The 53,437-nt window shown below is 72.3% G+C and carries 54 protein-coding genes; 32 read left to right on the top strand and 22 right to left on the bottom strand.

Features of this window, described 5'->3' with window-relative positions; genetic code table 11:
- Window positions 1–159: 159 nt before the first annotated feature.
- Complete coding sequence (locus ACWC1K_RS45005; protein WP_450839374.1) at window positions 160–1,086, bottom strand: DUF3027 domain-containing protein; 927 nt, start codon at window positions 1,084–1,086, stop codon at window positions 160–162.
- A gap of 344 nt (window positions 1,087–1,430) precedes the next feature.
- On the opposite strand from ACWC1K_RS45005, the gene ACWC1K_RS45000 reads away from it, so the two are divergent.
- The 4 genes from ACWC1K_RS45000 to ACWC1K_RS44985 all read left to right on the top strand — a co-directional run bounded on the left by ACWC1K_RS45000 (window position 1,431) and on the right by ACWC1K_RS44985 (window position 4,959).
- On the top strand, window positions 1,431–2,855 hold the full coding sequence (locus ACWC1K_RS45000) for an MFS transporter (RefSeq protein WP_450839373.1): 1,425 nt from the start codon (window positions 1,431–1,433) through the stop codon (window positions 2,853–2,855).
- Between the two features lie 61 nt (window positions 2,856–2,916).
- Complete coding sequence (locus ACWC1K_RS44995) at window positions 2,917–3,408, top strand: DUF2771 domain-containing protein (protein ID WP_450696574.1); 492 nt, start codon at window positions 2,917–2,919, stop codon at window positions 3,406–3,408.
- A gap of 29 nt (window positions 3,409–3,437) precedes the next feature.
- Window positions 3,438–4,106 (top strand): futalosine hydrolase, encoded by a 669-nt coding sequence (locus ACWC1K_RS44990; protein WP_450839372.1) that lies wholly within the window; start codon window positions 3,438–3,440, stop codon window positions 4,104–4,106.
- Window positions 4,096–4,959 (top strand): 1,4-dihydroxy-6-naphthoate synthase, encoded by an 864-nt coding sequence (locus ACWC1K_RS44985; protein ID WP_450839371.1) that lies wholly within the window; start codon window positions 4,096–4,098, stop codon window positions 4,957–4,959. The genes ACWC1K_RS44990 and ACWC1K_RS44985 overlap by 11 nt, the downstream gene beginning before the upstream one ends.
- A gap of 22 nt (window positions 4,960–4,981) precedes the next feature.
- On the opposite strand, the gene ACWC1K_RS44980 is transcribed toward ACWC1K_RS44985, so the two are convergent.
- Entirely contained in the window at window positions 4,982–5,365 is a 384-nt protein-coding gene (locus ACWC1K_RS44980; protein WP_275778652.1) for a cold-shock protein, read from the bottom strand.
- 164 nt (window positions 5,366–5,529) lie between these two features.
- Between ACWC1K_RS44980 and ACWC1K_RS44975 the strand changes: the two genes are divergently transcribed.
- Window positions 5,530–5,778, top strand: coding sequence for a hypothetical protein (locus ACWC1K_RS44975; protein WP_030941140.1), 249 nt, complete (start codon window positions 5,530–5,532; stop codon window positions 5,776–5,778).
- Here ACWC1K_RS44975 and ACWC1K_RS44970 read toward each other — a convergent pair.
- Both ACWC1K_RS44970 and ACWC1K_RS44965 read right to left on the bottom strand, forming a co-directional pair.
- Window positions 5,757–6,389: an HAD family hydrolase gene (locus ACWC1K_RS44970; RefSeq protein ID WP_450696577.1), complete on the bottom strand. Its 633-nt coding sequence runs from the start codon at window positions 6,387–6,389 to the stop codon at window positions 5,757–5,759. The genes ACWC1K_RS44975 and ACWC1K_RS44970 overlap by 22 nt on opposite strands.
- A 167-nt stretch (window positions 6,390–6,556) precedes the next feature.
- Window positions 6,557–7,528: a hypothetical protein gene (locus ACWC1K_RS44965; RefSeq protein ID WP_450839370.1), complete on the bottom strand. Its 972-nt coding sequence runs from the start codon at window positions 7,526–7,528 to the stop codon at window positions 6,557–6,559.
- Window positions 7,529–7,635: 107 nt separating this feature from the next.
- Here ACWC1K_RS44965 and ACWC1K_RS44960 point away from each other — a divergent pair, with 107 nt between their 5' ends.
- The 3 genes from ACWC1K_RS44960 to ACWC1K_RS44950 all read left to right on the top strand — a co-directional run bounded on the left by ACWC1K_RS44960 (window position 7,636) and on the right by ACWC1K_RS44950 (window position 12,740).
- Window positions 7,636–10,173: a helicase-associated domain-containing protein gene (locus tag ACWC1K_RS44960; RefSeq protein ID WP_450839369.1), complete on the top strand. Its 2,538-nt coding sequence runs from the start codon at window positions 7,636–7,638 to the stop codon at window positions 10,171–10,173.
- A gap of 119 nt (window positions 10,174–10,292) precedes the next feature.
- Complete coding sequence (locus ACWC1K_RS44955; RefSeq protein ID WP_450839368.1) at window positions 10,293–11,009, top strand: hypothetical protein; 717 nt, start codon at window positions 10,293–10,295, stop codon at window positions 11,007–11,009.
- An 84-nt stretch (window positions 11,010–11,093) separates the two neighbouring features.
- Window positions 11,094–12,740 carry a DNA repair helicase XPB gene (locus ACWC1K_RS44950; protein WP_450839367.1) on the top strand — a complete coding sequence of 549 codons (1,647 nt, stop codon included), beginning with the start codon at window positions 11,094–11,096 and terminating at the stop codon, window positions 12,738–12,740.
- An 8-nt stretch (window positions 12,741–12,748) separates the two neighbouring features.
- Here ACWC1K_RS44950 and ACWC1K_RS44945 read toward each other — a convergent pair whose 3' ends face one another.
- Window positions 12,749–12,934 (bottom strand): hypothetical protein, encoded by a 186-nt coding sequence (locus ACWC1K_RS44945; protein ID WP_450839366.1) that lies wholly within the window; start codon window positions 12,932–12,934, stop codon window positions 12,749–12,751.
- Window positions 12,935–13,255: 321 nt separating this feature from the next.
- On the opposite strand from ACWC1K_RS44945, the gene ACWC1K_RS44940 reads away from it, so the two are divergent.
- Window positions 13,256–15,337 (top strand): HelD family protein, encoded by a 2,082-nt coding sequence (locus ACWC1K_RS44940; RefSeq protein ID WP_450839364.1) that lies wholly within the window; start codon window positions 13,256–13,258, stop codon window positions 15,335–15,337.
- Window positions 15,338–15,591: 254 nt separating this feature from the next.
- Window positions 15,592–16,218, top strand: a complete 627-nt coding sequence (locus ACWC1K_RS44935; RefSeq protein ID WP_450839362.1) for an LppU/SCO3897 family protein — start codon at window positions 15,592–15,594, stop codon at window positions 16,216–16,218.
- On the opposite strand, the gene ACWC1K_RS44930 is transcribed toward ACWC1K_RS44935, so the two are convergent.
- Complete coding sequence (locus tag ACWC1K_RS44930; RefSeq protein ID WP_450839361.1) at window positions 16,215–16,907, bottom strand: copper homeostasis protein CutC; 693 nt, start codon at window positions 16,905–16,907, stop codon at window positions 16,215–16,217. The two genes, ACWC1K_RS44935 and ACWC1K_RS44930, sit on opposite strands and share 4 nt — an antisense overlap.
- 152 nt (window positions 16,908–17,059) lie before the next feature.
- A complete protein-coding gene (locus ACWC1K_RS44925; RefSeq protein ID WP_450839360.1) occupies window positions 17,060–17,764 on the bottom strand; it encodes a maleylpyruvate isomerase family mycothiol-dependent enzyme in 705 nt (234 codons plus the stop codon).
- Window positions 17,765–17,837: 73 nt separating this feature from the next.
- On the opposite strand from ACWC1K_RS44925, the gene ACWC1K_RS44920 reads away from it, so the two are divergent.
- Both ACWC1K_RS44920 and ACWC1K_RS44915 read left to right on the top strand, forming a co-directional pair.
- Window positions 17,838–18,515 (top strand): HD domain-containing protein, encoded by a 678-nt coding sequence (locus ACWC1K_RS44920; protein ID WP_450839359.1) that lies wholly within the window; start codon window positions 17,838–17,840, stop codon window positions 18,513–18,515.
- A gap of 10 nt (window positions 18,516–18,525) precedes the next feature.
- Window positions 18,526–19,593 carry a GNAT family N-acetyltransferase gene (locus ACWC1K_RS44915; protein ID WP_450839357.1) on the top strand — a complete coding sequence of 356 codons (1,068 nt, stop codon included), beginning with the start codon at window positions 18,526–18,528 and terminating at the stop codon, window positions 19,591–19,593.
- Here ACWC1K_RS44915 and ACWC1K_RS44910 read toward each other — a convergent pair.
- Entirely contained in the window at window positions 19,575–19,853 is a 279-nt protein-coding gene (locus tag ACWC1K_RS44910; RefSeq protein WP_450839356.1) for a DUF4031 domain-containing protein, read from the bottom strand. The two genes, ACWC1K_RS44915 and ACWC1K_RS44910, sit on opposite strands and share 19 nt — an antisense overlap.
- On the bottom strand, window positions 19,850–20,233 hold the full coding sequence (locus tag ACWC1K_RS44905) for a hypothetical protein (protein ID WP_450839355.1): 384 nt from the start codon (window positions 20,231–20,233) through the stop codon (window positions 19,850–19,852). The genes ACWC1K_RS44910 and ACWC1K_RS44905 overlap by 4 nt, the downstream gene beginning before the upstream one ends.
- 55 nt (window positions 20,234–20,288) lie before the next feature.
- Between ACWC1K_RS44905 and ACWC1K_RS44900 the strand changes: the two genes are divergently transcribed.
- Both ACWC1K_RS44900 and murQ read left to right on the top strand, forming a co-directional pair.
- Window positions 20,289–21,212: a MurR/RpiR family transcriptional regulator gene (locus ACWC1K_RS44900; protein WP_450839354.1), complete on the top strand. Its 924-nt coding sequence runs from the start codon at window positions 20,289–20,291 to the stop codon at window positions 21,210–21,212.
- A 105-nt stretch (window positions 21,213–21,317) separates the two neighbouring features.
- Window positions 21,318–22,250 (top strand): N-acetylmuramic acid 6-phosphate etherase, encoded by a 933-nt coding sequence (gene murQ, locus ACWC1K_RS44895; protein ID WP_450839353.1) that lies wholly within the window; start codon window positions 21,318–21,320, stop codon window positions 22,248–22,250.
- A gap of 23 nt (window positions 22,251–22,273) precedes the next feature.
- Here murQ and ACWC1K_RS44890 read toward each other — a convergent pair whose 3' ends face one another.
- The 3 genes from ACWC1K_RS44890 to ACWC1K_RS44880 all read right to left on the bottom strand — a co-directional run bounded on the left by ACWC1K_RS44890 (window position 22,274) and on the right by ACWC1K_RS44880 (window position 25,376).
- Window positions 22,274–23,197, bottom strand: coding sequence for a zinc-binding dehydrogenase (locus ACWC1K_RS44890; RefSeq protein WP_450839375.1), 924 nt, complete (start codon window positions 23,195–23,197; stop codon window positions 22,274–22,276).
- 428 nt (window positions 23,198–23,625) lie between these two features.
- Window positions 23,626–23,835 carry an acyl-CoA carboxylase epsilon subunit gene (locus ACWC1K_RS44885; protein ID WP_450839352.1) on the bottom strand — a complete coding sequence of 70 codons (210 nt, stop codon included), beginning with the start codon at window positions 23,833–23,835 and terminating at the stop codon, window positions 23,626–23,628.
- Entirely contained in the window at window positions 23,832–25,376 is a 1,545-nt protein-coding gene (locus ACWC1K_RS44880) for an acyl-CoA carboxylase subunit beta (protein ID WP_450839351.1), read from the bottom strand. Before ACWC1K_RS44880 ends, ACWC1K_RS44885 begins: the two co-directional genes overlap by 4 nt.
- A 249-nt stretch (window positions 25,377–25,625) precedes the next feature.
- Here ACWC1K_RS44880 and ACWC1K_RS44875 point away from each other — a divergent pair, with 249 nt between their 5' ends.
- From ACWC1K_RS44875 to ACWC1K_RS44820, 12 genes are all read left to right on the top strand, one after another.
- Window positions 25,626–26,279 (top strand): LuxR C-terminal-related transcriptional regulator, encoded by a 654-nt coding sequence (locus ACWC1K_RS44875; protein WP_450839350.1) that lies wholly within the window; start codon window positions 25,626–25,628, stop codon window positions 26,277–26,279.
- A gap of 226 nt (window positions 26,280–26,505) precedes the next feature.
- Complete coding sequence (dmpI, locus tag ACWC1K_RS44870) at window positions 26,506–26,688, top strand: 4-oxalocrotonate tautomerase DmpI (protein ID WP_030941186.1); 183 nt, start codon at window positions 26,506–26,508, stop codon at window positions 26,686–26,688.
- Window positions 26,689–26,814: 126 nt separating this feature from the next.
- Window positions 26,815–27,867 carry a phosphotransferase family protein gene (locus ACWC1K_RS44865; protein ID WP_450839349.1) on the top strand — a complete coding sequence of 351 codons (1,053 nt, stop codon included), beginning with the start codon at window positions 26,815–26,817 and terminating at the stop codon, window positions 27,865–27,867.
- 45 nt (window positions 27,868–27,912) lie between these two features.
- Entirely contained in the window at window positions 27,913–29,127 is a 1,215-nt protein-coding gene (locus tag ACWC1K_RS44860) for an acyl-CoA dehydrogenase family protein (protein WP_450839348.1), read from the top strand.
- Window positions 29,128–29,309: 182 nt separating this feature from the next.
- Window positions 29,310–30,593: a beta-ketoacyl-[acyl-carrier-protein] synthase family protein gene (locus ACWC1K_RS44855; protein ID WP_450839347.1), complete on the top strand. Its 1,284-nt coding sequence runs from the start codon at window positions 29,310–29,312 to the stop codon at window positions 30,591–30,593.
- Window positions 30,590–32,425: a CoA-transferase gene (locus tag ACWC1K_RS44850; RefSeq protein WP_450839346.1), complete on the top strand. Its 1,836-nt coding sequence runs from the start codon at window positions 30,590–30,592 to the stop codon at window positions 32,423–32,425. Before ACWC1K_RS44855 ends, ACWC1K_RS44850 begins: the two co-directional genes overlap by 4 nt.
- Before the next feature lie 128 nt (window positions 32,426–32,553).
- Window positions 32,554–33,531, top strand: a complete 978-nt coding sequence (locus ACWC1K_RS44845) for a ketoacyl-ACP synthase III (protein WP_450839344.1) — start codon at window positions 32,554–32,556, stop codon at window positions 33,529–33,531.
- 49 nt (window positions 33,532–33,580) lie between these two features.
- Window positions 33,581–34,258 (top strand): HAD-IA family hydrolase, encoded by a 678-nt coding sequence (locus ACWC1K_RS44840; RefSeq protein ID WP_450839343.1) that lies wholly within the window; start codon window positions 33,581–33,583, stop codon window positions 34,256–34,258.
- Between the two features lie 41 nt (window positions 34,259–34,299).
- Window positions 34,300–35,319, top strand: coding sequence for an AfsA-related hotdog domain-containing protein (locus tag ACWC1K_RS44835; protein ID WP_450839342.1), 1,020 nt, complete (start codon window positions 34,300–34,302; stop codon window positions 35,317–35,319).
- Entirely contained in the window at window positions 35,309–36,340 is a 1,032-nt protein-coding gene (locus ACWC1K_RS44830; RefSeq protein ID WP_450839341.1) for a ketoacyl-ACP synthase III family protein, read from the top strand. The genes ACWC1K_RS44835 and ACWC1K_RS44830 overlap by 11 nt, the downstream gene beginning before the upstream one ends.
- Window positions 36,337–37,122 (top strand): SDR family NAD(P)-dependent oxidoreductase, encoded by a 786-nt coding sequence (locus ACWC1K_RS44825; protein ID WP_450839340.1) that lies wholly within the window; start codon window positions 36,337–36,339, stop codon window positions 37,120–37,122. Before ACWC1K_RS44830 ends, ACWC1K_RS44825 begins: the two co-directional genes overlap by 4 nt.
- 481 nt (window positions 37,123–37,603) lie before the next feature.
- Window positions 37,604–38,377 carry an SDR family oxidoreductase gene (locus tag ACWC1K_RS44820; protein ID WP_450839338.1) on the top strand — a complete coding sequence of 258 codons (774 nt, stop codon included), beginning with the start codon at window positions 37,604–37,606 and terminating at the stop codon, window positions 38,375–38,377.
- 77 nt (window positions 38,378–38,454) lie between these two features.
- Here the strand turns inward: ACWC1K_RS44820 and ACWC1K_RS44815 are convergent, their stop codons facing one another.
- Window positions 38,455–38,916 (bottom strand): nuclear transport factor 2 family protein, encoded by a 462-nt coding sequence (locus ACWC1K_RS44815; RefSeq protein WP_450839337.1) that lies wholly within the window; start codon window positions 38,914–38,916, stop codon window positions 38,455–38,457.
- Window positions 38,917–39,033: 117 nt separating this feature from the next.
- Window positions 39,034–40,608, bottom strand: a complete 1,575-nt coding sequence (locus ACWC1K_RS44810; protein ID WP_450839335.1) for an MFS transporter — start codon at window positions 40,606–40,608, stop codon at window positions 39,034–39,036.
- Between the two features lie 266 nt (window positions 40,609–40,874).
- Between ACWC1K_RS44810 and ACWC1K_RS44805 the strand changes: the two genes are divergently transcribed.
- On the top strand, window positions 40,875–42,446 hold the full coding sequence (locus ACWC1K_RS44805) for an FAD-dependent monooxygenase (RefSeq protein WP_450839333.1): 1,572 nt from the start codon (window positions 40,875–40,877) through the stop codon (window positions 42,444–42,446).
- 259 nt (window positions 42,447–42,705) lie between these two features.
- Here the strand turns inward: ACWC1K_RS44805 and ACWC1K_RS44800 are convergent, their stop codons facing one another.
- The 5 genes from ACWC1K_RS44800 to ACWC1K_RS44780 form a co-directional block, all read right to left on the bottom strand.
- Window positions 42,706–43,374, bottom strand: a complete 669-nt coding sequence (locus ACWC1K_RS44800; RefSeq protein ID WP_450839332.1) for a response regulator transcription factor — start codon at window positions 43,372–43,374, stop codon at window positions 42,706–42,708.
- Window positions 43,367–44,041 carry a sensor histidine kinase gene (locus ACWC1K_RS44795; RefSeq protein WP_450839330.1) on the bottom strand — a complete coding sequence of 225 codons (675 nt, stop codon included), beginning with the start codon at window positions 44,039–44,041 and terminating at the stop codon, window positions 43,367–43,369. The genes ACWC1K_RS44800 and ACWC1K_RS44795 overlap by 8 nt, the downstream gene beginning before the upstream one ends.
- A 143-nt stretch (window positions 44,042–44,184) precedes the next feature.
- A complete protein-coding gene (locus ACWC1K_RS44790; RefSeq protein ID WP_450839329.1) occupies window positions 44,185–44,778 on the bottom strand; it encodes a TetR family transcriptional regulator in 594 nt (197 codons plus the stop codon).
- A gap of 237 nt (window positions 44,779–45,015) precedes the next feature.
- Window positions 45,016–45,957 carry an NAD-dependent epimerase/dehydratase family protein gene (locus ACWC1K_RS44785; protein ID WP_450839328.1) on the bottom strand — a complete coding sequence of 314 codons (942 nt, stop codon included), beginning with the start codon at window positions 45,955–45,957 and terminating at the stop codon, window positions 45,016–45,018.
- The gene (locus tag ACWC1K_RS44780; protein ID WP_450839327.1) at window positions 45,954–46,580 is read right to left on the bottom strand and encodes a ScbR family autoregulator-binding transcription factor; all 627 of its coding nucleotides are present in this window, start codon (window positions 46,578–46,580) and stop codon (window positions 45,954–45,956) included. The genes ACWC1K_RS44785 and ACWC1K_RS44780 overlap by 4 nt, the downstream gene beginning before the upstream one ends.
- 269 nt (window positions 46,581–46,849) lie before the next feature.
- On the opposite strand from ACWC1K_RS44780, the gene ACWC1K_RS44775 reads away from it, so the two are divergent.
- A complete protein-coding gene (locus tag ACWC1K_RS44775) occupies window positions 46,850–47,785 on the top strand; it encodes a ScbA/BarX family gamma-butyrolactone biosynthesis protein (RefSeq protein WP_450839325.1) in 936 nt (311 codons plus the stop codon).
- Window positions 47,786–47,912: 127 nt separating this feature from the next.
- On the opposite strand, the gene ACWC1K_RS44770 is transcribed toward ACWC1K_RS44775, so the two are convergent.
- The gene (locus ACWC1K_RS44770) at window positions 47,913–48,302 is read right to left on the bottom strand and encodes a hypothetical protein (protein WP_450839323.1); all 390 of its coding nucleotides are present in this window, start codon (window positions 48,300–48,302) and stop codon (window positions 47,913–47,915) included.
- 115 nt (window positions 48,303–48,417) lie between these two features.
- Between ACWC1K_RS44770 and ACWC1K_RS44765 the strand changes: the two genes are divergently transcribed.
- Both ACWC1K_RS44765 and ACWC1K_RS44760 read left to right on the top strand, forming a co-directional pair.
- Window positions 48,418–49,263 (top strand): helix-turn-helix domain-containing protein, encoded by an 846-nt coding sequence (locus tag ACWC1K_RS44765; RefSeq protein WP_450839322.1) that lies wholly within the window; start codon window positions 48,418–48,420, stop codon window positions 49,261–49,263.
- Window positions 49,247–49,453 (top strand): DUF397 domain-containing protein, encoded by a 207-nt coding sequence (locus ACWC1K_RS44760; RefSeq protein ID WP_450839321.1) that lies wholly within the window; start codon window positions 49,247–49,249, stop codon window positions 49,451–49,453. Before ACWC1K_RS44765 ends, ACWC1K_RS44760 begins: the two co-directional genes overlap by 17 nt.
- Here the strand turns inward: ACWC1K_RS44760 and ACWC1K_RS44755 are convergent.
- On the bottom strand, window positions 49,450–49,953 hold the full coding sequence (locus ACWC1K_RS44755) for a DUF1269 domain-containing protein (RefSeq protein WP_450839320.1): 504 nt from the start codon (window positions 49,951–49,953) through the stop codon (window positions 49,450–49,452). The two genes, ACWC1K_RS44760 and ACWC1K_RS44755, sit on opposite strands and share 4 nt — an antisense overlap.
- A gap of 225 nt (window positions 49,954–50,178) precedes the next feature.
- On the opposite strand from ACWC1K_RS44755, the gene ACWC1K_RS44750 reads away from it, so the two are divergent.
- Window positions 50,179–51,150 (top strand): ankyrin repeat domain-containing protein, encoded by a 972-nt coding sequence (locus ACWC1K_RS44750; RefSeq protein WP_450839319.1) that lies wholly within the window; start codon window positions 50,179–50,181, stop codon window positions 51,148–51,150.
- 85 nt (window positions 51,151–51,235) lie between these two features.
- Window positions 51,236–51,805 (top strand): hypothetical protein, encoded by a 570-nt coding sequence (locus ACWC1K_RS44745; RefSeq protein WP_450839318.1) that lies wholly within the window; start codon window positions 51,236–51,238, stop codon window positions 51,803–51,805.
- Window positions 51,806–51,811: 6 nt separating this feature from the next.
- Here ACWC1K_RS44745 and ACWC1K_RS44740 read toward each other — a convergent pair whose 3' ends face one another.
- Complete coding sequence (locus ACWC1K_RS44740; RefSeq protein WP_450839317.1) at window positions 51,812–53,332, bottom strand: carboxylesterase/lipase family protein; 1,521 nt, start codon at window positions 53,330–53,332, stop codon at window positions 51,812–51,814.
- Window positions 53,333–53,437: the final 105 nt, after the last annotated feature.

The raw sequence follows: 53,437 nt of genomic DNA, 5'->3' as shown, positions 1-53,437 counted from the left end.
GCCCCGGACCCCGATCGGCCTGAACGGCCTCGTCCTCAAACGCCGGACGGGCTGATTACGGCCGGTGCGCATCTTTCAGCCCGTCCGGCGTTTGAGGACGAGGCCCCTTCAGGGCCGACGGGGGTCTGGGGGCGGAGCCCCCAGCAGGTGGCCGTCGGGTTACGAGTGACCGAGGTCCGCTGCTTCCCCGTCGGAGACGGCCGGTACGGACCCCGAGTCCGCCGCCGGTCGGAGGGGGAACGGGTCCACCCGGGTCTCGTCGATCACCGGCGGAGCCGGCTGCGGAGGCTTCGGCATGACCGCGGCCTCCGAGTGGCCCCCGCAGCCGTAGGCCAAAGACACCACGCGGCCGTCGGCCGGGGAGAACTCGTTGGCGCAGACGCCGAAGGCCTGCCCCAGCGAACCGCCGATCGGCTGCAGGAAGCCGCAGCTCACGCAGGACGCCGGTGCCGCCTGTGCCATCGGTGTCTTGGGGCCGTACGACTCCTCCCAGCGGTCCGCGGCGACGTGCAGGCCGTACCGGGACAGGACCCGGGCGCGGCGCATGCCGAGTTCCTCGGCGACCGAGGCGATGGAGCCGCGGGAGGGGACGACGGGCAGGCTCGCCGGGGCGCCCGGGGTGACCTCCGCGTCCTCCGCCTCCACCAGCTCCGCCATCTCCTCGGAGACGGCCGAGTTCGGCACGGGCTCCTCCTCGCCGGAGTAGCCGGGCTCAAGGCGGAGGTCCTCGGCATCGGTCGGGAGCAGATCGCCGGGGCCCATGTCGCCGGGGCGCAGGCGCTCGCTCCACGGCACCCACTCCGGGGCGAGCAGCGCGTCCGGGCCGGGGAGGAGGACCACCTCGTCCAGCGTGACGAACTTGGCGCGGGAGGCGCGGGCGACCGTGACGGCCCAGCGCCAGCCGCGGTACCCGAGTTCCTTGCACTCGAAGAAGTGCGTGACAACGCGGTCGCCCTCGGACTCCAGCCCCACATGCTCGCCGACCACGCCTGGTGCGGCGGCCTCCTCGGCGGCGGCGCGGGCGAGGTCGACGGCCTCGGCGCACAGGCGGTCGGGGGTGCGGCTTCGCGTTGTCGCTGCGCTCACAGGTATCGCTTCTCTCCTACGCCGTCACTCGGGTGCGCCGGCCTGAAGGCGGTGGGTGCGGACGGAGCGGACCGGAGGACCGCGTCGACGTCCGCGCCCGATCGCACTCGGGCGCACCTCATGCATCCATTCTGCGGGATGTCCGAGAGGCGCGCGGCCGAGAACGTTCGCCACGACGCGCTACGCACGCTACCTTCTCGCGACCGCTCGGCCTACACCGACGGGAGGTTTCCCCCCGCGGGCCCGGCAACTATCTGGCATGCACCTGGGAAAAGCAGAGGAACTACGCGCCCATACGCGCGGTAACCGCACTACGCACAGGTTTCTCGGGGCACTATGACGGAGTGGCAGCCGCAAGGACACCCCAAGGAGCCGCCGGGGTCGGTGGGACGAAGGGCAGCAGTCGTGGTGGCGGTTCGGGCCGGCTCGGCGGGTCCGTCCGCGCTGTCGGCCGTGCGCTGCACTTCCCGGTGACCGGAACGGCCCGCGGGATCAGAAGGGCCACGCATGCGCACGGGGCGGGCGAGTCCGGCCTCGGCAAGCTGATCGAACTGCACGCCGTGAACGGTGCCGGTGACGTCATGGTCACCGTCGCCCTCGCCTCCACCGTCTTCTTCTCCGTGCCGACCGACGAGGCGCGGGGGCGGGTCGCGCTCTACCTCGCCATCACCATGGCGCCCTTCACCGTCCTCGCCCCCGTCGTCGGCCCGCTCCTCGACCGGCTGCCGCACGGCCGCCGCGCCGCGATGGCGGGCTCGATGCTCGCCCGGGCGCTGCTGGCGCTGATCATCGCCGGGGCCGTCGCGGGCGGCGGCCTGGAGCTGTATCCGGCCGCGCTGGGCGTGCTGGTGGCGTCGAAGGCGTACGGGGTGGTCAGAAGCGCGGTCGTGCCGCGGCTGCTGCCGCCGAAGTTCTCCCTGGTGAAGGCCAACTCCCGGGTCACGCTCGGCGGTCTGCTCGCCACCGGTGTCGCGGCGCCGATCGGGGCGGGGCTGCATGCCATCGGTCCGCGCTGGCCGCTCTACGGCGCCTTCGTGATCTACATCTGGGGCATGTTCCTGTCCTTCTCGCTGGCGCCGAAGGTCGACTCGGCCAAGGGCGAGGACACGGCGCTGCTGGCGGCGGACGCGCAGCATCTGCACGGGCCGCACCTCAAGCCGGTCAAGAAGCCGGGCCTGAGAACCGTCGGTATCGCGGTCACCCATGCCCTCGGCGCCAACGCGGCGCTGCGCTGGTTGTCCGGGTTCCTGACCTTCTTCCTCGCCTTCCTGCTGCGCGAGCATCCGCTGACCGGGGAGAGCGCGGCGGTGTCGCTGGGCCTGGTGGCCGTCTCGGCGGGCGTGGGCAACGCGCTCGGTACGGCGGTCGGGGCGTGGCTGCGGCAGCGGGCGCCGGAGATCATCGTCGTGACGGTGCTGCCGATCGTGCTCGGCGTGGCGATCACGGCCGCGATCTTCTTCGGCGCGTTCCTGGTGGCGTGCCTCGCCGCGTTCGCCGGGTTCTCGCAGGCCCTGGCCAAGCTGGCGCTGGACGCGCTGATCCAGCGGGACGTGCCGGAGACGGTGCGCCCGTCGGCGTTCGCGCGTTCCGAGACCATGCTGCAGATGGCCTGGGTGCTGGGCGGCGCGATCGGGATCGTGATGCCGCTCAACGGCCCGGCTGGGCTGTCCCTGGCCGCCGCGGTGATCGCCCTGGGCTGGCTCACCACCGTCCGCGGGCTGCTCGGCTCGGCCCGGCACGGGGGCGCGGCGAAACCCCGCGTGGCGTAACACAGGGGCACGCCGCACCCCAGGTAAAGAGAGCGTCGGACACGCCCTATAGCCTTCGCCCATGACCTCGATGCAATCCGATGCTGTGCGACGCCGCCGCGCCGTCGCCGCCGCCGGCGCCGTTTCCGCCGGACTGCTCGTCCTGTCGGCGTGCGACAAGCCGACGCCGCTGTCCACCATCACGGTCGGCCGCTCCTCCGTCAGCTCGGAGGCCACCTGCGGCGGCGAGGGCAAGACCCTGCAGACCGCGGACCTGGGGAAGTGCCTGAAGGACAAGGACATCAAGTCCATCAAGGTCGACCCCGACGACACCGTCCGCTTCGGCGTCGACCCCAAGATCGCCGACAAGCGGTGGACGATCCTGATGAACGGTCAGCCCCTGACCGAGGACAGCGACAAGACCTACCGCACCATCCCGGGCAGCGTCTTCTTCAACGCCCAGTACGGCGCCCAGGGCAAGTCCACCCTGGTCACCATCAAGGCGGGCGACGGCAAGAAGGGCGGCAGCGCGGTCACCGGCCTGTGGTCCTTCAAGCTGGAGAAGAACGACTGACCCCGCCTGCCGAGCCCGCCGGGTCCCTCGTGTCTTCGGTACGTGTCCTCGTGGCCACCGCGGTCCCCGTCGAACGGGACGCGGTGGCCCGGGCGTTCACGGGCGAGGGCCACCTGGTGATCGCGGCCGGTGTGGGCCCGGCGCTCGCCGCCGCCTCCACCGCGACCGCCCTCACCACCGCCGCCCTGAGCGGAAGCCCCTACCACCTCGTGATCTCCGCCGGGATCGCCGGCGGTTTCCAGCCCGGGGCCCCCGTCGGCTCCCTCGTGATCGCCGACGAGATCACCGCGGCCGACCTGGGCGCCGAGACGCCCGACGGCTTCGTCCCGGTGACGGAGCTCGGCTTCGGGACCGTCACCCATCGTCCGCCGGAAGCACTCGTACGAGACCTCGCGGCCGCGACCGGGGCGCCCACCGGCGCCGTGCTCACCGTCTCCACCGTGACCGGCACCGCCGAGCGCGCCGCGGACCTGCGCGCCCGCCACCCCCGCGCCCTCGCCGAGGCCATGGAGGGCTTCGGGGTGGCCGAGGCGGCCGCCGCGCACGGCGTGCCCGTGCTGGAGATACGCGCGGTCTCCAATCCGGTCGGCCCGCGCGACCGGGCCGCCTGGCGCATCGGCGACGCCCTGACGGCCCTGACGGAGGCCTTCGGGAAGCTGACGCCCGTACTGGAGAGTTGGAACCAGCATGACCACTGAGCCCGTACACCCCGCACAGGCCCTGCAGATCGCGTACTCCCCCTGCCCGAACGACACCTTCGTCTTCGACGCCCTCGCCCACGGCCGCGTCCCCGGCGCGCCCGCGCTCGAGGTGACCTTCGCGGACATCGACATCACCAACGGCATGGCGGAGCGCGGCGAGTTCGATGCCCTGAAGGTGTCGTACGCCGTGCTGCCGTACGTCCTCGACGAGTACGCGCTGCTGCCGTGCGGGGGTGCGCTGGGCCGGGGCTGCGGGCCGCTGGTGCTCACCCGTGGGCCCGGGGACCTGACGGGCCGTACCGTCGCCGTCCCGAGCGAGAAGTCGACGGCGTATCTGCTGTTCCGGCTGTGGGCGGCCGACACGGTGCCCGGCGGCGTCGGCGAGATCGTCGTCATGCCGTTCCACGAGATCATGCCCGCCGTGCGGGACGGGAAGGTCGACGCGGGGCTCGTCATCCACGAGGCGCGCTTCACGTACCAGAACTACGGCCTGCACAAGCTGGCCGACATGGGCGAGCACTGGGAGGACACCACCGGACTGCCGATCCCGCTGGGTGCGATCATCGCGAAGCGGTCACTGGGAGCCGAGGTGCTGACGGGTCTCGCCGAGTCGATCCGCTCGTCGGTACGTGCCGCGTGGGACGAGCCCGAGGTCTCCCGCCCGTACGTCATGGAGCACGCCCAGGAGATGGACCCGGCCGTCGCCGACCAGCACATCGGCCTGTACGTCAACGAGTTCACCCACGACCTCGGCGTGGACGGATACGCGGCCGTACGGGGACTGCTCACCCGTGCGGCGGCCGAGGGGCTGGTGCCGCCCCTCGGCCCGGATGCGCTCGAATTCCCGTAGCGGATACGGGAATTGTTGAGGGTTATACGTCCAGCTGGTCGGCGACCGCGCGCAGCAGGCCCGCGATCTTCTTGCCGGAGGCCTTGTCGGGGTAGCGGCCCTTCTCGAGCATCGGGGTGATGTTCTCCAGGAGGGTCGTCAGATCCTGCACGATGGAGGCCAGTTCGTCCGGCTTCTTGCGGGTGGCGGCCGCCACCGAGGGGGTCGGGTCCAGGACGGTGACGGAAAGCGCCTGGTCGCCGCGCTGGCCGGCGACCACACCGAACTCCACTCGCTGGCCCGGCTTGAGGCTCTCGACTCCGGCGGGGAGGACCGAGGAATGGACGAAGACGTCGCCGCCGTCGTCGCGGGAGAGAAAGCCGAAGCCCTTCTCGCTGTTGAACCACTTGACCTTGCCGGTAGGCACGTCTGTCCTCGTCCTCGTACTCGTCGGAAAACTGCTTCGGAAACGGCTCTTGATAGCACTCGGGCGGGTCGTCGCGGACCCGCCGGTACCAAGGCTAATGGTCTTCAGGCCGGTGACAAGACGTCGCCGGGTTGTTCCTTCGCGCAGGGAACTACCCTGGTCCGGTGCGTGACAAAACCCAAACGAATTCCGCCGAGCCCGGTGACCGACTGATCCGTGCCGGTGCCATCGTGTTCTTCCTCGGTGCCCTGGCCACACTCGTCACAGTGGCTCCGCTGTTCCTCCACGCGAAGCCATTTCCGACGTACATGTTCGGACTGAGCATGCTCATGGGGGTCGGCTTCCTGATCGCCGGCGCCGGAGTGCTGCGGTCGATCGCGGCGGGCCGCCGTCAGGCGCGCGCCGGGCGGTAGTCCGCGAGCCAGCCGGGGAACTCCGTGAGGTCCCCGAGCACCACGTCCGCCCCGGCCGCGCTCAGCTCCTGCGTGCTGCACGGTCCGGTCGCCACGGCCACCGACAGCGCGTCCGCCTTGCGCGCCCCGCGTACGTCGCCGATGTGGTCGCCGACGTAGATCCCGGCGCCGTGCTCGCGCAGCGCCTCCGCCTTCTGCTCGGCCCACAGGTCGCCGACGACCTCGTCGGGGTGGATGCCGAGGTGTTCCAGGTGCAGTTTGGCGTTCGGCTCGTACTTGGCCGTCACGACGATCGCGCGTCCGCCGGCCGCCTGTACGGCGGCGATGGCCTCACGGGCGCCCGGCATTGCGGGGGTCGCGGCGATGGCGATCGTCGGGTACATCGAGCGGTAGAGGTCGGCCATCTCCGCCAGCTGCTCCTGGGGGAACCAGTTGATCAGTTCCTCGGCGAGGGGTGGTCCGAGGCGGGTGATGGCCAGGTCGGCGTCGATGTATGTCCCGGTGCGCTCGGACAGTGCGAGGTAGCAGGCATGGATGCCTGGGCGGGAGTCGATGAGGGTCATGTCGAGGTCGAAGCCGACGGTGGGCGGGGGCGGGGTTGTTTGGGCCATGTGGGTCATTGTGCCCAGTGACTCGGTCCCAACCGTTGCCTGGCGGCTGCGGGTAGGTGGGGGTTGATCGCGCCCACGCGGCGGAGCCGCATATCGATACAGCCCCACGCCCCTTCAAGCCGCTTCTGTGGGCGCCGAGCGATGAACCGCACCGATGCCGACGCCGCTCAAAGCCGCCTCTGTGAGCGCCAGGTGATGAAGAGGGCCGACAGCAGCGCCGCGCCCCGTACCACCCACGGCCATGTCTCCGCGATCGCCTCGTTCATGTGGCCCTGGGGTATGGGGGTGCCCCAGCGGCCGGTGTTTCTGCCCCAGAGCCAGACGAGGCCGGCTGTGACGGCGAGGGTGGGCATGCCGATGACCGCCCACTTGGACTCGTTGCGGGTGAGGCGGCGGGAGGCGTAGGCGATGAGCCAGCCGAGCAGCAGGGCGAACCAGTTGCCGAGGATCGCGCCGACGACGAGCAGACCGGCGGCGATCAGCAGGAGCGGGTTGCTCCAGCCGCCGGCCGGGAGCGCGAGGCGGCGACGCGGGGCGGGGGCCTCGGGTGCGGCCTTCTCCTCGGCCTCCGGGGCCTGCTCGACGGCCGGTGGCGGCTCCTTCTCGAGTTCCTTCGGGCGCGGCGGCCTGAGCAGATCCGGGATCTCCACGCCGCCGGTGAATCCGGGGACGCTCTCGCCGAAGGGCGTGCTGTCGACCCGCCACCAGTCGGGCCGGGTCGCGCTGTTGCCGAGTTCCTCGGCGCTGGCCATGTGCGGTGGGGAGGGGGCGGTCGTCTCGGGCCGCGCCGGCTCCGCGGGGCGCGGGCGCGGTACGACCCGGCGCAGGCTCTTCGGCAGGCGCCTGCTGTCGTCCGGTTCGTCGTCCCGTTGCACCGGTACCTGGGTAGGGGTCGACTGCGGTGCCGGGGCGGTGCCTCCCGCCGCGGCGACGACCTCGTCGGGGGTACCGAGCCGGGAGAGGATGCGGCGGACCGCGGCGGGGCTGTCGACGGTGGCCTTCGCCCGGCGGCGGTCGATCTCGCCCCGGAGCTCCGACACCAGGCGCATGCGTGCGGCGGACGGCAGTTGCCGCTGCTGCGCCACGTCGCCGACGCGGCTCAGATACTCGTAGACGACCTTGTCGCTCTCGATACCCACGAAGTCCCCTTTGGGGTGGGTGCGTTGGTTTTCCCGTGGTGACGACGGTAGCGCAGGCCGACCGTGCACAGACTCAGCGCCGGAGGCAACCCGCTACCGTGGGTCGGATGAGCACCCCGGCCGCTCCGCGTTCACTCGCAGAGGCACTGCGCAACAGGGACGACGCCTCCCTGGCGGCACTGCTGCGCGCCCGCCCCGACCTCATCACGCCCGTCCCCACCGACCTCACCCAGCTGGCGACCCGCGCCGGCACCCGCGCGTCGGTCGTGCGGGCGCTGGAGCGGCTGGACCGTTTCGCGCTGCAGACGGCCGAGGCACTGGCGGTGGCCGCGGATCCGGCCGGGTACGACGAGCTGCTCGGGCTGATGAGCGGTGACGGGGGCGACCCGGCGGTCACCGCGGCCCTCCCGCGTGCCCTGGGCACCCTGCGGGAGCAGGCCCTGGTGTGGGGCGACGACGACCGGCTGCGGCTGGTGCGCACGGCCCGTGAGCTGCTCGCGCCGTCGCCGCAGCATCCGTCGCCGACGGGGCTCGGGCCCACGGTGCAGGAGGCGACGGCGGGTATGTCGCCGGGCCGGATCCAGGAGATCGTCACCGCCGTCGGGCTGCCCTCGACGCACGACTCCGTCTCCGCCGTGGCCTCGCTGACGGCCCTGTACGGGGACCGCGCACGGATGGCCGCGCTGCTGGCCGAGGCGCCCGCGGAGTCGCGGGAGGTGCTGGACCGGCTGGTGTGGGGGCCGCCGTACGGGCAGGTGACGGCCGATCCGGCGCCGCGGCTGCGCTGGCTCCTGGACCGGGGGCTGCTGCTGCCGACGGCGCCCGGGACCGTCGTACTCCCCCGGGAAGTGGCCCTGCATCTGCGCGGCGGCCGGGCGCATCGTGCCGCCGAGCCGCTGCCGCCCGCCCTGGAGGTGACGGCGACGCACCGTCCACAGGTTGTGGACGCGACGGCGGCCGGGCAGGCGTACACGGCGCTGGCGACCGTGGAGGAGCTGCTGAAGGACTGGGACGAGGGCGGGCCCGCGGTGCTGCGGGCGGGCGGTCTCAGCGTGCGCGACCTCAAGCGCACCGCCGTGGCGCTCGACGTGTCCGAGCCCGTCGCCGCCTTCTGGGTCGAGCTGGCGTACGCGGCCGGGCTGCTGGCGTCCGACGGGGAGGCCGACGAGCGGTATGCGGCGACCCCGGCCTACGACGAGTGGCTGGAGCTGCCGGCCGCCGAGCGCTGGGCGCAACTGGCGCAGGCATGGCTGACGGCGACGCGCACGGCGGGCGTCGTCGGAGGGCGGGACGCCAAGGAACGCACCTTGTCGGCGCTGGGACCGGGCCTGGACCGCTCCGCGGCCCCGGAGATACGGCACCGGGTGCTGAGCCTGCTGGCCGGGCTGCCGGAGGGTGCCTCCCCGGCCGCCGAGTCCGTCCTCGCCCGGCTGCGCTGGGAACGGCCCCTGCGCGGCCCCCAGCAAAGCGACGACCTGCGCGGACGGCTCGCGACCTGGGCGCTGTCGGAGGCGGAGATGCTGGGCGTGACGGGCCGGGGCGCGCTGTCGGCGCACGGCAGGGCGCTCCTCGGGGCGCCCGCGCCCGCGCCCTCACCCGCGCCGAAGGACGCCGAGCCCGCCCAGGAGGGCCCCGGCGACAAGCTCCCCGTCCACCACGTGCCGCTCACCGTGGAGCCCCTCTCCCCCGCCGAACAGGCCACCGCCTCCGCGGCGGCCGGCCGTCTCCTCGCGCCGCTCATGCCCGAACCCCTGGACCACGTGCTGCTCCAGGCGGACCTGACGGCGGTCGCCCCCGGCCCGTTGAAGCGGCCGCTGGCCGACATGCTGGACGTACTGGCGGACGTGGAGTCGAAGGGCGGGGCCACGGTCTACCGCTTCACACCGGGTTCGGTACGGCGCGCCCTGGACGCGGGCCGCACCGCCACCGACCTGCACGCCTTCCTGAGCGCCCACTCCCGTACCCCCGTACCGCAGCCGCTGACGTATCTCATCGACGACGTGGCCCGCAAACACGGGCATCTGCGGGTGGGCGCGGCCTCGGCGTACGTCCGCTGCGACGACGACACGATGCTCAACGAGATCATGGCCGACAAGCGCGCCGCGTCTCTGCGGCTGCGCCGCCTCGCGCCCACCGTCCTCGCCACCCAGGCCGACCCGGCGACCCTCCTGGACGGGCTGCGCGCGATGGGCTTCGCACCGGCCGCGGAGTCGGCGGAGGGCGACGTCCTGATCACCCGCGCCGACGCCCACCGCACCCCGCCGCGCACCGCCCCCGAGCCGGTCCCGGACGGCCCGCCGACCCCCGACGCCACGCTCCTGGCGGCGGCGATCCGCGCGATCCGGGCCGGCGACCTGGCCTCCACGGCCCCCCGCAAGCCGACCGCGTCGGCCGCGCCGGGCGGCGATCTCCCCCGCACCACCTCCGCCGAGACCCTCGCCACCATGCAGGCCGCCGTCCTCACCGGCGAGGCCCTGTGGATCGGCTACGTCAACGCCGAGGGCGCCGCCAGCCAGCGCGTCATCGCCCCGATCCGCGTCGAGGGCGGCTTCGTGACGGCGTACGACCACACGGCGGACGAGGTGCGGACGTATCCGCTGCATCGCGTCACAGGGGTGGCGGAACTGGCGGACGATCAGGGATGAGACGGATGGGCCGGACAGACTGATGGGAAGTACGCAAAGCGGCTTTATCGATCACGGTGGCCTGTGCTATCCCGGTGGAAGCGCGACGACGGCGCGGGGGCTGCAGGGGGACGGCCGTGATGAGCGATGGGGATTCGGGAGGGCGGACACCGCCCGATGACCGGGGGCACCGCACACACTCGCGGGCGATCATCTGGTCGGCGCTGATCGGCGCGATCGCGACGGTGGTGGGCGGCGTACTCGCCGCTCTGATCACGGGCGTGTTCCAGCAGGACAGCAGCCCGGTGTCCGCCGCCGTGGTCTCGTCGGAACCGAGGAGGGACGGGCCGAGCACCTTGCGGACGCCCACGACCAGGGAGCCCTCGTCGTCCGCTCCGGCCACCACGCCCGCTCCGGCCACCACGTCCTCGTCCGCCGTGAGCGAGCTGATCGATCTGATCGCCTCCGGCAGGGGCTCCCTCTACGAGTGCACGAAGTACGACACGAAGGTCGGAACCGCCAGAGCGGCAGTCCGGTGCCGCAGCAGCGCGGAGGGCCATCCGCACTGGAAATCCTTCGTGTACTCCTTCGCCTCCCGGTCCATGTTGGACGCCTGGATGCGCAGCGAAGTGCGCGAGATGGGAACCCCCGACGGCGACCGGTGCAGCGCGGCCGGTGAATGGCACGGCACCTGGCTCTACGGGGGCGAGGTCCTCGGCGAGCTGACCTGCCGGTGGCGCGAGAGCAAGTACCGGATGGCCTGGAGCTACCACGACCAGCTGGTCGGTGTGGTGAGCGAGGACACCGACGCCGATCTGCTCTACACCTGGTGGTCCGGCCGGCCCCTGCTGTTCTGATCTTGGCCCGGGTCCGTTGTCCGCCACATGCGGCACACTGGACGTTTGGCGGCCGACACCGGCCGTACGGAAAGGGTGCCCCGCGTGAATGGTCCACTCATCGTCCAGTCCGACAAGACCCTGCTCCTGGAGGTCGACCACGAGCAGGCCGACGAGTGCCGTCGGGCCATCGCGGCGTTCGCGGAGCTGGAGCGGGCGCCCGAGCACATCCACACGTACCGGGTGACGCCGCTGGGGCTGTGGAACGCGCGGGCGGCCGGGCACGACGCCGAGCAGGTCGTGGACGCGCTCGTGCAGTACAGCCGGTATCCGGTGCCGCATGCGCTGCTGGTCGACGTCGCGGACACCATGGACCGGTACGGGCGGCTGACCCTCAGCAAGCACCCCACGCACGGGCTGATCCTCACCACCACCGACCGGCCGGTGCTGGAGGAGATCCTGCGCTCGAAGCGGATCGCCCCGCTGGTCGGGGCGCGGATCGACCCGGACACCGTCGCCGTGCACCCCTCGGAGCGCGGGCAGATCAAGCAGACGCTGCTGAAGCTGGGCTGGCCCGCCGAGGACCTCGCGGGATACGTCGACGGCGAGGCGCACCCGATCGAGCTGAACGAGGACGGCTGGGCGCTGCGGCCGTACCAGAAGCAGGCCGTGGAGAACTTCTGGCACGGCGGGAGCGGCGTCGTCGTGCTGCCGTGCGGGGCGGGCAAGACGCTCGTCGGCGCCGGGTCCATGGCGCAGGCGAAGTCGACGACCCTGATCCTCGTCACCAACACCGTCTCGGCGCGGCAGTGGAAGCACGAGCTGGTGAAGCGCACGAGTCTCACCGAGGACGAGATCGGTGAGTACAGCGGTACGCGCAAGGAGATCCGGCCGGTCACCATCGCCACGTACCAGGTGCTGACCACCCGGCGGAAGGGCATCTACCCGCACCTGGAGCTCTTCGACTCCCGCGACTGGGGGCTGATCGTCTACGACGAGGTGCATCTGCTGCCCGCGCCGGTCTTCAAGTTCACGGCGGACCTGCAGGCGCGGCGGCGGCTGGGGCTGACCGCGACCCTGGTGCGCGAGGACGGACGCGAGTCGGACGTGTTCTCGCTGATCGGGCCCAAGCGGTTCGACGCGCCGTGGAAGGAGATCGAGGCGCAGGGCTACATCGCGCCCGCCGACTGCGTGGAGGTCCGGGTCAACCTCACCGACTCCGAGCGGCTCGCCTACGCCACCGCCGAGCAGGAGGAGAAGTACCGCTACTGCGCCACGACGGAGACCAAGCGGAAGGTCACCGAGGCGATCGTGCGCCGTTTCGCGGGCCAGCAGATCCTCGTCATCGGGCAGTACATCGACCAACTCGACGAGCTGGGCGAGCACTTGAACGCGCCCGTCATCAAGGGGGAAACCTCCAACGCCCAGCGCGAGAAGCTCTTCGACGCCTTCCGGGAGGGCGAGATCAGCGTCCTCGTCGTCTCCAAGGTCGCGAACTTCTCCATCGACCTGCCGGAGGCGACGGTCGCCATCCAGGTGTCGGGCACCTTCGGCTCACGCCAGGAGGAGGCCCAGCGGCTGGGACGGGTGCTGCGCCCCAAGGCCGACGGCCACCAGGCGCACTTCTACTCGGTCGTCGCCCGCGACACCATCGACCAGGACTTCGCCGCCCACCGCCAGCGCTTCCTGGCGGAACAGGGGTACGCCTACCGGATCGTGGACGCGGACGAACTGCTGGCGGAGGAGGCGTAGGGACGCCTTCACTTACGGCGTACGCCCGCTTCCTCGCCGTACTCGCCGAGGATCACCACGTCGAAGGCGGCGCCCACGAACACCTTCAGGGCGCGCAGGGTGTCGCCGAGGCGGTGACGGTGGCTGCCGAGGACGGGGGTGGCGCCGGGCGGACCCGGCCTGCCGGGGCCTGGGGTGATGGTTGCTGCGCTCATGTATCCATGGTGGATCGGCGGGCATAAAGGGAGCATCGGCCTGCGGACCGAACCTCCCGCGTCGCCGCGTACGACTCCGGTCGTGGCCCTCCCCCCCTGGTATGACGGGGACATCCCCTAGGGGGCCCTGAGGGGGAGGACGGGGGACGGGCAGGGCGCGGGCAGGGCGCGGGCAGGGCGTGGAAAACCGTTGGCCCCCGTCTCCCCCGCTCACCTAGAATCTCCGCTCTTGCCCGCCTCCCTCCACGGAGCGCCGCCGTCCGGACGGAAACCGGCCGGCACCTCGCAGCCCCAGCCCGTAGCGCCTTCGGAGGCACCGCCTTGTCCACGCCCGTCGACGATCCCGCCCCTCTCGACGACCCTCTCTCCCGCGAGCGCGCCCACCTCGCCGCATCCCGTGCCGCCCTGCGTGCCATGCGCGAGGACGTCGAGTCGCTCGACATCAGCGACGTCACCGCGAACTGGGTCAACGCCGAGGTCCTGGCCCGCCAGATCGACGAGCGCATCAAGGCGCTGGCCGACCTCAGCGACACCCCGCTGTTCTTCGGCCGTCTCGACTATCTGCACTCCCCGGGCGCCGACCAGGCCGAGGGTGCGGACGGCGAGAGGTTCTACATCGGGCGCCGGCACGTGCACGACCACGACGGCGACCCGATGGTCATCGACTGGCGGGCCCCGGTCTCCCAGCCGTTCTACCGGGCGTCCAAGAAGGACCCGCTGGACATCGCGCTGCGCCGCCGCTTCGGTTACACCCGCGGTGACATCACCGCGTACGAGGACGAGCACCTCTCCGACCCGGCCGAGGCCGCCCGCACCAGCAAACTGCTCCAGCAGGAGATCGAGCGCCCGCGCGTCGGCCCGATGCGGGACATCGTGGCGACCATCCAGCCCGAGCAGGACGAGATCGTGAGGTCCGGCCTGGGCGGGACCGTGTGCGTGCAGGGAGGACCGGGGACCGGGAAGACGGCCGTCGGGCTCCACCGTGTCGCGTATCTGCTCTACGCCCACCGGGAGCGGCTCGCCCGCACCGGCACCCTCGTCATCGGGCCGAACAGGTCCTTCCTGCACTACATCGAGCAAGTCCTGCCCGCCCTGGGCGAGTTGACGGTCCAGCAGGCCACCGTGGACGACCTCGTCGCGGGCGGCATCGAGATCCGGGGCACCGACGACGCGGCGGCCGCGGTCGTCAAGGGCGACGCGCGGATGGCGGAGGTGCTGCGGCGGGCCGTCCTCTCCCACGTCACCATGCCGACCGAGCCGCTCGTCGTCGTGCGCGGCTCACGCCGCTGGCGGGTGCCCGCGTACGAACTGGAGGACATCGTCCGGGAGTTGCTCGACCGCGGCATCCGCTACGGCGCCGCCCGCGAGGCCCTCCCGCAGCGCATCGCGCACGCCGTGCTGGTGCAGATGGAGCGGTCGGGGGAGGCACCGGACGACCGGGTGCAGGACGCGGTGGCCCGCAACGCGGCGGTGAAGGCGGCCGTCAAGCAGATGTGGCCGCCGGTCGACCCGGCGAAGCTGGTCCTGCGCCTGCTCTCGGATGCGGACTTCCTCGCCGAGCACGCGGCCGGAATCCTCACCGAGGACGAGCAGAAGACGATCCTGTGGGCGCTGCCTGGATCTGGTAAAAGGGCGGCCCGGAGCGTGAAGTCCGCCCAGTGGTCGCCCGCGGACGCGGTGCTGATCGACGAGACGACGGACCTCGTGCAGCGCACGCACTCCCTCGGTCATGTCGTCCTGGACGAGGCACAGGACCTCTCCCCCATGCAGTACCGCGCGGTGGGCCGCCGCTGCACCACCGGTTCGGCGACCGTCCTCGGCGACCTGGCGCAGGGCACCACGCCCTGGGCGACGCGGAGTTGGGAGGAGGCGCTCGCCCATCTCGGCAAGCCGGACGGCGTGATCGAGGAGCTGACGGCCGGTTTCCGTGTCCCGACGGATGTCATCACCTACGCCTCCCGCCTGCTGCCGCACATCGCCCCCGGTCTCACGCCGGTCGCCTCGGTCCGCGAGAACCCGGGCTTCTTCGCCCTCCGGCCGATCGAGAACACCTCCGAAGTGGTCGCCGCCTGCGAGGAGTTGCTCCGCAACGAGGGATCGACGGGCCTGATCGCGGCCGACGCCCGCGTCCCGGCGCTGGCTGAGGCGCTGACGGCGGCCGGGATCAGCTACCTGGCTCCCGGTGCGGAGACGACGGCCGAGACCCGCCTCACCCTGGTCCCGGCGTCCCTCGCGAAGGGCCTGGAGTACGACTACGTGGTCCTGGACGAGCCGCAGGCGGTGGTCGACGGCGAGCCCGACGAACGGACCGGCCTGCGCCGCCTGTACGTGGCGCTGACCCGCGCGGTGTCCGGGCTGATCGTGACGCATGCGGCGCCGCTGCCGCCGCAGCTTGCCGGGTAGGGTGCTGCCCGCTGTGTCATGTCCCCCCGGAAAGGCCCCCGTTGAGCACGCCGCCACCCTCGCACCCTGCCCACCAGCCGATTCCGGGGCCGTATCAGCATCCTTCCGGGCCGTACCAGCAGGCGCCGGTCCCAGGTCCGTACGCGCAGCCCTCGGGGGCGTACCCGCCCGCTCCCTCCTGGCCGCAGCAGCACGGCGGCGGAGCCTGGGGACCGGTGGGCGGGCCGGGGGCGGCCTGCCAGGTGTGCGGGGCGATGCCCGCCGCGCCGGTGACCGTCCGCGGTCACCAGGGCATGGTGGTGATGATGCGGTTCCTGCGGCGCGAGGGGATGTTCTGCCGTACCTGCGCGCTGGCGAGCTTCCGGGACATGCAGGCCGACACCATGGTGATGGGCTGGTGGGGACCGCTGTCGGTGTTCATCACGCCCCTCACGCTGCTTGCCAACCTCAGTGCCCTGTCCGGCATCCGGCGCATCCCGGAGCCGGCCACGGCGGGCTTCCGGCCGCCGCTGGATCCGGGCAAGCCCGTGTTCCGGCGGCCGGCGGGCATCCTCGCCCTGATCCCGCTGAGCCTGGTCGGCCTCGTGGTGGCCGCGATTCCGGTGCTTCTGATCATCGGCCTGGTGGTCGGGCCCAGTCACGGCAGTGACAACAGCAACAGCAACGTCGACCACCCGACCCTGACGGTCGGCTCGTGCGCCCGCAACGCCACGGACTGGCCCGCACAGGACCTCAGGCCCGAGCCCTGTGACTCCCCGAGCGCGGAGCTTCGCGTCCTCGCCCCGACGAACGACGAGTGTGCGGCCGGGGACTACCTGGCCTACCTGGAGTACAGCAAGGACGGCGATACGTCTCTGTGCCTGCACCCCCTGAAGCGCTAGACCCCGTCCAGTACCGCCCGCCACTCGGCGACCGCGGCCGCCGACACGGGCCCGTCCCAGCCCCCCGGCCGGGCGGCCCCGCCGATGTGAAAGGCGTCGATCCCCGCAGCCCTCAGCTGTGGCACATGCTCCAGCCGCAGCCCCCCGCCGACCATGATCCGCGGCTCGTAGCCGGGCTCCCCGCACCGCGCCGCCTCGGCGAGCAGGGTGGGGAGGCCGTCGTCCACCCCGGCGGCCGAACCGGCCGTGAGGTAGGTGTCGTGCCCCGGCAGGCCGTCCAGCTGCCTGCGCAGTGCGTCCCGGTCCGCGGCCCGGTCGATCGCGCGGTGGAAGGTCCAGCGGCAGCCGTCCAGTTCCGCCACGACCTGCTTGACGGCGTCGAGGTCGACCTGCCCGTCCGCGTCGAGGAACCCGAGCACGAACTCCTCGGCCCCGGCCGCCCGCAGCTCCCGGGCGACCCGGACCAGCGGCTCCACGTCCCCCGCGGCGAACCCGTCCGCCGGCCGCAGCATCACGCGCAGGTCGATGTCGACGGCGGCACGGATCCCGGCGAAGGTCTCGACCGACGGGGTCAGCCCGTCGGCCGCCATGTCGGTGACCAGCTCCAGCCGGTCCGCGCCTCCGGCCTGGGCGGCGACCGCGTCCTCGGCGTCGAGGGCGATCACCTCCAGGACTGCACGCATGCTCATAGGACCCCTTCCGTCGGTGTTCCCCTGGAGCGGCTACAGGTCTAGTCCAATCTCAGGGTACGACGACGGGGCGGACGACCGCGAGATCGCCCCCCGGGGCCCGGCACCGCGGCAGGCCGTGGCGGACGGCTTCGACAGTCCGCAGCAGCCCGTCAGCCGAACATGTTCAGCTCCGCCGCCTCCGCTCCCACCAGCTCGTACGACGTGCCCGTGGGCACCGCGCGGCCCGCGTGGAGCCGTACGAGAGTCGCGGAGTCACCGATGAAGCGCGCCGGGTTCCGCTCCCCGCTCGTCTCCCCCAGCAGCAGCGGCTCGTCCTCCCCCACTGCCTTAAGGGCGTGGGAGGTGCCCCCATCGTCGAGGTCGGCGTGCAGCGGCAGACGGCCCCGCTCGCGGGTGATCCGGGCGAGGAGGGCGAGGGCGTCCGGGAGGCCGGGACCTCCGTACGCCTGCGGCTCACCCCAGACGTCCCGTACGTCGCCCGCGTGCACCCACTCCCCCAGCGCGACCCTGTCCAGCACACCGCCCGCCTTGCCGATCACCGGCCCGGCCTCGGTCATCCCGCGCTCCAGCTCGTCCACGACCTGCTGGTTCGTCCAGTCGGCGCGCTCGGCGATGTCCCGGTCGTTGGCGGCGGGCGAGAAGACGCCCTCCTCGAAACGGCTCTCCACCACCCGCAGCAGCGCGGCGGAACAGTGTGCGAGGACGTCCCGCACCGTCCACCCCGGACACGCGGTGGTGGGCAGTGCGAAGTCCGCGTCCGGGCGGGCGCGGAGGAGCGGGATCAGGGCGTCGCGCTCGACGGTCAGGAGGCGTCCGGGCAGTTCGGGGTCGCGTACGTCGTCAGTCGTCGTCATGGGGGCCACGCTAGGGGCACCGGATGATCGACGGGAGAGGCCGCAGCCGCCGGGGAGGCGGGAGAATGTGCGCATGGCCGATCACGCCCGCCCCGATGTCGATGCCCTGCGCACCCGCTGGAACCGCGCCCTGGAAGGAGCCCGCTCCCCCGCCGCCGGCCCCGACCCGGCCCCGTACGCCGACAACCTCCTCGCCCGCTGGCAGGAACCGCAGCGCCACTACCACACGCTCGCGCACCTCACGGCGGTCCTCGACCACGTCGACGCACTGGAGAAGTACGCGGCCGACCCGGACCTCGTACGCCTCGCCGCCTGGTTCCACGACGCGGTCTACTTCCCCGACCGCTCCGAGAACGAGGAGCGCTCGGCCCGCCTCGCCGAGCGTGCCCTCCCCGAGGCGGGCCTCTCCGAGGCCAAGACCGCCGAGGTGGCCCGCCTGGTCCGCCTCACCGTCGGCCACGACCCGGCCGACGACGACCGCGACGGCCAGGTCCTGTGCGACGCCGACCTGGCGATCCTCGCCTCGCCCCCGTCCGCGTACGCCGCGTACACGGCCGCCGTACGCGAGGAGTACCACTTCGTCCCGAGCGACGCCTTCCGCACGGGCCGCGCCGCGATCCTGCGCCAACTCCTCGACCTGCCACGGCTGTTCAGGACGCCGTACGGCCGGACGGAGTGGGAGGCGACGGCCCGGTACAACCTCACCTCCGAGCTGGAAATGCTGTCGCTCCCGACGGGCCCGTCCGCATAGTCTGCGCCCCATGCGTGCATGGGGCGGGGATCAGGTGGAAGAGGCCGTGGCGGGCTGCGTGGCAGCGCTGCGGCCGGCGGTGGACCGGGGCTGGACGGAGGTGAAGGCTTCCGGGCTGGAGTGGAACTGCCACGAGACGGCGGTCCACATCGCGGACGACCTCATCGCGTACGCCGCCAATCTGGCCGGACGCGCGAAGGACGGCTACGTCCCCTTCGAGATCACCCTCGACGAGGGCACCGACAACACGGGCCTGCTGCATGTGATCGAGACGACCGGCGCCCTGCTCGCCGCTGCCGTCCGCACCGCTCCGCGCGAGGCCCGCGGCTTCCACCCGTACCCGTTCCGCAGCGCCAACCGCGAGGGCTTCGCCGCGATGGGCATCGCCGAGGTCCTCGCCCACACACACGACATCGCGGGCGGCCTCGGCCTGGAGTACGAACCCCCGGCCGCACTGGCCGAGTCCGTCCTCACCCGCATCTTCCCGCACGTCCAGCCGAGCCCCGACCACTGGCGCACCTTCCTCTGGGCCACCGGCCGCGGCGAACTCCCCGGCCGCGCCCGCCTCACCGAGTGGCGCTGGAACAACAACCTCGTCCTCCCCACCGACCGCCTCACCCTCCAGGGCATCACCCCCGCGGCCGCACGCGACCTGGTGGCGGGCGGCGACGGCGGCTTCGACTGGCTGGACGGCGGCCCGTTCGAGGGCACCCGGGAGGCTTCGAACTTCATGCTGAAGGCGTACGAAGAGGGCGTGCACCGCCCGGAGTTCGGCGTCTTCGCCCTCGTCCGCCGCGAGGACGGCCGCGCGATCGGCGGCATCGGCTTCCACGGCGTCCCCGACGAGGAGGGCCGCACCGAGATCGGCTACGACCTCACCGAACCGGCCCGCGGCCACGGCTACGCGACCGAGGCCCTGCGCGCGCTGTCGGAGTGGGCCCTGGCACGGGACGACGTCCGCACGCTCTTCGCCACGATCGAACGGGACAACGTCCCGTCCCAGTCGGTGGTCACCCGCGCCGGTTTCAGGAAGGCGGGCGAGGACGAGGAGGGACTGGCCTACGAACTGGGGCGCTGAGGCCGCCCCTTCGGCCGCCGCAACCCCGCCCCCGTCAGCAGCCGCACCACCTCCCGGCTGCTGACCTCCACCGCCCCCGCCGCCACCACGTCCGCATACCGGTGCGACGGGATGTCGTAGTGGTCCCGCTCGAAGGCGCGTGGGGGCACGCCCAGTTTCTCGGCGAAGGTGTGGAGTTCGTCGTAGGAGACGTCGCTGATGAGGTGGGACCACATGCGGCCGTGACCGGGCCAGGTCGGTGGGTCGATGTAGACGGTCACGAGGACGACGTCCCGCCCGTGGCCGAGCCCAGCGTGCCGACCGCCGCCACCTTCACGCCCGCCTTGTGGCAGACCCAGTGCGGGTCGGGGCCGAGCTCCGGCTCGACGTCGAGGGCGTGCGGGTCGCCGCCGCCGCAGACCGGGCACAGGGGCCAACGGCCGTATGTCTCCAGCAGGGCGTCCTGGACGTCCTGCGCGACCAGCCCGGCGACGTACTCGACGCCCTGCGGCCACTGCTCCACCCACCATCGCCGCTGGACGACGGACTCCTCGACCATGGACACCACGTCCGCCGCGGCGACCTCGCGCGCGGCCAGATCGGCGAGTACGAGGGCGCGTGCCGCGTGCAGCGCCTGCTCCAGGGGGCTGATGGGGTGCATGCCCCCATTGTGCGCACTCTTGACCGGGACACCGCGCCGAAAATATCTTTCATGAGTGACCCAGGACGTGAAGGAAATTTTCTCCGGTGCGGCAGGCCGGGCGAGTGCGCCTCCCGCTCCCGCCGCCCTCGCCGCGAAGGTGCGCACGCTCGCGCCCTCCATGACCCGCTCCATGCAGCGCGTCGCCGAGGCCGTCGCGGGCGACCCGGCCGGCTGCGCGGCCCTCACGGTCACCGGCCTCGCCGAGCTCACCGGCACCAGCGAGGCGACGGTCGTACGGACGGCCCGGCTGCTCGGGTATCCGGGATACCGGGATCTGCGCCTCGCCCTCGCCGGCCTTGCGGCGCAGCAGCAGTCCGGGCGGGCGCCCGCCATCACCACGGACATCGCGGTCGACGATCCGATCGCCGATGTCGTGGCGAAACTCGCGTACGACGAGCAGCAGACGCTGGCCGACACGGCGGCGGGGCTGGACACGGTGCAGTTGGGGGCGGCGGTCGCCGCGGCGGCGGGCGCGCGACGCATCGATGTGTACGGGGTCGGGGCGTCCGGCCTCGTCGCCCAGGACCTCACCCAGAAGCTGCTGCGGATAGGCCTGATAGCCCAGGCGCACAGTGATCCGCATCTGGCCGTGACGAACGCGGTGCAGTTGCGGTCGGGGGACGTCGCCATCGCGATCACGCACTCCGGGTCCACCGGGGACGTCATCGAGCCGTTGCGGGTCGCCTTCGAGCACGGGGCCACGACGGTGGCGATCACCGGGCGGCCGGACGGGGCGGTCGCCCAGTACGCCGACCATGTGCTGACGACGTCGACCGCGCGGGAGAGCGAGTTGAGGCCCGCGGCCATGTCCTCCCGGACCAGTCAACTCCTCGTCGTGGACTGCCTGTTCGTGGGGGTGGCGCAGAAGACGTACGAGACGGCGGCGCCGGCGCTGGCCGCTTCGTACGAGGCATTGGCGCACCGGCACCGCAGGTAGTCGCAGGTAGTCGCAGGTAGTCGCAGGTAGTCACAGCAGACGTCGCAGGCAGTGCAGGCAGCCGCAGACACGAGACCGGACCGCACATCTGAAAGAGCCGCCCCCATGACCTCCACCTCCAACCCCCGTGACCTCCGCGCCGAGTTGGAATCGCTGACCACCGAGGCCTTCCGGCCCGAGCTCGCCGAGATCGACCGGCTGCCCACGCTCGACATCGCCCGGCTCATGAACGGCGAGGACGCCACCGTGCCGGCAGCCGTGGCCCGGCAGCTTCCGTCCATCGCCGCCGCCATCGACGCCGTGGCCGGGCGGATGGCCCGGGGCGGGCGGCTGATCTACGCCGGTGCGGGCACCGCCGGCCGGCTCGGCGTGCTGGACGCCTCCGAGTGCCCGCCGACCTTCAACACCGATCCGGAGCAGGTCGTGGGCCTGATCGCGGGCGGCCCCGACGCCATGGTCACCTCCGTCGAGGGCGCCGAGGACTCCGCGGAACTCGCCCGCAGCGACCTCGACGCCCTGCGCCTGCTCGCCGCCGACACCGTGGTCGGCGTCTCCGCCTCCGGCCGCACCCCGTACGCGATCGCGGCCGTGCGGCACGCCCGCGCGCGGGGGGCGTTGACCATCGGCCTCGCCTGCAACGCGGACAGCGCGCTCGCGGCGGCCGCGGAGCACGGCATCGAGGTCGTCGTCGGACCCGAGCTGCTCACCGGATCCACCCGCCTGAAGGCGGGCACGGCGCAGAAGCTGGTCCTCAACATGCTCTCGACGATCACGATGATCCGGCTCGGCAAGACGTACGGGAACCTGATGGTCGACGTACGCGCCTCGAACGAGAAGCTGCGCGCCCGCTCCCGAAGGATCGTCGCCCTCGCCACGGGAGCCTCGGACGACGAGATCGAGCGCGCCCTCGCGGCCACCGACGGCGAGGTGAAGAACGCCATCCTCACCATCCTGGCCGAGGTGGACGGCCCTACGGCGGCGCGGCTGCTGGAGGACTCGGACGGGCATCTGCGGGCCGCGCTGGCGGCGGCTCGCTGACGCCCGTCGGGAAAGGAGCGCGGTCACGACCCCACGGTGAGGACGGCGTTCGCCGTGATCCGCCGGTCGCGCAGGTCGCCGAGGGCGGTCGCGGTGTGCCGCCAGTCCTCCAGGCGGCCGATCTGCGGGTGCAGCCGGCCGCTGTCGACGAGCCGGACCAGAGCGGCCAGGTCGGTGCCGAACGGCTCGTCGAAGTGCTCGTAGTGGAAGTGGCGCACGGTGGCCGAGCGGGGGCCCTTGAAGAACGCGAAGAAGCTGAGCTCGGCGGGCTGCCGGGAGGCCTGCCCGAACCAGATCAGCTGTCCGCGCTCACGCAGCAGGGCGAGGGCACGCGGTGTGGAGGTGTCGCCGACGGACTCGAGGACGACGTCGAAGGGGCCGACGGCCTCGTCGAGGTCGTGCACGACGGTGGCACCGAACTCGGCGAGCAGCTTGCCCCGTTCGGGGGTCGCGGTGACCGCGGTGACCTCGGCGCCCTCACCGAGGGCGAGTTCGGTGACGTAGTGGCCGACTCCGCCGGACGCCCCGGTGAGCAGGATCCGCCGGCCGGCGACGGAGCCCGCCACGCGCAGCAGCCGCAGGGCGGTGAGCCCGGCCAGCGGCAGCGCGGCCGCGGTCTCGAAGGAGACGCCGTCGGGGAGCACGGCCAGGGAGTGGGTGGGTACGGCCGCGTACTGGGCCCAGCCGTTCGCCGGCGGGTGGCCGACGACACGGGTGCCGACGGCGGGCCCGGAGCCGTCCGCGGCCGCCTGTACGACGACTCCGGCGATGTCCTTGCCCGGCCGGCCGCGCAGCCCCAGCGGCCCGTGGAGCTGGAAGACCTCACCACGGTTGATGGAGAACGCCCGTACCTCGACGAGGACCTCGTCCGGCGCCGGCTGCGGCACCTCGGCCTCGCCGAGCTCGACCATCTCCTCGGGCCGTCCGGTGGGCAGCAGGGCCTTCATCGGGTGACCTCCTGCGGGCGCGGCTGCGGGCATGACTGACTCCTGTGTCCTGTGGTCGGGTGGTGCTCAGCACGCTAGGGACCGCCTCCTTCCCTGCTCAACACCTGTGCCCCGCAAGTGCGTTCACGGTGTGCCGAAAGTGACACACCCGGGCCGGGGGCTTCGCTCACCCGCACGGCCGCGAACCGGGCGCACGCCAGGTGTCCACTGCCGGTGGCCCGAGGTGACACACGCGGGCCGGGGCTGTACCCACCCACGCAGGCGCGGACCGGGCGCACGCCAGGTACCGGCCGCCGGATGCGGGGCCGGCCCACTCCAGGCCGCTCTGGCCGGGGCGGCGGACGGGCAGTTGAGGACAGCGGCGCGGCGGGCCGCCACTGCCTGCGTGCCATGTACCGAAAGTGACACACCCGGGTCGGAGGGTGTGCTCACCCGCGTGGGCGCGGGCCCGGTGTGCGCCAGGTGGGCGCTGCCGGATGGTGGGTCGGTCTGCTCCAGGTCGCTCTGGTCGGGGCGGGTGGGTGGTTGAGGGCGGTGGCTCGGCGGGCTGCCACGGCCTGTAGTGCCGCGAGGAGCGCGGCGAGTTCGGCGGCGTCGGGGCTGCCGCGCAGCAGCCGTACCGTGGGCGTCGCGCTCATACCGGCTGGTTCCCGTGCTTGCGCTCGGGCAGCTGGGCGTGTTTGGCGCGCAGCATCCGCAGCGACCTGATCAGCACCTCCCGGGTGCGCCGGGGATCGATGACGTCGTCGACGAGGCCGCGCTCGGCCGCGTAGTACGGATGCATGAGTTCCTCCCGGTACTCGGCCACGCGCCGCGCCCGGGCGCGTTCCGGGTCGTCGGCCGCGGCGATCTCACGGCGGAAGACGACGTTCGCCGCGCCCTCCGCGCCCATCACGGCGATCTCGTTGGTGGGCCAGGCGAACGACAGGTCGCAGCCGATGGAGCGGGAGTCCATGACGATGTACGCGCCGCCGTAGGCCTTGCGCAGGATGACCTGCACCCGTGGCACGGTGGCGTTGCAGTAGGCGTAGAGCAGTTTGGCGCCGCGCCGGATGATGCCGTCGTGCTCCTGGCCGGTGCCGGGCAGGAAGCCGGGCACGTCGACCAGGGTCACCAGGGGGATGTTGAAGGAGTCGCAGAACTGCACGAACCGGGCGCCCTTCTCGGAGGCCGCGATGTCCAGGGCGCCGGCGCCCGCCATGGGCTGGTTGGCGACGATGCCGACGACCTGGCCGCCGAGCCGGGCCAGGGCCACGACCAGGTTGGGCGCCCACAGCTCGTGCACCTCGAACAGGTCGCCGTCGTCGACGATCTCCTCGATGACCCGGCGTATGTCGTAGACCTGCTGCGGGTCGGCCGGCACCAGGTCGAGCAGGGCGTCCCCGCTCCGGTCCACGGGGTCGTGGCTCACCGCGTCGGGCGGCAGCTCGCGGTTGTTGGCGGGCAGCATCGACAGCAGATGCCGTACGTCCTGGAGGCAGGACTCCTCGTCGTCGTACAGGAAGGCGGAGACGCCGGAGCGCGCCGAGTGGACGTCGGCGCCGCCGAGTTCCTCGTGGCCGACCCGCTCTCCGGTGACGGCGTGCACGACGTCCGGTCCGGTGATGTACATCTGCGCGGTGCCGCGCACCATGAACACGAAGTCGGTGAGGGCCGGCGAGTACGCCGCGCCGCCGGCGCACGGCCCGAGGATCACGCTGATCTGCGGGATCACGCCGGAGCAGCGCACGTTGCGGGTGAAGATGCCGCCGTATCCGGCGAGCGCGGTCACCCCCTCCTGGATACGGGCGCCCGCCCCGTCGCTGAGCGCGACCAGCGGTGCCCCGGCGGCCTCGGCCAGGTCCATGATCTTGTGGATCTTCTGGGCGTGGGCCTCGCCGAGCGCCCCGCCGAAGATCCTGAAGTCGTGTCCGTAGACGAACACCTGCCGTCCGTCCACGGTCCCCCAGCCGGTGACGACACCGTCGCCGTGTGGTTTCCTCGCCTCCAGGCCGAAGCCGGTCGCGCGGTGCCGCCGCAGCCCCTCGACCTCGGTGAACGAGCCCTTGTCCAGGAGGAGCGCGAGGCGCTCGCGGACGGTGAGCTTGCCCCGGGCGTGCTGGCGCTCGGTGGCCGCCGGATCGGGACCTGTCAGCAACTCGCCCTGAAGAGCGGCAAGTTCGCCCAGGCGTTCACGCATGGAGAACTCCTTTTCTGCACCGGAAATCAGCTACGCCCACGCTAGGCAGACCCGTCCCCGGCCGGGCAGCACACGCCCCGAAAGGGCGGCGAGGGGATTCCTAGGTGACAAGGCGCCCGGGCACTCTGGTGGCATTACCGGTTCAACTCCTCTCTCCTGCCGTTAGGTTCGGTTTCCCCCGGCCTGTTTCCCCCACCCCGCCGGAAGGAGTCGCGCATTCACCGCCCCTTCTCTACCAGGAGACTGAACATGAGCGAGGAGAAAACACTCTCGGCCCGCCATATCGCCGTGATCGCCGACCCGTTCCCGATATCCCGGGCCGCGGTGGCCTCACTGCTGCGCCGCTCGGGAGCGGTCGACGAGGCCGAGGAGGCGAAGACCCGGCAGGGTGCCCTGGATCTGGTGCGCCGGCTTCGGGTCGACATGCTGGTCACCGAGGTCGATCTGGCGGGCCGGGGCGACGGGGTGCAGCTGTGCCGGCAGGTCAAGGGGCTCGCCCGGCCGCCGACCGTCCTGATGTTCACCGGCGCCGACGACCCCGCGGTGGTCGCCGCGTGCCTGGCCGGCGGGGCCGACGGTTTCGTCCACCGCACGGCCTCGCCCGAGCGGCTGGTACGGGCCGTGGAGGCCCTCGCGGCGGGACGGAACGTCTGGTATCTGCGCGAGCACTCCGGCCTTGCCCCCGCATCGGGAACGCAGCCGCGCGTGCCCGGAATGACCGCACGCGAACAGCAGATACTGGGACTGCTTCTCGGCCGGTACTCGAACGACGAGATCGCGGCCGAACTCCAGCTGGCCCGGCAGACCGTCAAGAACCATGTCAGCAATGTGCTCGCCAAGCTCGGCGTGGCGAACCGGCGCGAATTGCTGGCCCGTCGGGACCCGCTCGCGGCCGCTTCCTGAAAAGCGTGCGGTGCGGGCCGAACCGAATCTATTCGGCCCGCACCGCACGCCGGGGAGCAATGTCTCCTACGAAACACAGTGCGGTGCCGTAGGAGTCATTCTCCTTGAAAGCGCCCGCGGGCCGCGCCTAGCGTTCCGGTCATACCGAGGCCGCCGCCGGAAAACGCGGCGGGTCGAGACCGAGATTCCTCAAGAAGAATCCCCGAGAAACCCACCGGAGGTTGAAATGCCCATCGTGACCGTTCAGCAGGGTCCGCGTGACGTCGAACTCAAGCGTGACCTGGTCGCCCGTATCACGGACGCATTCGTCGACGCGTACAAGATTCCGGCGGAGACGGTTCAGGTGTGGATCCAGGAGGTTCCGGCGGACAGCTGGGGCGCCGCGGGCAAGCTCATCGCCGACAGCTGACACCTGCCTTTTTCCTTCCCTTCCCCCCACACGGTCCCGGCCGCCCCTCGTCGGCGGCCGGGACCGTGCCGTATCGCCGCAGACCCACATCGCCGCAGACCCCTGCCACCGGAAACGGAGAGCACCGTGACGACACCGACCACCACGACGGCGCCCGGTGCCCTCGACGGCATCGACACCGGACGCCTCGCACACTGGCTGGAGAGCAGGCTGCCGGGCCGCGGTCCGCTGACCGGGGTGACCCCCCTGGCGGGCGGGCGGTCCAACCTGACGTACCGGCTCTCCTGGGGCGGCCGCACCCTCGTGCTGCGCCGGCCGCCGCTCGGGCATGTGCTGGCCACCGCCCACGACATGGCGCGCGAGTACCGGGTGCTGAGCGCGCTCGGACCGGCCGGCGTGCCCGTGCCGCGGACGTATGCGCTGTGCCGGGACGCCGACGTGCTGGGTGCCCCCTTCTACGTCATGGGGTTCGCCGAAGGCATCACCTACCGCAGCGACGCGGAACTCGCGCCGCTCGGCGAGCACTCGGCGCGGCGCACCACCCATGCGCTGGTCGACACCCTGGCCCTGCTGCACTCCGTGGACCCCGAGGCGGCCGCTCTGGCCGACTTCGGCCGCCCCGAGGGCTTCATGGCCCGGCAGGTGCGGCGCTGGCGCCGCCAGTGGGACGCCTCGCGCACCCGGGAGGTGGACGGCGCCGACCAGCTCAACGACCGCCTGGCGGCGACCTGTCCGCCGTCCGGGGCGGTGGCGGTCGTGCACGGCGACTACAAGCTGGACAACGTGCTCCTCGACCGGGCGGATCCGGGCCGGGTCACCGCGGTGCTCGACTGGGAGATGTCCACGCTCGGCGACCCGCTGGCCGACCTCGGCATGCTCTGCATGTACTGGGACGGCTTCGCCGGCGTCGACCGCCCGCCGGTCGCCTCCCCCGGCACCCTGCCCGGCTGGCCCGGCCGCGAGGCGCTGGTGGAGCGGTACGCCGCGCACAGCACGGCCGGCCTCGAACGGCTCGGCTGGTACACCGCGTTCGCCTTCTACAAGCTGGCCGCGATCCTCGAGGGCATCCACTGCCGCACCGTGCAGGGCCTCACCGTCGGCGAGGAGTCCGCGAACCTCGCCGACGCCGTACCGCTGCTCGTGGCCCGCGGCCACGACGCCCTGCGCACCGCCGGCTGATCCCCCGCGCCCCGAAACCCGCCCTGTCTGCAACGGAGTTGCCCCATGGACTTTTCCTACGACGCCCGGACCGAGGACCTGCGCACCAGGATGCTCGCCTTCCTGGAGGAGCAGGTGCTGCCCGCCGAGCCCGTCTTCCACGCCCAGCACGCCGCGGGCCACCCATGGGGGCGCCCCCCGGTGCTGCAGGAACTCAAGAACGAGGCCCGCCGCCGGGGCCTGTGGAACCTGTTCCTGCCGGACGACCGGTTCGGCGCGGGGCTGACCAACCTGCAGTACGCGCCGCTCGCCGAGATCACCGGACGCAGTCCCTTCATCGCGCCGGAGGCCGTCAACTGCGCGGCCCCCGACACCGGCAACATGGAGGTCCTCGCCCTGTTCGGCACCCCCGCGCAGCAGGACCGCTGGCTCAAGCCGCTGCTCGACGGGGCGATCCGCTCGGCCTTCTGCATGACCGAGCCGGACGTCGCCTCCTCGGACGCCGCGAACATCACCACCCGGATCGAACGGGGCGGCGACAGCTATGTCGTGAACGGCCGCAAGTGGTGGTCGTCCGGGGCGCTGGCACCCGAGTGCGAGCTGCTGATCGTGATGGGCAAGACCGACCCGGACGGGCCGCGCCACCGGCAGCAGTCGATGATCCTGGTGCCGCGCGACACCCCGGGAGTGCGGGTCGAGCGCGGTGTGCACGTCTTCGGCTACACCGACGGTCCGCACGGCGGGCACGGCGAGGTCGTCTTCGAGGACGTCCGGGTGCCGGCCGAGAACATCGTCGCGGGCGAGGGCGAGGGCTTCGCCATCGCGCAGGCCCGTCTCGGCCCCGGCCGTATCCACCACTGCATGCGGCTGATCGGCATGGCCGAGCGTGCCTTCGACCTGATGTGCGAGCGGGCCGGCGGCCGGGTCGCGTTCGGCCGGCCCCTGGCCGAGCAGGGCGTGGTCCGCGAGTGGATCGCCGAGGCGCGCGTCCGCATCGAACAGGCTCGCCTGCTGGTGCTGAAGACCGCCTATCTGATGGACACGATCGGCAACAAGGGCGCGCACACCGAGATCCAGGCCATCAAGATCGCGGTGCCGGCGATGGCCGAGTGGGTCATCGACAAGGCCATCCAGACGCACGGCGGGGGCGGGGTCTCCCAGGACTTCCCGCTGGCCGAGCTGTGGGCCCACGCCCGCACCCTGCGCCTGGCCGACGGCCCCGACGAGGTGCACCGCGCCTCACTGGCCCGCCGCGAACTGCGCCGCTACCAGAACACCTGACGACCGTTCACCAAAAGGCCGCCCTTCCCATCCGGAAGGGCGGCCTTTTGTTTTCTACGGCCGATTTTTCTACGGCGACTTGCCGCAGGAATGGGAAGCCGGTACCGCGAGTACTGATTTCCCCCGGAAAGGGTACCCGGCGGCCCATGGCCGAAGTCCCGGCCGCGCCTACCGTTTTCTTTATGACGAACAGTGAATTCGAGATACCCGAAGAACGCGTCGTCGTCACGGGAATCGGCGTCGTCCTCCCGGGCACCCTCACCGTCGACCGGTTCTGGGCGAACATCTCGGGCGGCAGGTCCCAGGTGGGCCGGCTCACCAGGTTCGACGCGGAGCAGGCGGGCCTTCCGGTGTACGCGGCGGCCGAGATCGACGGCTTCGACCACCACCCCTTCCTCCCGGAGCTGACGGACGCGCACGCGGCCAAGTACTCCCGGGAGATCCTCATCGCCATGTCGGCGCTCGCCGAGGCCCGCCGGGACGCCGGGCTTGGACAAGGCGCCGTGGACCCGCGCCGGCTGGGCATCGTCATGTCCTCCTCCCGCGGTCCGTTCAGCTGGTGGCGCGACGTGCTCACCGGCGCGGACCCGGACGCCTTCGGCGACAAGGGCGCCATGTTCCGCGGCCTGCCCGGCTGCCCGGCCTCCCTGTCCGCCGTCTACACCGGCGCCCAGGGCCTGGTCACCACCGTCAGCAACGCCTGTGTCGGCGGCCACCAGGCCATCCAGCTCGCGCTGCGGGAGCTGCGCTCCGGGGCCGCGGACGCCATGCTGGTGGGCGGCCACGAGTTCCCGATCGTGCCCGAGGTCGCCGCCTGCTACCGGGCGATGGGCCACGGGGTGCTCTCCTCCGAGCGCGAGGACCCGAGCCGCGCGGTGCGCCCCTACAGCAACGACCGCGAGGGCTTCGCGCTCGGCGAGGGCTCCGTCGTGCTGTGCCTGGAGCGGGAGTCGGCCGCCCGGCGGCGCGGGGCCCGCGTCTACGCCGAGATCCTCTCGGCCGCCTCCCTGAACGAGGCCGCCCACCCCACCACCATGGACCTGACCGGCAAGGTCACCGCCTCGGTCATCGAGGACGCCCTGGCAGGCGCCGGCCGCGACGCGGACGACGTCGACTACTTCTGCGCGCACGGCACCGCCACCCGGTACAACGACATCGCCGAGTCGCGTGCGCTGCGCGCCCTCTACCCCGAGCGCACGCCCGCCGCGCTCCCGCCGCTGAGCTCCAACAAGCCCATCTACGGCCACACGTTCGGCCTGGCGGGCATCATCAATGTCGCCGCGACCAGCCTGATGATCCACCACCGGACGCTCGCGCCCACCATCAACTTCACCACGCCGGACCCCGAGTGCGACCACGACCACGTCTTCGAGGGACCGCGTCCGGCCGAGCTGGACCTCGCGGTGTCCATGTCGTTCGCCTTCGGCAGCCAGACGGCGGTCGTCGCGCTGGGAGCCCCGTCGTGAGCCGGCCCCTGATCGCCGCCGACGTGGACGAACTGGTCCGCGCCCTGGTCCGGCCCGGCGACCACGTCCATCTGGCCGGGACCCCGTCCCGCCCCAACGCCCTCACCTACGCCCTGTGCCGGGTCTTCGGCGCCGAGGGCCGTCTGACGGTCTCCACGACCGCCGTGCACTCCTCGGCCCACGCGCTCGCGCTGTCCGGTGTCGCCGACAAGGTCATCGCCGGTTTCGTGGGGGACACCTATCCCTCGCCCCGCCCCAACCCGCTCTACGCGGACCTGGAGAGGGGCGAACCGTTCACCTTCGAGGCCTGGTCGCTGCTCAGTTACGTACAGCGGCTCATCGCCGGCGCGCAGGGAGCCCCGTACGCGGTCACGGGTTCGCTGGCCGGCACGGATCTCGCCGTGGGCAAGCCGGACGTGCTGCACCGGGTGCCCGACCCCGCCCGCCCGGGTGAGGAGATCACCCTGCTCGCCCCGCTGCGCCCCGACGTGACCCTCGTGCACGGCGTGGCCGCCGACGAGGACGGCAACATCGCCCTGGTGCCGCCGCTCGGCGAGGGCGCCTGGGCCGCGTACGCCGCCGGGCGCGGTGTGATCGCCTCGGTGGAGAAGATCGTCACCCGCGAGGAACTGCGCGCGGTCAACGACCGCGTGGTCATCCCCGGCCAACGCGTCCTGGGCCTGACCGAGGCCCGGCTGGGAGCCCACCCCCAGGCCCTGCGTACCGGCCAACTCCTCGGTGTGGACGGCTACTTGGACGACTACGCCTTCCTCGAGGAGATCGTCGCCTCCTGCCACGGCGAGGAACGCGGCCGGGACTGGTACCGCACCTGGGTCACCGCCCCCGGCTCGCACCAGGAGTACGTCCACCGCCTGGGCCTCCGACGCCGCACCGCCCTGCGCATCCCGGACCCCGCCCGGACGGACGACGACTACGACGCCGAGACCGAGACCTGGGCGGAGATCCACCGCTGTGAGAAGGAGGCGATCGCCAAGGCCGCCCCCACCCCGCCCACGGCTCCCCGCCCCACCACCGCGCGCCCCGCACCGACCGCACCCGCCGAACAGGTCCCTGTCCCCGTGGCACCCCCCACCCGCCAGGAACGCCTGATCGTCCTCGGCGCCCGGGCCGTGGCCGAGCAGGTCCGCGCGCACGGTTACGACACCCTGCTCGCCGGGATCGGCACCTCGCACATGGCGGCCTGGCTCGCGGCCGAGCTGCTGCGGGCCGGCGGACAGGATGTCAAGGTCGTCGCCGAGCTGGGCATGTACGGCTTCCGGCCCGAAGGCGGGGACACCTTCCTGTTCAGCCTGCTGCACGCGAGCGGCAGCGAGATGCTGGCCGGCATCCCGGAGATCCTCGGCGGCATGGTCGCGGCCAACCCCCGGGCGCTGGGAGTCCTGGCCGCCGCCGAGATCGACGAGCACGGCACGATCAACACCAGCCGCGGCGCGGACGGCCGCTGGCTGACCGGCTCGGGCGGCGCCAACGACATCGCGTCGAGCACCGACTGCGTGGTGATCGCCCCGTCGTCCCGCCGCCGCTACGTCACCGAGGTCGCCTACCGCACCAGCCCCGGCCACCGCATCCGCGAGGTGGTCAGCGACTTCGGCCGCTTCACCCGAGCCGAGCCCGGCTTCCGCCTGTCGACCTACCTCCCCGCGGACGACACACCCGACGGCCCCCGGGAACTGGCCCACCAGGCCGCCGAGGCAATCGCAACCCTCACCTCCTGGAAGTCCGACGCCTCCGGGGTCATACCCGAAAAGCCGGTAACGCCAGAGGAGTTGAGCCTCCTCCGCGCCCTCGACCCAGACGGCCGTTTCCGCTGACGGCTCATCGCAGCGCAGGCCTGGCGCAACCGCCTTCAAGGGGCGCGGGGAACTGCGCGACAGGCCACAACGAACCCGCACCCGTCCACGACATCCAGCGGCACTCACCCACGCAAGGAGCGAAGAAAATGCACACCCGCACAGAAGCCCGCACCTGGACCGGATCCGGCCTCAAGTTCACCGGCCTCGGCCACTACTTCCCGCGAACCCACCGCACCCACGACGGCGAAGTCACCATCGACGGCCGCACCTACCCGCCCGAGACCGCGCGGGAACTCGGCGTCCGCGCCCTCCACGTGGCCGACGAGGACGAGACCCTGGAGTTCATGGCCGTCCAGGCCGCCACCTCCGCCCTGGCGAACGCCGGTCGCGAGCCCGGCGACCTCGACCTGGTGGTCCTGGCCAACTGGACGGACCGCCAGTGGATACCGGAGATAGCCCCAGGAGTCGCGGCCGCGCTCGGCGCGCACGGCGCCCTCGCCTTCGACGTCTGCGGTGCCTGCACCGGCTTCGTGCACGGCGTCCAGACCGCCGCCTCGATGCTCACCGCGCACCCCGGCTGGAAGCGCGCCGTCGTAGTGGCGGCGGACCGCTTCACCCGTCGCGCCCGCCCCGGCACCCGCGGCCAACTGGTCTTCGGGGACGCCGCCGGCGCGGTGGTCCTGGAGAAGGGCGACCCGGACGACCCGAGCGGTCTGATCGACTCGGTCCTGGACTGCGACGCCGCCGAGGCCGACACCGTCGCCGCCCGCGCCCCCGAGGGCTTCCTGCGCCCGAAGCCGGAGCTCATCGACCTGGCGGTGCGCTCCAGCCTGAAGGTCGCGGACAACCTCCTGACCCGCAACGACCTCAAGACCTCCGCCCTCGACTGGCTCGTCCCGCACCCGGGCAACAACGCCATCCACGCCGGTGTACGCGACGGCCTCGACCTGGAGCCGGCCAGGTTCCTCACCAACTTCGCCGAGCGCGGCAACACGGGCTGCGCCTCGATCCCGATCGCCCTGTCCGAGTACGCCGAGAAGGGCGTCGTCAGGAGCGGCGACCTGGTGCTGTCCACGGCGGTCGGCTCCGGCTGGTACTACGGCGGGCTCCTGTACCGCCTGTGACCCGGACCCGCCCCCTGCCCGATCGGCTCACTCACCTGAAGGACCTGTCATGAGTCTCAGCAGCCCCACCCCCGCTCCCTCCTCCTCCCTGGCCGTGTGGACCGACTTCGGCGGAGTGCTCACCCCGCCGGTCGGCGTCACCTTCAACGAGTTCGCGGACCGCGTCGGCGTCCCGCTGTGGGCGCTGAAGGAGTCGATGCGCCTGGTCGGGGAGAAGTACGGCACCGACTCGATGGGTGCCATAGACATCCCGCTGATCGACGAGGCCACCTGGTCCGACGAACTGGAGGACGTCCTCGGCGGCACCTTCGGGGTCGTCGCCGACCTGCAGCACTTCGGCGACCGCTGGTTCGCCGGGCGCCCCGCCAACCAGGCCTGGACGGCGCATCTGGAAACGTTCCGGGCCCGGGGCGCCTTCGTCGGGCTGCTCTCCAACCTGCCGCCGTCCTGGGACCGCCACCGCCGTTTCATGATCGACGACTCGCACTTCGACGACATCGTCCTCTCCCACGCCGTGGGCAGCCGCAAGCCCGACCCCGCGATCTTCGAGCTCGCCGCGAAGCGGGCCGGGCTCGAACCGCACCAGTGCGTGCTCGTGGACGACCTGGAGAAGAACGTGCTGGGCGCGATCGCCGCCGGCTGGCAGGCCGTGCACTTCCACGACGCCGACCAGGCCGCCCGCCAGGTCTCCCGCCTCCTCGACGCGGCCGCCCCGGCCGCCGTCTGAACCCTGCCGCCCACCCCCGACGCACCGCACAGGAGCCCGTCATGTCCGTACTGAGCCAGGTCGAGCCGGTCCAGGCCACCGAAGCGGCCCAGATCCTGTCCACCCAGCGCACGCTGTCCCGCCGGCTGGTGCACCGTTCGGCGATCTCCGAGGTGTTCCTCACCGACTTCCAGTCCGTCGACGAGAACACCTTCCGGGCGGCGGCCCAACTGCCCCCGCGCCACTTCTACTACGGCGACCACACCGCCCGGCCGGCGATGCACGACCCGCTCGCGGTGTTCGAGAGCGTGCGCCAGATGCTGCTGTGCGCGATGCACCTCCAGCACGACGCGGGCCACGACACCAAGTCCATCACCGCGACCGCCTCCCTGGAGATCACCGACCCCGGCCCGCTCAGGGCCCGCGGCGCACTGGACCTGCTGCTGCTCGGCAGCGTGCAGCTCGCCAAGAACTACCAGGACACCATCGCCCGCGTGGTCCACCAGGTGCGGGTGATGGCCGGCGGGCGGCAGGTGGGCGTCGTCACCGTCGACACCGCGCAGCGCCCCGACGCCGTGTACGAGAGGCTGCGCATGAGCCACCGCGCCACACCGCCGCCGATGTCCGACGCCGTGCCGGTCCGCACCGACGCGGTCGCCCCGCCCCCCGGGCTGGTGGGCCGCGAACAGGCGGAGAACGTGGTCCTGGAGAACGCCGAGGTGACCGACGGCGCCGTACGCGCGCGCCTCCGGGTGCCGACCACGCATCCCAGCATGTTCGAGCACGCCCAGGACCATGTGCCGGGACCGGTGATGATGGAGGCCGCCCGGCAGGCCGCGCTGCTGCTCGCCGCCGACGGGCAGGAGCCCGACCCGGCCGGGTACCACCCGCAGTACATGGACGCCGAGTACCTGCGCTTCGCGGAGCTGGACAGCGACATCACCGTCGTCACCCGGCGCGTGCCCGACCCGGTGGACGGCGGCCTGCGGACCGAGACCGCCTTCGTCCAGCAGGACGAGACCGTCGCCCGGATGCGGGTCCGGCTGGCGGCCCACACCCCCGGAGCCGGCGATGCGGTTTGACGCACCCGTCCACCTCAGCGCCCCCGTCCAGGTGCTGGGCGAGCACGCCCAGCCCGTGTCGGACGCGCTCGCCGGCCTGCTGATCGACGAGCAGGACGCCGAGCGGTACGCCTATACGGCACTGCGGACCAGCACCCTCGCGCCGGTCCGGCTCGCCGCCCTCGCCGCCGCCAAGTCCCTTGAGTCGTCCGGGGTTTCACCCGAGCGGATCGGCCAGCTGCTGCACGCGTGGACCTACCACCAGGGCCACGAGTTCTGGTCCCCGGCCCACTATCTCGCCCAACAGGTCGGCGCGGTGGCCGCGGAGCCCGTCGGCATCCAGCAGATGTGCAACGGCGGAGCGGCCGCGATCGTGCAGGCCGCCTGCCGGCTGCTCACCGCGCCCGCGGCCGGCCCCGCCCTGGTGACCACCGCCGACTGCTTCCCGCAGCCCGGCTTCGACCGCTGGGGCGGCGACTACGGGGTCTGCTACGGCGACGGCGCCACCTCGGTCCTGGTCGACCGGGCCGCGCATGGCCGCTCCGTACGCCTGCTGTCGGCGGCGACCGTGGCGGCCCCGGTCCTGGAGGGCATGCACCGCGGCGACGCGCCCTTCAGCCCGGCGCCCACCAGCGGCCTCAAGACGCTGCTGCCGAAGCTGGCCAAGAAGGAGTTCCTCACGGCCAACCCGACCCTGCCGTTCGGCCCGATCGCGCACGACGCGATCACCTCCGTGGTCGCGCGGGCCCTGCGCGACGCCGGGGTCGCCGCCGCCGACGAACGGCTGCGCGCGGCGGCGCTGCCCCGGCTCGCCCGGCACGTCATGACCGGGGCGTACGAGCCCGCGTTCCGCGAGGTGTGCGCCGCGCCGGTCGTCCGACTGGGCGCGGACACCGGCCACTTGGGGGCCGGAGACGTCGTCGCCAACCTGTCCGACCTGCTCGACCGGGACGACGTACGGCCCGGAGATCTGCTCGTCCTGCTCAGTGCCGGCGCCGGGTTCACCTGGTCCGCCGCGATCGTGGAGGTGAACCAGCCGTGACGAACCCGACCGTCCCCGTCGAGGACCCGACCGCGCTCTTCCGGGTGGACGGCCGGGTGGCCGTGGTCACCGGGGCCTCCAGCGGCATCGGCGCGCATGTGGCCCGGCTGCTCACCGCGGCGGGCGCCAGGGTGGCCCTGGCCGCGCGCCGCGAGGGCCCGCTGAAGGAGCTCGCCGCCGAGCTGCCCGGCTCGCTCGCCGTGCCGTGCGACGTGACCTCGGCCGAGGACCGTGAGCGTCTGGTGCGCACGGTCACCGGGGAACTCGGCCCGATCGACATCCTGGTCAACAACGCGGGGCTGTCCGAGACCGTGCCCGCGGAGACGCAGACGGTGGAGAGTTTCAGCTCCATCGTGGCGCTGAACCTGACGGCGGTGTTCGCGCTGAGCCAGGCGGTCGGCGTGGGCATGCTGGAGCGCGGCCGGGGTTCCGTCGTCAACATCGCCTCCATCTACGGGCTGGTGGCCAGCGGCAGCCTTCCGCAGGCCGCGTACACCGCCTCCAAGGGCGGGGTGGTGAACCTGACCCGGGAGCTGGCCGCCGAGTGGAGCGCGCGGGGCGTGCGTGTCAACGCGGTGTGCCCGGGCTGGTTCTGGTCGGAGATGACCGAGTCGATGCTCGGCAGCGACAAGGGGCGGGCGTGGGTGGAGCGCCGCACCCCGATGCGCCGGGCCGGCCGGCTGAGCGAACTGAACGGGGCGCTGCTGTTGCTCGCCTCGGACGCCGGCTCCTATGTCACCGGAGCGGCCGTGCCCGTGGACGGGGGCTATCTGGCCCTGTGACCCCAGGAGTCACGCCGGACCGACCGCACCCCGTGCCGCTTCGGAGGCACGGGGCACTCCTCGAAGAGGGAATGGCCTGGTCAGCGCATGTATTCATAGCATCGACAGAGCGCGGGGAGGGAGTTCACCAAGCTCCGGCCACCCGGCCCTGCTTCCGGGAACGCACCGCCGCCCGTCCATCCCCCGCCCGGGCGGCCGCGGCCGGCGCCTCCCTTCCCGCGCCTTGGAGTCTGTGTCCCCTTCGCACTCCCCCACTGCCACGCAAAGGCGTGGGGCCCGGCCGCGTTGTCGAAAGGCCCTGGCAGCTCCGCTGTGAGGGCCTTCCGGCGCTCGCGTTCGCACGCCCGGGACACCGCGCGCCGATCCGGCCGGGAACAGGACACAGGCCCCCGCGACGACACCGGCCACGGCCGCGCGGTCGTCGCCTGTCTGCTCGTGACCCAAGTCATCACCCACGCCGCAATCACTGGAGGGCACCATCGTGAGCACAGCTGTCTCCCCCGCCCGTTTCCGAGGCCGGGTCGCCCTGGTCACCGGGGCGAGCCGGGGTATCGGGTTCGCCGTCGCCGAGCGCCTGGTCGCCGAGGGCGCCCGGGTCTGCGTCACCGCCCGCTCGGCCGGACCGCTGGCGGAGGCCGTCGAGCGCCTCGGCGGTCGCCGCCACGCCGTGGCCGTGGCAGGCAAGGCGGACGACGACGCCCACCGGGCCGAGGCCGTCGAGCGGACGCTGGACGCCTTCGGGCGGCTGGACGTCCTGGTCAACAACACGGGCATCAACCCGGTGTTCGGCCCGGTCCTCGATCTGACGGAGTCCGCCTGGCGCAAGGTGTTCGACGTCAATGTGCTGGCGGCGCTGGGCTGGCTGCGCCGCGCCCGCGAGGCGTGGATGGGCGAGCACGGCGGCAGCGTGGTGAACATGACCGCCGTGGCCGGGTTGAAGCCCGCGACCGGGATCGGTGTCTACGGCGCCAGCAAGGCCGCGCTGATCCACCTCACCGAGCAGCTGGGCCAGGAGCTCGGCCCGCACATCCGCGTCAACTCGGTGGCCCCCGCCGTGGTGAAGACCCGCTTCGCGTCGAAGCTCTACGAGGAGCGCGAGCAGCAGCTCACCGCGGACTACGCGCTACGCCGCCTCGGCGCCCCCGAGGACATCGCGGCGGCGGTCGCGTACCTGGCCTCGGACGACGCCTCCTGGGTGACGGGCCAGACCCTGGTCGTCGACGGCGGGCTGACCACGGTGGGCGGCGGTATCTGAACCGCCTTGCCGGACAGACGACTTCGGGCCTTCCCCCAGCCGGGGAAGGCCCGAAGTCGTATCGGTCGTACCGGGGTTCAGACCCCGCGGCGCGAGCCGTCCTGGTTGATCGGGGACCACCACAGGGCCGAGGTCGAGCCGCCGTCGCCGAGGATGACCCCGCGGCCCTCCACGATGCGGCCGTCCCGCCAGCGCAGGAAGTGCAGCGCCGTCACGTCGAGCAGGTCGTACGGCGAGGTGCTGTCCGCGGGCGCTCCCGCCCGCAGCGCGCGGTTGGTGTTGACGTCGACCGAGTACCCGTCCTCGGCGTTGACCATGATGGTCACGTTCTCGGCGGTGTAGGTCCCTCCGGACAGCTCGCCCACGGTCTTGAGGAACCCGAGGAAGCTGTCCAGCCCCTCGTGCCGGCCGGCGTGCGCGTGGTTGCCGGGTATCTCGAAGGTGACGTCCTCGTCCCAGTACTCCAGCATGGCCTGGCGGTCGCCCGACGCCAGGGCGCCGAAGGCCTCACGGACTCGTTCGACGGTCAGCTCGCTCATGATGTTCTCCCTCGTTGGTTGTGCTGCGGACGGTTTGGTCGTCCTGGGGGTGTGGGGACAGGCGGTTGCCGGGGCGGCCTGCTGTTCCGGCAGCCGCCCCGGCAACCCGTCGGTGCGTCAGGCCGCGACCCTGTCCGGCTCGGCCTGCGGCGCGGCCTCGGCCGCGGGGGCCGCCTGGCGGGACTTGGCGCCGACGGCGGCGACGAGCACGGTCGCGGCGGCGCAGAAGCCCGCCATGATCCACAGCGCGGTGTGCAGACCGCCGGTGTAGGCCGACGTGGCCACCTGGTGGAAGGCGGCGCGGGCGCTCGCCGGCACGGTGGACTCCGGTCCGGACAGCTGCCCCTGGTTCAGCGCGTTGGCCAGCTCCCCCGGCTTCCCGCCGTACGGGCCGCCGAAGGCGTCCAGCTTGCTGCCGAGTTCCACCCGGGTGAAGTTGACGAGCAGTGAGCCGACCACCGCGATGCCGGTGGCCTCGCCCGCCAGCCGCATGGTGTTGAACATGCCCGCGGCCATCCCGGCCCGCTCCGGCTCGACGCTGGAGACCGCCGCGCCGTCCATCACGCCGAAGGAGACGCCGATCCCGATGCCGATCACCGCGTACGGGCCCAGCGCGGCCCAGTTGCCGATGCCGGGGTGCACCACCGTCAGCCAGGCCGTGCCGATCGCGGTCAGGCCGACGGAGGCGGTGACCATGTGCCGCACCGGGATCCAGCGCAGCAGGTATCCGGTGATCAGGGGGAAGAAGATGGTCGGCACGGTGAGCATCAGCATGTCGACGCCGGCGTGCATCGTGGTCTGGCCGTTGACGGCGGTGAGATAGCTGGGCAGGTAGACCAGCAGCGGGGTGAAGGCCAGGACCAGGGCGACCACGCCGACGCACAGCGACACGAACTGCGGCTGCCGGAACAGGCCCAGGTCGAACATCGGCCGCTCCTGCCGCTTCTCCACCACGACGAACAGGGCGAAGAGCACGGCGCAGGCGACGTACATGACCAGGTTGAAGGCGGAGGTCCAGCCGAGCGCGGAGCCCTCGATCAGGGCGGCGATCAGCGCGGTCAGCGCACCGCTGAAGGTGATGGTGCCGGCCCAGTCGACGCGGCCCGCCTGCGGGTCGCGGGACTCCGGCAGGCGGGTGGCGAGGGCGAGCACCACGGCTCCCGCGATCGCGGGGACCAGGAACACGGACCGCCAGCCGAAGTTGGTGGACAGGGCGCCCGCGATGAACGGTCCGAAGGCCATGCCCACGCCCACGGTGGTGCCGAAGACGCCGAACGCCTTCGCCCGCGCGGGCCCGTCGAAGACCTGGGCGAGCGTGGCGCTGCCGGACGTCAGCACGGCGGCCGCGCCCACACCGGCGACGACCCGCGAGGCGTCCAGCAGCGCGATGTTGCCGGACAGCGCGGAGACCAGCGAGCACAGCGTGAAGACGGCGGTGCCCAGGACGAAGACCTTGCGGCGTCCGAACCGGTCGGCGAAGGCGCCGGAGGCGAGCATGAAGCCGGCGAAGGTCAGGTCGTAGCCGTTCACGATCCACTCGTCGGCGGCCAGGCTGCTGTGGAAGTCGGCGGCGACACCGGGTATGGCCACGGACGCGCCGGTCAGCGAGATCGGCAGCAGCAGCGATGCGAGCACCACGGTGACAAGACTTACGACGGGATTGCGGGACGTATTCGGGGACGGATCCCTCATGATTCTCTTCCTCCAGAAAAACTGCCGGTGTCCATGGCAATTCCACGCTAGGGACCGGAACCGGGTCCGTATATTCCCCTTGTGGTCCAGCGAGTGTTTCTTTGGAGGCACACCTGGGCATCCACCCAGGTCAGCGTGTTACTTTCGTTTGCTGCGGCGGCACGTTCGGACAATATCCGCGCTTTATCCGGCGCTGTGGAACTAGCGTCCGGAATTGCCCGTGCCCATCGGCCGGTGCGAGTATCCGAAACGCTGGGAGAGCGCACATGTCCAAGGTCAACCCCGTCCTGGTGGTCGGCGCCGGGCCGATCGGCCTGGTGATCGCCTGTGAACTGCTCGGTCAGGGCGTCCCCGTCCGGATCGTCGACGCCGAACGCGACCACTCGGCCCACTCCCGGGCCACCACCATCTGGCCGCGCCCGCTCGAACTCCTGCGCAGGATCGGCGTCGCGGACCGCCTGGTCGACAGCGGCCACCGCATCCAGGGCGTGGCGTACTACTCGGACCGCCGCCCTCTCGCGACGGCCTGGCTGAACCGCCTGGAGGACACCCCGTACCCCTTCGCCGTCGGCCTGCCCCAGGACCGCACCGAGGCACTGCTCGAACAGCGCCTGTCGGAGCTCGGCGGCAAGGTCGAGCGCGGGGTGCGGCTCGAGACGCTGGACGCCGGCGGGCCGCGCGCGCGGGCGGTGCTCGCCCTGCCGGACGGCCTCACCGAGGAGATCGAGGCGGAGTGGGTCGTCGGCGCCGACGGCGCGCACAGCACGGTGCGCAAGGAGCTGGGCCTCGGCTTCGAGGGCTCCAAGCTGCCGATCAACTTCGCCATCACCGACGCCGAGCTGTCCGGAGAGATACCGGCGGACCTGGTGAGCTACTGCTACACGGCCGCGGGCGGCCTCGGGCTCGCCCCGGTCTCCCCCGGCGTCCACCGCATCGCCGTCGCGGTGCCGCCCGAGATGGCCGGGACCACGCCCACCCGCGCGTTCTTCCAGCAGGTGGTGTCCGACCGCGCGCCCGGTGGCGTCGAGGTGGGCGAGCTGCGCTTCAGCACGGTCTTCCAGGTCCACGTCCGCAGCGCGCCCGGCTTCCGCCGCGGCCGGGCCTTCCTCGCGGGCGACGCCGCCCACCTCATGAGTCCCGCGGGCGGGCAGGGCATGAACACCGGCCTGCTGGACGCCGCGAACCTGGGCTGGAAGCTGGCGGGCGTCCTGCGCGGCACCCTCGACGAGGCGATCCTCGACAGCTACGACGCCGAGCGGCGCCCCGCGGTGCACACGGTGACCCGGTCCACCTCCCTCCAGACCCGCTGGGGAGCCCTGACCAGGCCGGCCCAACTGGCGCTGCGCGACACGGCGGTACGGGCCGCGGGCCGCACCGGTGTCCTGCAACGGACCCTGGCGCCGGCCATCGGCCAGCTCACGTCGGGCTACCGCGCCCCGACCGCGCGCAGGACCTCCCTCGCAGGGCCGAAGGCCGTCCCCGGGGACCGGCTGCCCCTCCTGCTCGGCGAGGAACCGGTCCGCACCGGGGCGCCCTGGACCCGCATCACCGGCCGCTCGTACGCCGTACTGCTGCACCCCGGCCGCACCAGGCCGGCCGACTGGCGCAGGACCTGCGCGGCGATCCGCGCGGCCGTCGGCGACGAGGCCGAGGTGGTCGAGGCCCCCACCGACCCCCGAAGCCCGCTCACCAGGGCACTGGGCCGCCACCCGCTCGCGGCGATCGTCCGCCCCGACGGCCACCTCCACACCACCCTGCCCGACCTGAACCCCACCACGATCCGCACGACCCTCGCCCGGACCCGCCGGGAACCTCTGCCCGGCACCACACTCACCTGACCGGCACCGCCCCGAGGGGGCCGTCGGTCGAACTCGCACCGGCGGCCGCCAACGCCGTCGGCGGGTGCAGCGCCCTGTTTTTAGGGGCGCGGGGCTGTATCGATTTGCGGCTCCGCCGCGTGGGCGCGACCAGCCACAACGAACCCGCACCCGGCACACCACAACTCCCCCACGGCGAGCTGCCGCTCACACCCCCGTCCCACGCCAACGGCCCCCGCCTCACACCCGGCAGGGGCCGTGCACGCAGTGCGCCGAGGCGTCACCCCGCCATCGGCAGGGAGTGCTTACTGCGCGGACGGATGAGCTGAAGCGCCGCCGCCTTGTTCACCGCGTCCAGCCGGGACACCGCGTCCAGTTTGTCGAAGATCTTCCTCAGATGGCGCTTGACGGTGCCCTCGGTGATACCGAGGCGGGCGCCGATCTGCCGGTTGCTCAGCGCCTCGGCGACCAGGGTGAGCACCTCCGTCTCGCGCTTGGAGATCACGGCGGCCCGACCGGCTCCCTCGGCGGCGGCGAGCGGCGGCATCGACACCGTGACCACCGTGCGCCCACCGCCGGGCCGCTCCCGGATGGCCGCGAGCAGGGACTGACGGCTGGCGCTCTTGTGGAGATAGCCGCGCACCCCGAGCGCCAGCAGCCGGCGCACGAGCGCCGGGTGGTCGTCCATGCTCAGGACGATGATCCGCAGCCCCGGCCGGCGCTCCAGAAGCCGGCGCACGGTGGCCCCCGGGTCCTCGTTGTACGGCATCTGCACGTCGATCAGCGCGACGTCGGGCCGCAGTTCCGCGGCGGCCCGCACGGCGGCGCGGGCGTCGCCGACCTGTGCGACCACCTCCATGTCGGGCTCGCTCTGCAGGAGTTCGACCATCGCCTCGCGCAGGAGGGTGTGATCGTCGGCGACGAGTATGCGGGTCGGGGCGTCAGACATGGCGGGTGTTCCTCTCCTTGACCGGGACCCAGAGCGTGATCCGGGTGCCGCGCCTGGGTGCGCTGGTGACCGTGGTGACGCCGCCGACCGCCTGGATCCGCTCCCGCATGCCGAGCAGTCCGTTGGTCGAACCGCGTTCGCCGACCCCGGCGGGGTCGAAGCCGTCCCCGTCGTCGGCCACCGAGGCGTGCAGTTCCCGGGCGTCCCATGTGATGTGGACGGCGACGTGCCGGGCGTGCGCATGGGCCACGGCGTTGCGCATCGCCTCGCGGACCGCGAGGAACACGGCGTCCGCCACGGCCGCCGGCAGCAGACCGTCCACGCCGTCGACCCGCAGGTCCACCCTCGGCTCGCTGATCTCCATGGCCTGCACGAAGCCGCGCAGTGCGTCCTCGATCGAGAAGGGTGCGACCGCCGGCGGCGAGTCCCGCAGTGCCGAGGTCACCTGCCGGGTCGCGCACAGGACGTCCACCACGGCGGCCCGTACCTGCTCCAGACGGGCGGCGGCCTCCGGGTCGGACCCCGCCGCCGTGGTCTCCAGCATGTCCAGACGGCGCAGTGCCAGCGCCAGTCCGCTGCCGATCCGGTCGTGCACTTCCCGTGCCAGCACCTTGCAGACGTCCGTCGGCGCCGACTGTGCCGTCCCTGCTGTCTCTGTATCCCTCACCGGGTCCTCGCTCTCCCCCGTACGGTCTCCTGGCCGAGTAGGCCCTACATCCAAGAAGAATATAGAGAGCTCTCTTTTTTTCCAGCGAGTTCGAGCCCGATCGAGTACACAGATGGCAAAGAAAAAAGAGTGACCTCTTTGCTTTAGGCGGCGGGCACCGCGATGCCGTGGCACACGAAGGGCCACAGGCGCGACATGACACCCGCCGCCCCCCTGCACCGCTCCTGCCCCGACGCGGTGCGCGGGTGCACCTCCGCAGCGGTGAGCAGGTACATCACCAGTCCCGCCACCACGGGCGGCCGGACACCGTGCCGCAACTCCCCCGCCGCTTCCGCCTCCTTGAGCAACTGGGACAGCGTCGGCGTCCACGAGGAGTGCCAGGCCGGAACGATGTCCGGCCGCTCCCGCGCCAGCAGCGAGGCGGCACGCACCACGACGTCCTCGTCCAGGAGCCGGGCGAGCGCCTGCAGCAGCACCCCGACGGCGCGCAGCGGGGACGCCTGCCCGGCGGCGGCGGACGCGGTCCGCTCGCCGGCAACGGTCGCGGCGCGTTCGACCACGGCTTCGGCAAGTTCGCTCTTGCTGGCGAAATGAAAGGTCAGCGCCCCCATGGAGACCCGTGCGGACCTGCTGATCGCGACCAGGGTGGCCCCGTTGTAGCCCTTGTCGTCCACGACATCGGCCGCGGCCCTGATGAGAGCTTCGCGCGTGCGCTCCGCCCTGGCCTGTACTGCCATGCATCCTCCAAAGTCCCGAGGCCGACCGGCCGCCCCGCGGTCGGCACCGGCCGGACCGTGGACGTAAATAAAAGAGATCCCTCTATATTATTCTGGCAGTGGCGACCGCTTCGCAAGCAGGCGGAATGAGCCACTCCACCATCGCCCGCACGACGGGGCCCCAGGAACGGGAACAGGCCCCCCTGCCTCGGTGAGGCAGGGGGGCCCGACGAAGTCGCCGTGACACCGGGGCCGCCCCTAGCGGGCGCCCCTTCGCTCCAGCGGGCCCGGGCCGGGGTCGGTGGCGAGCAGTTCCCAGATCAGGTCGCTGCGGTAGTGGTGGTCCCGGCCCAGCAGCTCCAACTGCCGCTGTCCCCAACGGCCTTGTGTGTTCGCGAGCAGCGCGGTGCACTGCCCCCAGTCGGCGTCCCCGCGCGCGGGCTCGGCGAGTCCGCGTGCGGCCAGGACCCGCCTGAGGCGGCCGCTGGTCACCGGCACCGGATGGGCGGCGTGATGCACCCCGCGCACCGGCGTGCCCGCGGTGACGGCCGCGGCGGCCAGCCGCGCGAGGTCGTCCACGTCCACGAGGGACAGCAGCGCCGTGCCGCCGTCCCACTCGGGCGGTACGCGCCGGGTGAGTTCGGCGAGGGCCGGACCCACCCAGCGGTCCCCCTCGCCGATCACCAGACCCGGCCGCAGCACCAGCGCACCGGCCGCCAGGGCCGGCCCTTCGGCGGCGAGGCGGCTGCGGCTGGCCTCGGACACCGGCTCCGCGTCGACCCCGTCGACGTCGATCCCGCGGTGCGGACCGGCGCCGTAGACCGCGGCCGTGGAGAAGTGGACGATACGGTCGGCCCCGGCCTCCCGGGCGGCCGCCATGACGGCGGTGGTCCCCTCGAGGTTCACCGACCAGGCCTGCCGGGCATCGCCCCCGACGTAGGAGACGGCGTGCACGACGGCGTCGATGCCCTTGAAAGCGGCCTGAAGTGACGCCGCGTCAGTGACGTCGGCCCGGACCCGCTCCACCGTGCCCTCGCCCGGCACCTCGGCACTCGCGCCGCGGGCCAGCGCACGCACCCGCAGCGGCCGGCCGCCGGGAGCCGTGCGGGCGGCCAGCGCTCGTACCACCGCGGAGCCGATGAAGCCCGTGGAGCCCGTCACCGCGACGGTCCACGGGCCGGCCGCGCCGTCCGGGGTCACTGCGCCGTCTCCGGCCCCCGCACGCCGAAGTCCAGCTTGCCGATCGTCTCGGGCGTGGCGACCGCGGGCAGGAAGTACTGCCACAGTTCGACGATCCGCTCCCGGAGGTCCTCATGGCCGGTGCTGATCCGGGACAGCAGCTGGGTTCCGCTGTAGGCGGCCACCAGCACCCGGGCGAACCCGGCGGGGTCCACGCCCTCGCGCAGCTCGCCGAGCGCGTCGGCGGCGATGAGCTCCTCCTTGAACCGGGTGATCCACAGCTGGTAGGCGGTGTCGTCCTGGATGCCGAAGGCACCCTGCTCGACGGCCAGCCGCACGCCGGCCCGCAGCAGGACGTTGCTCCGCAGCTCGTGGGCCAGTTCGAGGGTGAGGTCGACCAGGCGCTGGAGTCCGCTGCGGCCGGTCCGCTCCGGCAGGTCGTCGGCCTGTTCGGCCATGACCGCCCTGGCCACGCCCTCCTTGGAGCCGAAGTGGAAGTACAGGGCCCCCATGGTGGACCCGGCCCGCTTGATGATCTTCGTGGTGCTCGTGCCGGCGTACCCCGCGAGGTCGAACTCCTCGGCGGCCGCCTTGATGAGAGCCGCCCTTGTCCGCACGGCACGCTCCTGTTGAGGCTGCGCCACTGGACCTCCTCGCTAAATAAACAGAGCACTCTCTTGGTTAGAACACGCACCAGGTTACGCACGGGCCTTGAGAGGTGTCCAGTGCACCGGTCAGCCGCTCCGCAGCCCCACGAAACCTCCTGGAACCGGAGGCCGATGTCCCACATGCCTTGATCGGTCCATGAGTGACCCTTTACCGCCCCTTGGGCCAAACAAACAGAGCACTCTTTATGTTTATGGGGCTGCGGCTGCCAGCCGCAGCGCTCACATACGTCTCAGGGGGATTCCGTATGTCCAGCACCATCCAGCATGTCCACTCCACCGTCCCGACCTGGGTGCCGGTGACCCAGGAGCAGGTGCACAAGCTCACCGCCTCGGAGGTACTGCTGACCCAGTGGTGCCAGAACGGGAACGACGTCTTCACCGTCCATGCCGACTGGCCGCAGGACCACGCCTTCTACGGACCGCGGCACGGCCTGCACGACCCCATGCTGCTGGCCGAGTCGATCCGCCAGTGCATACCGCTGCTCAGCCACGCCGCCTACGACGCCCCGGCGGGACACCGCCAGTCCTGGAGCCACTTCAGCTTCGCGCTGACCCCCGCCGCACTGGCCACCACCGCCGGTACGGCCTCGGTCGAACTCCGCGTGAGCTGCCACGACGTCGTCCGCCGCATGGGCCGTCTGGCCTGCATGCTGATGAAGGTCGACGTGATCCGGGACGGGGTCCGGGTGGGCACCGCCCAGACCCGGTTCGCCAACACCGCCCCCGCGCTCTACCAACGCCTGCGGGGCCCCTACGCCGACCTCGACGCCTCGATCGCCCGCGCGCTGCCGCTCCCCCCACCGGCCGCGCCCGCCCAGGTCGCCCGCCAGGACTTCGCCGACGTCGTCCTCTCACCGACCGACTCGCCCCGGCGTCACCAGCTGCGCGTCGACCTGGGCCACCCGGTGCTCTTCGACCACCCGGTCGACCACGCACCCGGCATGCTGCTCCTCGAAGCGGCGCGCCAGGCCAGCCACACGGCGGTGCAGCAGCCGGCCGCGATGCTCTCCATGGACGTCGTCTTCGCCCGTTACGCCGAACTCGACGCCCCCTGCTGGATCCACACCGACCCGTTCCCGACGGACCAGCCCGGTCAGCACCGGGTCCTGATCACCGCCGTACAGAACGACGTCTGTGTCTTCTCCAGCATCATCACGCTCCTGAGCGTCCCGCAGAACTGACCCCTCCCGCCCCGGCGCGCGCCACCAGCGAGTACCGCCGACAGACACGGCGGCGCAGGCGGGCGCCGGGGAGGATGCGGCGCACCGGCGGGGGCAGTTCACCAGGGGGTCCAGGGTCCATGAGCCCTCATGAGAGGCGCACCCCTCTGTTCCGGCTCCGCACCCGAGCCCGCAGCACCTCCTCCGGCGGCGCCACCCCCACCGCCTCCGGCGGGCACTCCCACTCCCGCCCGCCGCCGACCGGCCGCAACTGCACCCGCCCGCCGACATGCCCCATGACCTCGCCGACCCGCCCGTCCCGCACATCGGTTGCGTATGCACCGACCGCCGGCCGCTCCCCGCGCAGCACGGACGCCAGCTTCTCCGCCGTACGGACATTGCAGCGCCCGAGGTCGACGAGCGCGAACGGCTCCTCGCTCGCCGCGGTCACGGGATCGACGCAGAGGGACGGCAGGGCCACCCCGACGCCCGTGAGGGCCTGCCGCAGGCTTTCGACGACTTCTTCGGTCGACCGCACGTCGCTCGTACCTCCACGCTGAGTTTGCTGTTCGCAACACAGCGTGGCCGCAACGCCTCTAACCTGGCCATACGAAACGTTCCAACAACCCCCTCCGTACGACAGGGAGTTGCACATGCCGGGACCGAAGGACCTCGATCCGTCGTCATCGCCGCGGGCTCTGCTGGGCGCGGAGCTGCGGCACGCACGCGAGCAGGCCGGGCTGAGTCAGGAGGAGCTCGGGCTACGGCTGTTCGTGAGCGGGTCGTTCATCGGGCAGTTGGAGGCGGGGACTCGGCGGATGCAGCCGGAGTATGCGCGGTTGCTGGATGAGGTGTTGGAGACGGGGGGCTTTTTCCTGCGGAACTGCCGGGCGGCGGCCAAGTCCAAATACGAGTATCCGGAGCACTTCGCGGAGGTGGCGGAGACAGAGGCTCAAGCCAAGTGGATCAGGGAGTATGCACCGCTCCTGATCCCCGGATTGCTGCAGACGCCCACGTACGCAAGGGCCGTGAGCCGCGCGCACGACCCCACGGCCCCGGAGGAGACCATTGACGGGTGGGTGGATGGCCGGATGGCTCGGACCCGTCTACTCGCCCATCCAACAAGCCCAAGGTTGTGGGCCGTACTTGACGAGGCGGCGCTACGCCGGAAGGTCGGCAGCCGGGCAGTGATGGCGGAGGCCCTGGGCCACATCGCCGATCTGATACACCGGAGCCGGGCCCTCGTGCAGGTGCTGCCGTTCAGCGCAGGTGCGCACGCGGCGATGCAGGGCGCCATGAAGCTGATGGAGTTCGAGGACGCCCCTCCGCTGGTCTACTTCGAGGGGGTTTGCCACGGGCGGCTGGAGGACGATCCAGCCACGGTCACCCAACTGAGGTTCGTATTCGATCTCATCGTGGCCTCCGCACTCTCGCGGGAGAAGTCCCTGGCCCTGATCGAGGGGTTGGCGCAGGATTACGCCCATGAGGAACACCCCTGAATACGACCTGAGCACGGCCACCTGGCACAAGTCGAGCTACAGCGGCGGCGGTGGCGACAACTGCCTCGAAATAGCCGAAGGCCACCCCACCGTCGTCCCCGTCCGCGATTCAAAGAACCCCCTCGGCCCGAAGCTCGTGTTCCGGGCCGAGGCATGGACCGCGTTCGTCGAGGACGTGCGGGCCCACTAAGCAACCGTCGCCGCCTGCTGGGCGTTCAGGGCGGAGCGGATCTCCTCCTCGTCCGCCTGGCTGAGTGAGGTGTGCAGGACCTCGCCGCCGAACCGGGCTATACGCGGCAGCGCCTTGTCCGCGGTGGCGTCGTAGATCACCGCGATCACCGCGGCGTGCCCGGGTGCCAGGCGCTCGCCGAGGCTCTTGACGAACTGGGTCCGTTCGTCGTCCTCGGCGGTCGCGCCGACCGCTCCGCCCGCGGCCGCGCCGATGGCGGCGCCGAGCAGCGGCTGAAGGAGCAGCAGTCCGATCAGACCTCCCCACAGCGCACCGCCCAGGGCGCCGGAAGCGGCGGGGTGGGGCTTGCCGGGGATCTTCACCTCACCGTCGTGGTCACGGATGAGCAGTACCGCGTCGGCCACATGCACGGTGTGTTCGGTGTGCAGGGCGCGCAGTTCCGTGAGCGCCTGCTCGGCGACGGTCTCACTGGGGTACGCGACGGCGATCATGTCGGTCATCGGAATTCCTCCTGGTGCGACGGGACGCCGACCGACGGCCTCGAAAGTGTTCCCGGCCTTCGATCCAGCGCCTTGCGATGGCTCCATCATGGAGTTTGTCGGTCGTCTGAGTCAAGTGACAAAGTCGAGTTACTGAGAGGAGTTGCCGAGCCGGGTACCGCCCGTTGTCAGTGGCGCCTGCGAGGGTGGTGGGCACGGAGATCGAAGGGCTGGAGGGGGCACGGGATGACGGGCACGGACGGCGGCTGGGCGGGCATGGACTACCGGGGCTGGCAGGACCACCAGGAGGTGACGCGGCGCCTCGACGCGGGCGCCGACCCGGAGAGATGGGGTGTCGGAGGGTCGCGGCCCCTGCACCGGGCGGCGCTGTTCGGCTCGCCCGAGGTCGTCGCGGAACTGGCCCGGCGCGTGGCGGACGTGGACGCGCTGGAGGGCGGGACGACGGCACTGTGGGAGGCGGTGGTGGCGGGCCGTGCGGAGAACGCCCGGGCGCTGGTCGCCGCCGGAGCCGACCCGGGACGGGTGGGGCACGGCGGCTGGACGCCGGCGCGGCTGAGTCTCGCCGGACCGGAGCCCGAGCTGTTCGCCGGCCAGCCCGAAGCTCAGCCCGGTCTGACGGAGGCCGAGCGCGCGGTGGCGGCGGCGGGCCGACGGCTCATCGCGGCCCTCGGCGAGATCCACGACGAGGGCCTGGGACTGGCGTGCGTGGGCGGAATCGACGCGGCGGAGGCGATACGGCGCCTGGAGGCAACCCCGGCCGACCCCGAGCTGACGGCCGAGCTGGAGGAGGACCCGTACGCCCACGACCCGGACGAGACCCTGCGGATCGTCGGGGTGACGACCGTGCCGGGCGGCTGTGTCCTCACCCAGCCGTGGGGCTACGGACCTTCGATGCCCGGCGTCCACACCCGCCTCTCGGCGGGCACCGTCTCCTACGGCCTGTACGCCAATCCCAAGAGCGGCAACCAGGGCAGCATCCACCGCGACGGCGTCTGCGAGGGCTGGGACCTGCACCCGGGCGGCGGCCCGGACGCGGGGGACAGCCCCGAGGAGGTCCTGTTCTCGTACGTGTACAGCAGCCGGGCGGTGGCCTGCTCGCTCGCGTACGCCGGTCTGCGCCCGACCGACGCCCGAGGGGTCGTCGGCCCGCCGGACCACTGGGTCGAACTGCCGGACCGCGACTACTGGGCGACCTGACACCCGCACCCGAAGCTCAAGCGTCCTGCCCCGTGAACAGCACCTCGGACACCGAAAAGCTCAAGGAGTACGCACACTGATACCTATGAACCACGCCCAACTGACGGCCCTGGGCCGCGCCCTCCGCCTCCTCGGCGAGCACGGCGAATCCCTCACCGCCGACACCCCCGACGCCAGGCTCCACGAGGTCAAGGCCGACCTGAAGCGCGCCCTCGACCTCCTGCAGGAGAGCGTCACCGGCGCCGCGCCCGCCACCCGCTGCCCCGAGCACCCGAACGGCCCGGTCGACGAGAACGCCCACGACCTCTGCCTGCTCTGCGAGACCCGGCGCCGGGCGGCCCGCCGCGCCGAGTTCAACGGCGGCCCCGTGCCCCCGCACACCACCGAGACCGCCCCTTCCCGCTACGGCGTCAGCGCCGACCGCCCGCAGCCCCAGCAGCGCTGGCTGGCGGAGGCGTGGAACGGCCAGACCTGGCACCTGTGCGGGACGCCGAGGCGGGACCGCCGCGAGGCCGAGCTGTACCTCGCCGCTCAGCGCCGCGGCCCGCGCCCCGCGATGGCGTACCGGCTGGTGCACGAGTTCACCGACTACGAGGTGCTGCGCGTGTGGGGCACACCGGTGAAGGTCGACATCGAGCCGCTCGGAAACCTCTAGCGCCGCCTACTTGAGCAGCGGGAGCGGCGCGAACTCGTACCCCTCCCACAGCCGTCGCGAGGTCTCCTCCGGATACGGCCCGACCTGCGCCTTCGGCCCGGCATCCAGCACCTGCACCAGGCGTTCCTCCGGCTCGAACGCCGGCCAGCCCGGGTCCCCGGTTCGCGCGAACGCCGTCCAGGACTCCCGGAAACGGGACGACAGCGCCTCCCCCTCCGCGGTGGCTCCCGTACCCGCGAACAGCAACTGCCCCAGGTCCGCCTGGAACGTGCCGAACAGCAGCGGGATATCCAGTCCGTGGCAGGCGCCGAGGCCGCCCCCGCCGCCGGGGGCCGCCCAGGTCAGCTCGTACAGATGGGCGCGCCCGCCACCCGCGACCTGTGCCTCGGCCAGGTGCAGTGAGGGCATGTTGAACAACCAGTCCGTCTGCACGCGTTCGAACAGCTCACCCGGCGTGGCCTCGGGGAAGGCCGCGCGATACGCCCGCTCCCCGTCCGGCCCCGGACCGAACATCCGCAGCGCCCAGCCCGCCTGCTCTTCCCCGATCTTGCCCAGCATCCCGCCGAGCACGAGGAACAGCCGGAACTCGTCGCGGTTGTGCCCGACGAGCAGGTCGACGTCCTTTCCCGCGCCCGCCTTCAGCGCCTGCCAGGGAGTGCACGGCAGCACCTCGCCGTCGACCACCGGCGAGAAGGGGGTGGCCGTCGGGGCCACCTGCCCCCACCGGTCCGCGTACGACATCATCCGGGCGCTCAACGCCTCGCCCACCGAGGTCAGTTGCCGGGGATCGACGGTGGCGAGATCGGCCGCCGTCGGGCGCAGCCCCGCCTCCTCGGCGATGGCGGACGCGATGTCACGGGCCAGCTCGCCGGAGAAGTAGGTCCCCGGCATACTCTGCGCGACCGCCCGCCGGAACAGCCCCCGCGCGCTCGGCATGGCAAGCAGCGAGGCCACCGACCCGGCCCCGGCGGATTCACCGAAGACGGTCACCTGCCCGGGATCCCCGCCGAACCCCTCGATGTTTTCCCGCACCCACTCCAGCGCGGCCACCTGATCGAGCAGCCCCCGGTTGGCGGGCGCCCCCTCGATGAGCGCGAACCCCTCGATCCCCACTCGGTAGTTGAGCGTCACGACGACCACGTCACCGTCACGCGCGATGCGCTGGGCGTCGTAACCGGGACTGCCGGAGTGCCCCAGCTTGTAGGCCCCGCCGTAGATCCACACCATCACCGGCCGAAGACCGCCCGAATCCGCCTCCGGGGTCCAGACATTGACGGTCAGCCACTCGTCGCCCTCGGGGACGTTCAGCACGGCCCTGCGCCCCTGGAGGCCGGACTCCTGCGGAGGCGGCGGCCCGAACGCGTACGCCTCCCGGGTCCCCTCCCAGGCCCGCACCGGGCGCGGCGCCCCGAACCGGTCCTTCCCGACGGGCGGTTCGGCGAACGGAATGCCGCGGAACACCGCCAGCCCGTCCTCAAGGCGCCCACGCACGGCTCCGGCGACGGTACGCACGACAGTGGTCGTCATCATCAACTCCTGGTCTGGATCGCTGCGGGCCGCCACATATTTTCAGCCCGTCCGGCGTTCGAGGCCTCATTGCATGTCGGTGCGGCGGCCGGTGTCGGCAGCGGG

Source organism: Streptomyces sp. NPDC001492, from assembly GCF_053597275.1.
The sequence above is the reverse complement of the archived record's forward strand: the minus strand, read 5'-3'. Positions and strand labels throughout refer to the sequence as shown.

Bases quoted from the DNA above. Each gene is read 5' to 3' on its own strand.
- ACWC1K_RS44860 (WP_450839348.1), top strand. From the start codon at position 27,913: ATGGACTTTTCCTACGACGCCCGGACCGAGGACCTGCGCACCAGGATG.
- ACWC1K_RS44835 (WP_450839342.1), top strand. From the start codon at position 34,300: ATGTCCGTACTGAGCCAGGTCGAGCCGGTCCAGGCCACCGAAGCGGCC.
- ACWC1K_RS44880 (WP_450839351.1), bottom strand. From the start codon at position 25,376: ATGCGTGAACGCCTGGGCGAACTTGCCGCTCTTCAGGGCGAGTTGCTG.
- murQ (WP_450839353.1), top strand. From the start codon at position 21,318: ATGACCTCCACCTCCAACCCCCGTGACCTCCGCGCCGAGTTGGAATCG.
- ACWC1K_RS44920 (WP_450839359.1), top strand. From the start codon at position 17,838: ATGGCCGATCACGCCCGCCCCGATGTCGATGCCCTGCGCACCCGCTGG.
- ACWC1K_RS44855 (WP_450839347.1), top strand. From the start codon at position 29,310: ATGACGAACAGTGAATTCGAGATACCCGAAGAACGCGTCGTCGTCACG.
- ACWC1K_RS44955 (WP_450839368.1), top strand. From the start codon at position 10,293: ATGAGCGATGGGGATTCGGGAGGGCGGACACCGCCCGATGACCGGGGG.
- ACWC1K_RS44810 (WP_450839335.1), bottom strand. From the start codon at position 40,608: ATGAGGGATCCGTCCCCGAATACGTCCCGCAATCCCGTCGTAAGTCTT.
- ACWC1K_RS44805 (WP_450839333.1), top strand. From the start codon at position 40,875: ATGTCCAAGGTCAACCCCGTCCTGGTGGTCGGCGCCGGGCCGATCGGC.
- ACWC1K_RS44960 (WP_450839369.1), top strand. From the start codon at position 7,636: ATGAGCACCCCGGCCGCTCCGCGTTCACTCGCAGAGGCACTGCGCAAC.
- dmpI (WP_030941186.1), top strand. From the start codon at position 26,506: ATGCCCATCGTGACCGTTCAGCAGGGTCCGCGTGACGTCGAACTCAAG.
- ACWC1K_RS44740 (WP_450839317.1), bottom strand. From the start codon at position 53,332: ATGACGACCACTGTCGTGCGTACCGTCGCCGGAGCCGTGCGTGGGCGC.
- ACWC1K_RS44760 (WP_450839321.1), top strand. From the start codon at position 49,247: ATGAGGAACACCCCTGAATACGACCTGAGCACGGCCACCTGGCACAAG.
- ACWC1K_RS44830 (WP_450839341.1), top strand. From the start codon at position 35,309: ATGCGGTTTGACGCACCCGTCCACCTCAGCGCCCCCGTCCAGGTGCTG.
- ACWC1K_RS44750 (WP_450839319.1), top strand. From the start codon at position 50,179: ATGACGGGCACGGACGGCGGCTGGGCGGGCATGGACTACCGGGGCTGG.
- ACWC1K_RS44930 (WP_450839361.1), bottom strand. From the start codon at position 16,907: ATGAGCATGCGTGCAGTCCTGGAGGTGATCGCCCTCGACGCCGAGGAC.
- ACWC1K_RS44775 (WP_450839325.1), top strand. From the start codon at position 46,850: ATGTCCAGCACCATCCAGCATGTCCACTCCACCGTCCCGACCTGGGTG.
- ACWC1K_RS44905 (WP_450839355.1), bottom strand. From the start codon at position 20,233: ATGCACCCCATCAGCCCCCTGGAGCAGGCGCTGCACGCGGCACGCGCC.
- ACWC1K_RS44935 (WP_450839362.1), top strand. From the start codon at position 15,592: ATGCCCGCCGCGCCGGTGACCGTCCGCGGTCACCAGGGCATGGTGGTG.
- ACWC1K_RS44890 (WP_450839375.1), bottom strand. From the start codon at position 23,197: ATGAAGGCCCTGCTGCCCACCGGACGGCCCGAGGAGATGGTCGAGCTC.
- ACWC1K_RS44790 (WP_450839329.1), bottom strand. From the start codon at position 44,778: ATGGCAGTACAGGCCAGGGCGGAGCGCACGCGCGAAGCTCTCATCAGG.
- ACWC1K_RS44815 (WP_450839337.1), bottom strand. From the start codon at position 38,916: ATGAGCGAGCTGACCGTCGAACGAGTCCGTGAGGCCTTCGGCGCCCTG.
- ACWC1K_RS44800 (WP_450839332.1), bottom strand. From the start codon at position 43,374: ATGTCTGACGCCCCGACCCGCATACTCGTCGCCGACGATCACACCCTC.
- ACWC1K_RS44970 (WP_450696577.1), bottom strand. From the start codon at position 6,389: ATGGCCCAAACAACCCCGCCCCCGCCCACCGTCGGCTTCGACCTCGAC.
- ACWC1K_RS44845 (WP_450839344.1), top strand. From the start codon at position 32,554: ATGCACACCCGCACAGAAGCCCGCACCTGGACCGGATCCGGCCTCAAG.
- ACWC1K_RS44985 (WP_450839371.1), top strand. From the start codon at position 4,096: ATGACCACTGAGCCCGTACACCCCGCACAGGCCCTGCAGATCGCGTAC.
- ACWC1K_RS44765 (WP_450839322.1), top strand. From the start codon at position 48,418: ATGCCGGGACCGAAGGACCTCGATCCGTCGTCATCGCCGCGGGCTCTG.
- ACWC1K_RS44995 (WP_450696574.1), top strand. From the start codon at position 2,917: ATGACCTCGATGCAATCCGATGCTGTGCGACGCCGCCGCGCCGTCGCC.
- ACWC1K_RS44840 (WP_450839343.1), top strand. From the start codon at position 33,581: ATGAGTCTCAGCAGCCCCACCCCCGCTCCCTCCTCCTCCCTGGCCGTG.
- ACWC1K_RS44755 (WP_450839320.1), bottom strand. From the start codon at position 49,953: ATGACCGACATGATCGCCGTCGCGTACCCCAGTGAGACCGTCGCCGAG.
- ACWC1K_RS44745 (WP_450839318.1), top strand. From the start codon at position 51,236: ATGAACCACGCCCAACTGACGGCCCTGGGCCGCGCCCTCCGCCTCCTC.
- ACWC1K_RS44925 (WP_450839360.1), bottom strand. From the start codon at position 17,764: ATGACGACGACTGACGACGTACGCGACCCCGAACTGCCCGGACGCCTC.
- ACWC1K_RS44945 (WP_450839366.1), bottom strand. From the start codon at position 12,934: ATGAGCGCAGCAACCATCACCCCAGGCCCCGGCAGGCCGGGTCCGCCC.
- ACWC1K_RS44915 (WP_450839357.1), top strand. From the start codon at position 18,526: ATGCGTGCATGGGGCGGGGATCAGGTGGAAGAGGCCGTGGCGGGCTGC.
- ACWC1K_RS44875 (WP_450839350.1), top strand. From the start codon at position 25,626: ATGAGCGAGGAGAAAACACTCTCGGCCCGCCATATCGCCGTGATCGCC.
- ACWC1K_RS44885 (WP_450839352.1), bottom strand. From the start codon at position 23,835: ATGAGCGCGACGCCCACGGTACGGCTGCTGCGCGGCAGCCCCGACGCC.